The 57,671-nt window shown below is 55.7% G+C and carries 53 protein-coding genes, 2 tRNA genes and 1 other RNA gene (2 of these 56 cut by a window edge); 22 read left to right on the forward strand and 34 right to left on the reverse strand.

Annotated elements, in window-relative coordinates:
* The 10 genes from LOC22_RS07700 to garL all read right to left on the reverse strand — a co-directional run.
* Positions 1–581: the start of an amino acid permease gene (locus LOC22_RS07700; RefSeq protein ID WP_230239476.1), read on the reverse strand. The gene continues 751 nt to the left of window position 1, outside the view; 581 of the gene's 1,332 nt are visible here — the first part of the coding sequence; it begins with the start codon at positions 579–581; its stop codon lies off the left edge, out of view.
* A 274-nt stretch (positions 582–855) separates the two neighbouring features.
* On the reverse strand, positions 856–3,150 hold the full coding sequence (gene pflB, locus LOC22_RS07705) for a formate C-acetyltransferase (RefSeq protein ID WP_048246824.1): 2,295 nt from the start codon (positions 3,148–3,150) through the stop codon (positions 856–858).
* 15 nt (positions 3,151–3,165) lie between these two features.
* Positions 3,166–4,374 (reverse strand): propionate kinase, encoded by a 1,209-nt coding sequence (gene tdcD, locus LOC22_RS07710; RefSeq protein WP_180260608.1) that lies wholly within the window; start codon positions 4,372–4,374, stop codon positions 3,166–3,168.
* 30 nt (positions 4,375–4,404) lie between these two features.
* Entirely contained in the window at positions 4,405–5,736 is a 1,332-nt protein-coding gene (gene tdcC / locus LOC22_RS07715) for a threonine/serine transporter TdcC (protein WP_006812083.1), read from the reverse strand.
* Between the two features lie 10 nt (positions 5,737–5,746).
* Entirely contained in the window at positions 5,747–6,736 is a 990-nt protein-coding gene (gene tdcB, locus LOC22_RS07720; RefSeq protein WP_032655731.1) for a bifunctional threonine ammonia-lyase/L-serine ammonia-lyase TdcB, read from the reverse strand.
* Positions 6,737–6,832: 96 nt separating this feature from the next.
* Positions 6,833–7,753: a transcriptional regulator TdcA gene (tdcA, locus tag LOC22_RS07725; RefSeq protein WP_006812085.1), complete on the reverse strand. Its 921-nt coding sequence runs from the start codon at positions 7,751–7,753 to the stop codon at positions 6,833–6,835.
* Between the two features lie 672 nt (positions 7,754–8,425).
* Positions 8,426–8,802, reverse strand: an RNA gene (rnpB, locus tag LOC22_RS07730) — RNase P RNA component class A.
* A 32-nt stretch (positions 8,803–8,834) separates the two neighbouring features.
* Positions 8,835–9,980 (reverse strand): glycerate 2-kinase, encoded by a 1,146-nt coding sequence (gene garK / locus LOC22_RS07735; RefSeq protein WP_032655201.1) that lies wholly within the window; start codon positions 9,978–9,980, stop codon positions 8,835–8,837.
* Between the two features lie 56 nt (positions 9,981–10,036).
* Positions 10,037–10,927, reverse strand: a complete 891-nt coding sequence (gene garR / locus LOC22_RS07740) for a 2-hydroxy-3-oxopropionate reductase (RefSeq protein ID WP_230239477.1) — start codon at positions 10,925–10,927, stop codon at positions 10,037–10,039.
* Positions 10,928–10,948: 21 nt separating this feature from the next.
* Positions 10,949–11,719 (reverse strand): 2-dehydro-3-deoxyglucarate aldolase, encoded by a 771-nt coding sequence (gene garL, locus LOC22_RS07745; protein WP_003862676.1) that lies wholly within the window; start codon positions 11,717–11,719, stop codon positions 10,949–10,951.
* A 367-nt stretch (positions 11,720–12,086) separates the two neighbouring features.
* Here garL and garD point away from each other — a divergent pair, with 367 nt between their 5' ends.
* The gene (gene garD / locus LOC22_RS07750; protein WP_196083078.1) at positions 12,087–13,658 is read left to right on the forward strand and encodes a galactarate dehydratase; all 1,572 of its coding nucleotides are present in this window, start codon (positions 12,087–12,089) and stop codon (positions 13,656–13,658) included.
* A gap of 95 nt (positions 13,659–13,753) precedes the next feature.
* On the opposite strand, the gene LOC22_RS07755 is transcribed toward garD, so the two are convergent.
* Positions 13,754–14,557, reverse strand: coding sequence for a DeoR family transcriptional regulator (locus tag LOC22_RS07755; protein WP_015571958.1), 804 nt, complete (start codon positions 14,555–14,557; stop codon positions 13,754–13,756).
* A gap of 239 nt (positions 14,558–14,796) precedes the next feature.
* Between LOC22_RS07755 and kbaZ the strand changes: the two genes are divergently transcribed.
* The 11 genes from kbaZ (at position 14,797) to LOC22_RS07810 (ending at position 26,894) form a co-directional block, all read left to right on the forward strand.
* Positions 14,797–16,104 carry a tagatose-bisphosphate aldolase subunit KbaZ gene (gene kbaZ / locus LOC22_RS07760; protein WP_230239546.1) on the forward strand — a complete coding sequence of 436 codons (1,308 nt, stop codon included), beginning with the start codon at positions 14,797–14,799 and terminating at the stop codon, positions 16,102–16,104.
* A gap of 19 nt (positions 16,105–16,123) precedes the next feature.
* Positions 16,124–16,597: a PTS N-acetylgalactosamine transporter subunit IIB gene (gene agaV, locus LOC22_RS07765; RefSeq protein ID WP_003861728.1), complete on the forward strand. Its 474-nt coding sequence runs from the start codon at positions 16,124–16,126 to the stop codon at positions 16,595–16,597.
* A 10-nt stretch (positions 16,598–16,607) separates the two neighbouring features.
* On the forward strand, positions 16,608–17,387 hold the full coding sequence (gene agaW, locus LOC22_RS07770) for a PTS N-acetylgalactosamine transporter subunit IIC (RefSeq protein WP_003861730.1): 780 nt from the start codon (positions 16,608–16,610) through the stop codon (positions 17,385–17,387).
* Positions 17,377–18,255: a PTS N-acetylgalactosamine transporter subunit IID gene (gene agaE, locus LOC22_RS07775; protein WP_017693933.1), complete on the forward strand. Its 879-nt coding sequence runs from the start codon at positions 17,377–17,379 to the stop codon at positions 18,253–18,255. Before agaW ends, agaE begins: the two co-directional genes overlap by 11 nt.
* 17 nt (positions 18,256–18,272) lie before the next feature.
* Positions 18,273–18,707 (forward strand): PTS galactosamine/N-acetylgalactosamine transporter subunit IIA, encoded by a 435-nt coding sequence (agaF, locus tag LOC22_RS07780; protein ID WP_032104425.1) that lies wholly within the window; start codon positions 18,273–18,275, stop codon positions 18,705–18,707.
* Positions 18,704–19,837: an N-acetylglucosamine-6-phosphate deacetylase gene (gene nagA, locus LOC22_RS07785; RefSeq protein ID WP_017382442.1), complete on the forward strand. Its 1,134-nt coding sequence runs from the start codon at positions 18,704–18,706 to the stop codon at positions 19,835–19,837. Before agaF ends, nagA begins: the two co-directional genes overlap by 4 nt.
* A 246-nt stretch (positions 19,838–20,083) precedes the next feature.
* Positions 20,084–21,229, forward strand: a complete 1,146-nt coding sequence (locus LOC22_RS07790) for an SIS domain-containing protein (protein ID WP_015571960.1) — start codon at positions 20,084–20,086, stop codon at positions 21,227–21,229.
* A 12-nt stretch (positions 21,230–21,241) separates the two neighbouring features.
* Complete coding sequence (gene kbaY / locus LOC22_RS07795; protein ID WP_032669107.1) at positions 21,242–22,114, forward strand: tagatose-bisphosphate aldolase subunit KbaY; 873 nt, start codon at positions 21,242–21,244, stop codon at positions 22,112–22,114.
* A gap of 117 nt (positions 22,115–22,231) precedes the next feature.
* A complete protein-coding gene (gene malX, locus LOC22_RS07800) occupies positions 22,232–23,803 on the forward strand; it encodes a maltose/glucose-specific PTS transporter subunit IIBC (protein ID WP_230239478.1) in 1,572 nt (523 codons plus the stop codon).
* Positions 23,804–23,815: 12 nt separating this feature from the next.
* On the forward strand, positions 23,816–24,988 hold the full coding sequence (locus tag LOC22_RS07805) for a MalY/PatB family protein (protein ID WP_126499188.1): 1,173 nt from the start codon (positions 23,816–23,818) through the stop codon (positions 24,986–24,988).
* 16 nt (positions 24,989–25,004) lie between these two features.
* Entirely contained in the window at positions 25,005–26,894 is a 1,890-nt protein-coding gene (locus LOC22_RS07810; RefSeq protein ID WP_047734742.1) for an enterotoxin, read from the forward strand.
* A gap of 19 nt (positions 26,895–26,913) precedes the next feature.
* On the opposite strand, the gene LOC22_RS07815 is transcribed toward LOC22_RS07810, so the two are convergent.
* Positions 26,914–27,894, reverse strand: a complete 981-nt coding sequence (locus LOC22_RS07815; protein ID WP_149603891.1) for a Fic family protein — start codon at positions 27,892–27,894, stop codon at positions 26,914–26,916.
* Positions 27,895–27,899: 5 nt separating this feature from the next.
* Positions 27,900–28,763 (reverse strand): 16S rRNA (cytidine(1402)-2'-O)-methyltransferase, encoded by an 864-nt coding sequence (gene rsmI / locus LOC22_RS07820; RefSeq protein ID WP_000809144.1) that lies wholly within the window; start codon positions 28,761–28,763, stop codon positions 27,900–27,902.
* A 61-nt stretch (positions 28,764–28,824) separates the two neighbouring features.
* Between rsmI and LOC22_RS07825 the strand changes: the two genes are divergently transcribed.
* Genes LOC22_RS07825 through dolP form a run of 4 tightly spaced genes read left to right on the forward strand, consistent with a single transcriptional unit; the run spans position 28,825 to position 32,513 of the window.
* Positions 28,825–30,963 carry a penicillin-binding protein activator gene (locus LOC22_RS07825; RefSeq protein ID WP_230239479.1) on the forward strand — a complete coding sequence of 713 codons (2,139 nt, stop codon included), beginning with the start codon at positions 28,825–28,827 and terminating at the stop codon, positions 30,961–30,963.
* Positions 30,921–31,316, forward strand: coding sequence for a YraN family protein (locus LOC22_RS07830; RefSeq protein WP_017382447.1), 396 nt, complete (start codon positions 30,921–30,923; stop codon positions 31,314–31,316). Before LOC22_RS07825 ends, LOC22_RS07830 begins: the two co-directional genes overlap by 43 nt.
* 21 nt (positions 31,317–31,337) lie before the next feature.
* The gene (gene diaA / locus LOC22_RS07835) at positions 31,338–31,928 is read left to right on the forward strand and encodes a DnaA initiator-associating protein DiaA (protein ID WP_003861754.1); all 591 of its coding nucleotides are present in this window, start codon (positions 31,338–31,340) and stop codon (positions 31,926–31,928) included.
* A 9-nt stretch (positions 31,929–31,937) separates the two neighbouring features.
* Entirely contained in the window at positions 31,938–32,513 is a 576-nt protein-coding gene (gene dolP / locus LOC22_RS07840; RefSeq protein WP_006812102.1) for a division/outer membrane stress-associated lipid-binding lipoprotein, read from the forward strand.
* Positions 32,514–32,563: 50 nt separating this feature from the next.
* Here dolP and LOC22_RS07845 read toward each other — a convergent pair whose 3' ends face one another.
* Entirely contained in the window at positions 32,564–33,601 is a 1,038-nt protein-coding gene (locus tag LOC22_RS07845; protein WP_023295492.1) for a permease, read from the reverse strand.
* Positions 33,602–33,641: 40 nt separating this feature from the next.
* Positions 33,642–34,286, reverse strand: a complete 645-nt coding sequence (locus LOC22_RS07850) for an NAD(P)H-binding protein (protein ID WP_023295493.1) — start codon at positions 34,284–34,286, stop codon at positions 33,642–33,644.
* Positions 34,287–34,414: 128 nt separating this feature from the next.
* On the opposite strand from LOC22_RS07850, the gene LOC22_RS07855 reads away from it, so the two are divergent.
* The gene (locus tag LOC22_RS07855; RefSeq protein ID WP_015571965.1) at positions 34,415–34,933 is read left to right on the forward strand and encodes a type 1 glutamine amidotransferase domain-containing protein; all 519 of its coding nucleotides are present in this window, start codon (positions 34,415–34,417) and stop codon (positions 34,931–34,933) included.
* On the opposite strand, the gene LOC22_RS07860 is transcribed toward LOC22_RS07855, so the two are convergent.
* A complete protein-coding gene (locus tag LOC22_RS07860; protein ID WP_015571966.1) occupies positions 34,913–35,347 on the reverse strand; it encodes a YhbP family protein in 435 nt (144 codons plus the stop codon). The two genes, LOC22_RS07855 and LOC22_RS07860, sit on opposite strands and share 21 nt — an antisense overlap.
* Positions 35,348–35,361: 14 nt before the next feature.
* Between LOC22_RS07860 and LOC22_RS07865 the strand changes: the two genes are divergently transcribed.
* Entirely contained in the window at positions 35,362–35,691 is a 330-nt protein-coding gene (locus LOC22_RS07865) for a GIY-YIG nuclease family protein (protein ID WP_230239547.1), read from the forward strand.
* Here the strand turns inward: LOC22_RS07865 and LOC22_RS07870 are convergent.
* Entirely contained in the window at positions 35,678–36,181 is a 504-nt protein-coding gene (locus LOC22_RS07870; protein WP_015571968.1) for a GNAT family N-acetyltransferase, read from the reverse strand. The genes LOC22_RS07865 and LOC22_RS07870 overlap by 14 nt on opposite strands.
* Positions 36,175–36,699 (reverse strand): ubiquinone anaerobic biosynthesis accessory factor UbiT, encoded by a 525-nt coding sequence (gene ubiT, locus LOC22_RS07875; protein ID WP_003861771.1) that lies wholly within the window; start codon positions 36,697–36,699, stop codon positions 36,175–36,177. The genes LOC22_RS07870 and ubiT overlap by 7 nt, the downstream gene beginning before the upstream one ends.
* A 221-nt stretch (positions 36,700–36,920) precedes the next feature.
* Here ubiT and ubiU point away from each other — a divergent pair, with 221 nt between their 5' ends.
* From ubiU to LOC22_RS07890, 3 genes are all read left to right on the forward strand, one after another.
* Positions 36,921–37,916: a ubiquinone anaerobic biosynthesis protein UbiU gene (ubiU, locus tag LOC22_RS07880; RefSeq protein ID WP_003861773.1), complete on the forward strand. Its 996-nt coding sequence runs from the start codon at positions 36,921–36,923 to the stop codon at positions 37,914–37,916.
* 7 nt (positions 37,917–37,923) lie between these two features.
* Positions 37,924–38,802, forward strand: coding sequence for a U32 family peptidase (locus LOC22_RS07885; protein ID WP_230239480.1), 879 nt, complete (start codon positions 37,924–37,926; stop codon positions 38,800–38,802).
* A gap of 78 nt (positions 38,803–38,880) precedes the next feature.
* Positions 38,881–39,888 carry a luciferase-like monooxygenase gene (locus LOC22_RS07890; protein ID WP_032672051.1) on the forward strand — a complete coding sequence of 336 codons (1,008 nt, stop codon included), beginning with the start codon at positions 38,881–38,883 and terminating at the stop codon, positions 39,886–39,888.
* Positions 39,889–39,988: 100 nt separating this feature from the next.
* Here LOC22_RS07890 and mtr read toward each other — a convergent pair whose 3' ends face one another.
* The 12 genes from mtr to LOC22_RS07950 all read right to left on the reverse strand — a co-directional run bounded on the left by mtr (position 39,989) and on the right by LOC22_RS07950 (position 53,691).
* Positions 39,989–41,233 (reverse strand): tryptophan permease, encoded by a 1,245-nt coding sequence (gene mtr, locus LOC22_RS07895; RefSeq protein WP_015571971.1) that lies wholly within the window; start codon positions 41,231–41,233, stop codon positions 39,989–39,991.
* Between the two features lie 142 nt (positions 41,234–41,375).
* On the reverse strand, positions 41,376–43,271 hold the full coding sequence (locus tag LOC22_RS07900) for a DEAD/DEAH family ATP-dependent RNA helicase (RefSeq protein WP_003861780.1): 1,896 nt from the start codon (positions 43,269–43,271) through the stop codon (positions 41,376–41,378).
* Positions 43,264–43,344 (reverse strand): protein YrbN, encoded by an 81-nt coding sequence (yrbN, locus tag LOC22_RS07905; RefSeq protein WP_097397692.1) that lies wholly within the window; start codon positions 43,342–43,344, stop codon positions 43,264–43,266. The genes LOC22_RS07900 and yrbN overlap by 8 nt, the downstream gene beginning before the upstream one ends.
* A 107-nt stretch (positions 43,345–43,451) precedes the next feature.
* Positions 43,452–44,336: a lipoprotein NlpI gene (nlpI, locus tag LOC22_RS07910; protein ID WP_017693920.1), complete on the reverse strand. Its 885-nt coding sequence runs from the start codon at positions 44,334–44,336 to the stop codon at positions 43,452–43,454.
* Between the two features lie 109 nt (positions 44,337–44,445).
* The gene (gene pnp / locus LOC22_RS07915) at positions 44,446–46,584 is read right to left on the reverse strand and encodes a polyribonucleotide nucleotidyltransferase (RefSeq protein ID WP_063931792.1); all 2,139 of its coding nucleotides are present in this window, start codon (positions 46,582–46,584) and stop codon (positions 44,446–44,448) included.
* Positions 46,585–46,826: 242 nt separating this feature from the next.
* Entirely contained in the window at positions 46,827–47,096 is a 270-nt protein-coding gene (rpsO, locus tag LOC22_RS07920) for a 30S ribosomal protein S15 (protein ID WP_003861789.1), read from the reverse strand.
* 154 nt (positions 47,097–47,250) lie between these two features.
* On the reverse strand, positions 47,251–48,201 hold the full coding sequence (gene truB / locus LOC22_RS07925) for a tRNA pseudouridine(55) synthase TruB (protein ID WP_062933417.1): 951 nt from the start codon (positions 48,199–48,201) through the stop codon (positions 47,251–47,253).
* Positions 48,201–48,605 carry a 30S ribosome-binding factor RbfA gene (gene rbfA / locus LOC22_RS07930; protein ID WP_003861793.1) on the reverse strand — a complete coding sequence of 135 codons (405 nt, stop codon included), beginning with the start codon at positions 48,603–48,605 and terminating at the stop codon, positions 48,201–48,203. Before rbfA ends, truB begins: the two co-directional genes overlap by 1 nt.
* Positions 48,606–48,711: 106 nt before the next feature.
* A complete protein-coding gene (gene infB / locus LOC22_RS07935; protein WP_006812117.1) occupies positions 48,712–51,399 on the reverse strand; it encodes a translation initiation factor IF-2 in 2,688 nt (895 codons plus the stop codon).
* A gap of 24 nt (positions 51,400–51,423) precedes the next feature.
* Positions 51,424–52,926: a transcription termination factor NusA gene (gene nusA / locus LOC22_RS07940; RefSeq protein ID WP_003861798.1), complete on the reverse strand. Its 1,503-nt coding sequence runs from the start codon at positions 52,924–52,926 to the stop codon at positions 51,424–51,426.
* Between the two features lie 28 nt (positions 52,927–52,954).
* A complete protein-coding gene (gene rimP / locus LOC22_RS07945; protein WP_014833432.1) occupies positions 52,955–53,407 on the reverse strand; it encodes a ribosome maturation factor RimP in 453 nt (150 codons plus the stop codon).
* A 207-nt stretch (positions 53,408–53,614) separates the two neighbouring features.
* Positions 53,615–53,691 (reverse strand) — tRNA-Met (locus tag LOC22_RS07950).
* A gap of 286 nt (positions 53,692–53,977) precedes the next feature.
* Here LOC22_RS07950 and argG point away from each other — a divergent pair.
* Positions 53,978–55,324 (forward strand): argininosuccinate synthase, encoded by a 1,347-nt coding sequence (gene argG / locus LOC22_RS07955; RefSeq protein WP_015571974.1) that lies wholly within the window; start codon positions 53,978–53,980, stop codon positions 55,322–55,324.
* A gap of 187 nt (positions 55,325–55,511) precedes the next feature.
* Here the strand turns inward: argG and LOC22_RS07960 are convergent.
* The 4 genes from LOC22_RS07960 to folP form a co-directional block, all read right to left on the reverse strand.
* Positions 55,512–55,598, reverse strand: a tRNA-Leu gene (locus tag LOC22_RS07960).
* 9 nt (positions 55,599–55,607) lie between these two features.
* Positions 55,608–55,940, reverse strand: a complete 333-nt coding sequence (gene secG / locus LOC22_RS07965) for a preprotein translocase subunit SecG (RefSeq protein WP_003861803.1) — start codon at positions 55,938–55,940, stop codon at positions 55,608–55,610.
* 222 nt (positions 55,941–56,162) lie between these two features.
* Positions 56,163–57,500 (reverse strand): phosphoglucosamine mutase, encoded by a 1,338-nt coding sequence (glmM, locus tag LOC22_RS07970; protein ID WP_003861804.1) that lies wholly within the window; start codon positions 57,498–57,500, stop codon positions 56,163–56,165.
* A protein-coding gene (folP, locus tag LOC22_RS07975) for a dihydropteroate synthase (RefSeq protein ID WP_032655232.1) crosses the window boundary here: on the reverse strand, positions 57,493–57,671 show its 3' portion. The gene runs 670 nt beyond the window's last position; the window shows 179 of its 849 coding nt (coding positions 671–849); its start codon lies off the right edge, out of view — the gene reads right to left on this strand; its stop codon occupies positions 57,493–57,495. The genes glmM and folP overlap by 8 nt, the downstream gene beginning before the upstream one ends.

The following is a 57,671-nucleotide window of genomic DNA, read 5'->3' on the forward strand; positions in this document are numbered from 1 at the left end:
GCCGCCACCACAAATAATTTGGTCAGCACCATCAGGCTGGAGACTTTAAACAGCAGTTTTTCACCGCGCGACGAAATGGCGACCAGAATGCAGATCAGGAATAAGCCGTAGAACGGATTTTCCGACAGCAAACCGTCGGTTACGCCGAAGGTGTGTAGGTAGGATGCGCTGTCGTTGGTGATAGCCGTGGAATAGACAAACATCCAGATCACCAGCATCACGAAATAAAGCGCACCCAATAAGATGCCCCAGTTTTTACCTAAATAACCGCTAATGACGCTCGGGTAATCTTTGCATTCCGGTGATTCCGCCAGCGTATTAATAAACAGGCGCTGGAACAGGTACATAGCCGGATAACCAATTATCGACGAGAGTAAAAACACCCACAGCCCCATTAACCCGACCTGCACAGGAAGAAAAACGATGCCCGCGCCGATAGCCATCCCGATACTCATGATGACCCAGCCCGTATCGGTGCTGTCGAATTTGATCGCCTCTCGCCATTCGCTTTCGCTCATTCCCGCCCGCCTTGCCGCAGGGGAATCACTCACAATCACACTGCTGTTTGTTGCCATATTCATTGGGCACTCGCTTATTTTGTAGGGTAACTGGTTGTTTTTATAAGGTTCCGATCGCCAGCGATTGCGAGTCAGAGGGTGCAGGTGTGAGTTATTGATATGGGAAGATCATATCCGGAGCGCGGGAGAAAAAAGTCACAACTTTTATGTGGATTTTCTAAAGCGAGAGAATAATATTACTTCAGGATAGCAGAAAGGAGAGTAAGTTTTCTAAAATTGACGGCGTTCACAAAATTAAAAGCCTCCCCATTTGAGGAGGCTGAAGATGAAGCCTGTATTACATCGCCTGCGTAAACGTCCTCGAAATCACGTCCTGCTGCTGCTCGCGCGTCAGAGCGTTAAACCGCACCGCATAGCCTGAAACGCGGATCGTCAGGTTCGGATAGTTCTCCGGATGGGCAATGGCATCCAGCAGCATCTCCCGGTTCATCACGTTGACGTTCAGGTGTTGCCCGCCCTCAATGGTCGCTTCGTGGTGGAAGTATCCGTCCAGCAGCCCGACAAGGTTGGTTTTGCGCACCGGCTCGTCCTTGCCCAGTGCCTGCGGCACGATGGAGAAGGTGTAGGAGATCCCGTCTTTGGCATAGGTGAACGGCAGCTTGGCGACCGAGGTTAACGACGCCACCGCCCCTTTTCTGTCGCGCCCGTGCATCGGGTTGGCGCCAGGCGCAAACGGCGTGCCGCCGCGACGTCCGTCCGGCGTGTTGCCGGTCTTCTGCCCGTAAACCACGTTGGAGGTGATGGTCAGGATCGACTGCGTCGGTACCGCGTTGCGGTACGTCGGCAGCGCCTGGATTTTCTTCATAAAGCGCTCAACCAGATCGCAGGCGATACTGTCCACGCGATCGTCGTTGTTGCCGTACTGCGGATAGTCGCCTTCGATGACGAAATCGACCGCCAGACCGGTGTGGTCGCGCACCGGTTTTACCGTGGCGTATTTGATGGCCGACAGGGAATCCGCCGCCACCGACAGCCCGGCAATGCCGCAGGCCATGGTGCGGTAGACGTCCCGGTCGTGCAGCGCCATCAGCGAGGCTTCGTAGCTGTATTTATCATGCATATAGTGAATGAGATTCAACGCGCTGATGTACTGCACCGCCAGCCAGTCCATGAAGTGATCGAGGCTCGCCATTACGGTGTCGTAATCCAGTACCTCATCCAGCAGCGGCTCGGTTTTCGGCCCCACCTGGATCTTCAGCTTCTCATCCACCCCGCCGTTGATTGCATACAGCAGCGTTTTCGCCAGGTTGGCGCGTGCGCCGAAGAACTGCATCTGCTTGCCGATCACCATCGGGCTGACGCAGCAGGCAATGGCGTAGTCGTCGCTGTTGAAGTCGGCGCGCATCAGATCGTCGTTCTCGTATTGCAGCGAGGAGGTGACGATCGACACCTGCGCGGCGTATTTCTTGAACGCGATCGGCAGTTGTTCGGACCAGAGGATCGTCAGGTTTGGCTCCGGCGCAGGCCCCATGGTGTGCAGGGTATGCAGGTAGCGGAAGCTGTTTTTGGTCACCAGCGTGCGGCCATCCAGCCCCATGCCGCCAATCACTTCCGTGGCCCAGATCGGATCGCCGGAGAAGAGCGTGTCGAACTCCGGCGTGCGCAGGAAGCGTACCATGCGGATCTTCATGATGAAGTGGTCGATCAGCTCCTGGGCCTGCACCTCATTCAGCCGTCCTGCCTGCATGTCGCGTTCAATGTAGATATCAAGGAACGAGGCCGTGCGCCCCAGCGACATCGCCCCGCCATTCTGGGATTTCACTGCGGCAAGGTAGGCAAAGTAGACCCACTGCACCGCTTCCTGCGCATTCATCGCCGGACGTGAAATATCAAAGCCATAGTTCGCCGCCATCTGCTGGATCTGGAGCAACGCACGTTTATGCTCCGCCAGCTCCTCGCGCAGGCGGATCGTGGCCTCCAGATCTTCTCCGCGCTCCAGTTTCCCCTGGAGATCGGCGAACTGAAGTTCACGCTCGCGCACCAGATAGCTGATGCCGTACAGCGCCACGCGACGGTAGTCGCCGATGATGCGTCCGCGCCCGTAGCCGTCCGGCAGACCGGTCAGCACCCCCGATTTGCGACAGCGCATCATCTCCGGAGAGTAGACGTCAAACACGCCCTGGTTGTGGGTTTTGCGCAGGTCTGTGAAGAGATATTCAAACTGCGGATCCATCTCGCGACCGTAAGCTTCGAACGAACTGCGGATCATGTTGATCCCGCCGTACGGATGCAGGGCGCGCTTGAGCGGCTTGTCGGTTTGCAGGCCAACGATCGTCTCCAGCTCCTGATCAATATAGCCCGGCCCGTGCGCGGTAATAGTAGTGGCGATGTTGGTGTCAAAATCCACCGGAGCGTGAGTAGCATTCTCCTGACGAATGCCGACCATCACCTTCTGCCACAGCGCCGTCGTTGCTGGCGTCGCCTGCGCGAGGAAAGCTTCATCGCCTTCATAAGGGGTGTAGTTATGCTGAATAAAATCGCGCACGTTAATGGCGTTTTTCCATTCTTCACCGCGAAACCCGGCCCATGCGTCGCTGTAAGGCGCGACGCCCGTATCGATTGTTACTTTCATCAGATTCTCGCTTTATCAGGCGTAAGCCGCAGCCGGAGTAACCTTCCCAAGACGGAGGGCATCCAGTGCGATCATTTTTTCTTCATTGGTAGGGATCACCGCGCAGGCCGCGCGGGACGACTCGGTAGAGATCACGCGCTCGCCCGCGCTGCCCGGCAGGGCATTTTTGGACTCGTCGAGGATGATGCCAAACACCTTAAGATGCTCCACCACCAGCGCGCGGATAAGCACGGAGTTCTCACCGATCCCGCCGGTAAACACCACGCCATCCAGACGGTGCAGGGACGCGGCATGACCGGCGATATGTCGCGCAATCCGGTGGACAAAGGTCTTTATTGCCAGCCGCGCCCGCTCGTTGCCGTCATGCCAGGCTTTCTCCAGCGCGCGCAAATCGGAGGAGATGCCAGAGATCCCCAGCAGCCCGGACTCTTTGTTGACCACGCGCTCCAGATCCTCGAACGACTGGCCGGTCTGCCGGGCAATCCACGCCATCGCGCCAAAATCCACGTCGCCGCAGCGCGTGCCCATCACCAGTCCTTCAAGCGGCGTCATCCCCATGGACGTGTCCACGCTTACGCCGTTACGCACCGCGCAGATGGACGCCCCGTTGCCGAGATGGGCAATCACCAGGCCGCTGTCATCGGGAGAGAGCCCGAGAAGCGCGTGCGCCTGCGCCGACACGTAGCGGTGAGAGGTGCCGTGGAAACCGTAGCGGCGCACGCCCAGCTCTTCAAAATAGCGGTACGGCAAGCCGTACAGATACGCCTGCGGCGCCATGGTCTGGTGGAAGCTGGTATCAAATACCGCCACCTGCTGCACGCCGGGGAACAGGCGCCCGGCGGCTTCCACGCCGCTCAGGTTGGCGTAGTTATGCAGCGGCGCCAGCGGGGAGACCTCGCGGATCTGCGCCATCACCTCTTCCGTGATCAGGGTCGACTCGCTGAAGAGGTCGCCGCCGTGGGCAATGCGATGGCCAATCAAGGCCACGCTGACCATCAGGTTGCGTTTCTCCAGCTCCAGGGCGATGGCGGCCAGCGCCCCTTCGTAGTCCTGGTGAGCCAGTCTGACCGGCTCACCCCCATTCACGGAAATAAAGGCTTTTTCTGTGTTGATGCCGTCCGCAATGCCCGTCATCAGGGCATCGCAGCCTGCGGCGTCCAGCACCGAGAACTTAACAGAGGACGATCCGCAGTTAATGACCAGTACTACCGGAAACTCAATCATGGTATGGCTCCGCTCTTCCTGAGCTTTGGTTTAAAACAGTTTGTACACGATGTTCAGAATGGTCAGCAGTCCGACCACGGTTACGAAGATGTTCTCGGTCCGGCCTTTGTATTTCGCCAGCGCAGGCGCCTTGCGGATGGCGTACATCGGCAGCAGGCACAGCAGAGAGGCGATAATTGGCGCACCCATGGCTTCAATAAGGTCCAGGATGTTCGGGTTGGCGTAGGCCACAATCCAGGTGGAGCCCATGATGAAGACCATGCTGATGGTGTTCAGCTTGCCCACGGAGACTTTCTTCTTGTCGCCCTTGTAACCGAACTTGAGGATCAGACCGTTCAGCCCCTCCAGCGTGCCCAGATAGTGGCCGAAGAAGGATTTAAAGATAGCGACCAGCGCGATGATGGAGGCGCCGTATTCCAGCACCGTGGCGAACGTGGATTTACTGCCTGACATCGACGCGAAGTGGTTCGCCAGGTAAGAGAGCACCGGAATGTTCTGCGCTTTGGCGTCCGCCATGTTCTGCGGAGAGAGCGTAAACAGGCAGCTAAAGGCGAAGAACATCACCACCGCCACCATCAGCAGGCTGGCGCGACCGATGATTTTGGAACATTTCTGCTCGGTAAACTCTTTCCCGAACTCCGGTTCGTACTCTTCGCGCTTGGAGACCACAAACGAGGAGACGATAGGCGAGAAGTTGAAGGAGAAGACCATGATGGAGATCCCCAGCCACACCGTGACCAGAATGCCGTCATGACCGGTGAAGGCGATATCGCTCAGGTTAACCTGGTCGATCACCGCCGAGTTCCAGTACGGGATCAGCGAGAGAGAAATTAACACCAGGCTGGCGATGAACGGGAACACCAGGTAGCTCATCACTTTCACCATCAGGTCTTTACCGAACCAGATAACAAAGGCCATCAGCAGCAGCAGGAACAGCGCCACCACGCCGCGGTTCAGGGCGGGCATCTGGAGCTGGTTTTCCCAGAAGGTCATAAAGGTGTTGGTAATGGTGACGCCGTAAATCCACAGCAGCGGGCAAATGGCAAAGAAGTAGAGGAAGGTGATCACCACCCCGCCGGTCTTACCAAAATGCTCCTCCACCGTTTCGGTGATGTTGCCGGAGACGTTACTGCCGGACAAACACAGACGCGCCAGCGCGCGGTGGCAGTAAAAGGCAATCGGGAACGCGAGTACCAGCATCAGCAGGATAGGGATCAGGCCGCCAAAGCCTGCACGGATAGGGAAGAACAGCACGCCTGCGCCAATGGCGGTACCAAACAGGCCGAGCGTCCAGGTGGTATCCGATTTACGCCAGGTGGACGTTTTTGTCTGGCCAACGATAATGCTTTCTGTGTTGCTCATAAGTCATCCTTTATGCGTCAACGAAGCCGGTAATTTGGGAAACACGGGAGAGATCGATATTGCCGCCGGAAATAATGCAGACGGTTTTTCGGCCCTGAATATAGTGGTCCAGCTTGCCGCTTAATAACGCCGCGCACGCCAGCGCACCGGCACCTTCCGTGACCACCTTATTTCGCTGAATAAGCGCGATCATGCTGTTGCGAATCTCGTCTTCGCTGACCAGCACAATGTCATCGACTAATTCACGAACAATTTCGAAGGTTAAATTACCTGGGCGAGACACGTCGCAGCCGTCAGCTAATGTGCCGGTAATACGATGACTGGTTATTTCTCCGGCCTGATACGATGCCGCCATTCCGTGCACATTTTCAGACTGCACGCCGATAATATTGATAGTTGGGTTGATGGATTTAATTGCTGTCGCAATACCGGCAATTAAACCGCCGCCGCCGATGGGGACAATCACGTTATCCACGTCATATAAATCTTCGAGGATTTCCAGGCCGATGGTGCCCTGGCCGGCAATGACTTTCGGATCGTCGTAAGGCGGGATAAAAATGCGCCCTTCCATCTCGACGATTTCGCTCACTTTGGCGATGGTGTCGTTAAAGTTCTCGCCGTGCAGCACCACTTCGGCAGAGTAGTCACGCGTGGCGGCAACCTTGGATTTCGGCGCGCCCATCGGCATGACCACTTTGCCGTCGATGCCGAGCATGGCGCAGGAGAGAGAGACCCCCTGCGCGTGGTTCCCTGCGGAACAGGCCACCACGCCCTTGCGTTTTTCCGCATCGGTCAGCGAGCTTAATTTATTAAAAGCCCCACGTATTTTAAACGAACCGGTACGCTGCATATTTTCAAATTTCAGGAATATCTCACCCTTACACCGTTCGCTCAGATAATTCGAGCGCGGCATACCGGTTTTATAGATCTTTCCCGCCAGTCTTTTTCTGGCGTCCTGAATATCTTCAATGGTCACCGGGAGATCGTAAGTAATGTGCATAATATCCTCGTTATAATAATTCATTGTTTTCAGGCAAAGTCAGGGTATCAGAGCGTTAAAAAGCGTCGCTCCGGGTGTTTTAAATCATCATTATTTCTATCGTCGTTTTTCGATATTCATCGACGAATATTGTTTTGCCAGTTCAACTAATACTGACGCCGATTTTTTAATACTGTAATTTTTTGACCACACGGCGGCATAACGCGCCACGGGTAATTCATCTTCCACCGGCAGAACAATAAACTGGTCCGAGCCGAATGGCGCAATCATGTCACGGGGGATCACCGTCAGGTAATCGGCATTGAGGACAAGGTTATAGATGGTGACGACGGAATCGGTCTGGACGATGTTTTCAATGCTGATGTGGTTGTCTTGCAGGGTGGTCAGGAGTTCGTTGTAGTAGCCCATATCGGTTTGCGGCATCACCCACTGCTCGTGCGTGAGCGATGCCAGTCTGGTCGGGCCGGTGCACGTTCGTGATTTACTCGCCACCAGCACAAACTCGGATTCAAACAGTGGCTCAACGTGAAGATCCTGAAGCTGCATCCCGTCGCTCAGCGTGCCGATGGCGAAATCCAGCCGGCCATCGCGAATGGCGGGCAGGAATGAAGAGAGCTGCGCTTCATACATTGAGACGCGCGCTTTCGGGAACACTTCCTTGAATTTTTTGATCATCCCGGACAGGAAGGTGAAGCCAATCAGCGACGGATAGCCAAAAGAGACGTCCATGACGGTACTGAAACTGAGGCTGTTAATCTCGCTCACCATGTTTTTCATTTCGCGGGTGATCGACTCAGCGTAGGACAGCAGCACCTGACCGGCGGCAGTGAGTTTTACGCCGGTGTTCTTACGCACCATCACTTCCACCCCAAAGTAGGATTCGATGTCGCTGATGATTTTGCTGACGGCAGGTTGCGTCAGCCCCAGTTGTCTTGCAGCAGAACCTATGGAGCCACTTTTGATGACTTCCTGAAATACCACGAGGTGCTGTGTTTTCGGTAGAATAATAGTATTCATAATATTCTGCGCTTATTTCCCTATGACGCAGCGGATTCTACCCAATATTGTTTCAGGGGGTATGTGCTGTTACTCACAATTTGCCAGGACGCTCTGTTTTCAACCGCACCCGAAATCTAATTATGTCTTTATAAATCAAATGCTTATTACAATAAAAATACACATTTACGCTGATATTGATCAATAAAAAACGCGGTAATAAATTTATTTTATGGCAATAACCAGCGTGAATTTTTTTGCCTTAAAAATATTAATAAAGGCTATCTTTCAGGCAATTAAAGGTTAATAAAACACCATTATTCCTTTAAAACATTTTTGTGGTTTATCAACTTTACCAGGAATATTTATACACTTTCCGGTTAAAGAGTGGGATATATCACACATTCACCAGAAGAATGTTTTAAGATTCAATATTAAATTATCAAATGAATAACATTCGGCATCACTGACTAAACATTTACAACATCTGCTCAACACTAAAATTTTCTAATTTCATAGCGTTAAATTTTGTGATTGCGATCATGCGCAGCAGATGAGAGGAATGCACAGTCAGGCAAATAGTGAAATGTGCTTAGCATCGCAAAATTGAGAATTAATGTCGTTTGGCGCTTCGCTTACCCGGCCTGCAACCTTCTGAAAGCAAAAACCCCGCCGAAGCGGGGTTTCGTAAGAAGTTGAAGCTGACCGATAAGCCGGGTTCTGTCGTGGACAGTCATTCATCTAGGCCAGCAATCGCTCACTGGCTCAAGCAGCCTACCCGGGTTCAGTACGGGCCGTACCATGTGAACCCCTATTTGGCCTTGCTCCGGGTGGAGTTTACCGTGCCACGGACTGTTACCAGCCGCGCGGTGCGCTCTTACCGCACCCTTTCACCCTTACCTGATCCCGCTTGCGCGGGCCATCGGCGGTTTGCTCTCTGTTGCACTGGTCGTGGGTTTCCCCCCCAGGCGTTACCTGGCACCCTGCCCTGTGGAGCCCGGACTTTCCTCCCCTCCGCCCGTCTCCCCCGAAAGGGACGACGACGAAGCGGCGACTGTCTGGTCAGCTTCGGCGCGCAGTATAGAGGGTTTGCGCGCCGCTGTCACCCCTGGCTACGCATGCCTACCTGCAATGTGGCCGCGATATTCCGCGAGGTGCGGTAAATGTTGTCATACGCTCCCTGGAACGCCTCTTCCAGTGAACCGATGCGGGTCAGTACGCTGAACACCGCGTCGATGCCGTACTGATGCACCACACCCACATCCTGCGTCAGACTTCCGGCAATCCCGATCACCGGCTTATGGTATTTTTTGGCGACGCTCGCCACACCGACGGGCACTTTGCCATTAATGCTCTGGCTGTCGATGCGCCCTTCCCCGGTCAGCACCCACGTGCAGTCGTGAATATGTTCTTCAAGATTGAGCGCCTGAGTGACAATCTCGATGCCGCTTTTCAGCTCAGCGCCCAGGAAGGCCATCAGCGCCGCGCCCATGCCGCCCGCGGCGCCAGCCCCCGGAACCCGGTTGACGTCAATGCGCAGTGATTTTTTGATCACCCCGGCGTAGTGGCTAAGATTGGCGTCGAGTTCGAGGATCATCTCCTCCGTGGCGCCTTTTTGCGGGCCAAAGATACGCGACGCGCCGCTTTCACCGACCAGCGGATTCGTCACGTCACAGGCGACGCGGATTGCGCATCCCTGAAGACGCGGATCGAGATCGGAAATATCAATCCGGTTAAGCGCCATCAGGCTGCCGCCGCCGTAGCCGATCTCCGTCCCGTTCGCATCCGTAAACTTCGCGCCCAGCGCCTGCATCATACCCGCGCCCCCATCGTTGGTTGCGCTCCCGCCGATACCGATAATGATGTTGCGCGCGCCTTTATCCAGCGCGCTGAGGATCAGCTCCCCCGTCCCGCGCGACGTCGTGACCAGCGGGTTACGCTGCGCGGGAGGAACAAGCACCAGGCCGCTGGCGGCGGCCATCTCGATAAACGCGGTGGTACCGTCGCCCGAGATCCCCCAGCTGGCCTTCACCTTTTCCCCTAACGGGCCGGTGACGACAGCCTGCTGCCAGGTGCCCTGCGTCGCAGCGATCATCGCTTCAACCGTACCTTCTCCGCCGTCAGCAACGGGAACAGACACGTAATGAGCATCGGGGAAAATTTCCCGAAATCCTTTTTCTATCGCCTGCGCCACCTCGGTGGCAGACAGGCTTTCTTTATAAGAGTCTGGCGCGATTACGATTTTCATAGTTGTATGCCTGAGCCGTAGGCCCGGTAAGCGTAACGCCACCGGGCAGGACGTCATTAGCGAGCAATTTCAACCTTCGCCAGTTTTTCGTAATAGCACGCTAACGCGCTGTGATCGGCGGTGCCCAGACCGTCCGCACGCAGCGCCTGCATCATCTCCATGACGGCGGCAGTCAGCGGCAGCTGCGCGCCCACGCCGTGGGAGGTATCCAGCGCATTCGCCAGATCCTTAATGTGCAGATCGATGCGGAAGCCCGGCCTGAAGTTACGATCCATCACCATCGGCGCCTTGGCATCCAGCACGGTGCTGCCCGCCAGACCACCGCGAATGGCCTGATAGACCAGATCCGGATTAACGCCCGCTTTGGTGGCCAGCGTCAGCGCTTCGGACATGGCCGCGATGTTCAACGCCACAATCACCTGGTTTGCCAGCTTGGTGACGTTGCCTGCGCCAATTTCACCGGTGTGCACCACGGAGCCGGCCATGGCTTTCATCAGGTCGTAGTATTTGTCGAACACGGCTTTATCGCCCCCGACCATCACCGACAGGGTGCCGTCGATGGCTTTCGGTTCGCCGCCGCTGACCGGCGCATCCAGCATCTCTACGCCCTTCGTTTTCAGCGCCTCGCTGATTTCGCGGCTTGCCAGCGGTGCGATAGAACTCATGTCGATCACCACAAGGCCCGGCTTCGCGCCGTCGATAATGCCGTTCTCACCCAGCGCCACCTCTTTCACGTGCGGGGAGTTTGGCAGCATGGTGATAATCACGTCGCACTGCTCAGCAATCGCTTTTGCGGTTGTCGCCGTTTCTGCGCCAGCCGCAATCACCTCTGCCACCGCGTCTGAATTACGATCTAAAACCACCAGTGAGTAACCTGCTTTGATGAGGTTTTTGCTCATTGGTTTGCCCATGATACCCAGGCCAATAAAACCCACTTTCAGCGTCATAATCTGTTTCCTCAATGATGGTTATTTTTTAAAAGCGTCCGCTAACTTCTGCGTGGCGGCGCGGAATACGCCGAGATCGCTGCCGACGGCAACAAACGTTGCGCCCCACTCCAGGTAGCGGCGGGCATCGGCTTCCACTGGCGCCAGAATGCCGCACGGTTTACCGTGCGCTTTGGCACGGGCAAAAATGTGCTGAATTGCGCGCTGCACGTCCGGATGGCTGGCGTTGCCCAGATGACCAAAGGCGGCCGCCAGATCGCTCGGGCCGACGAAAATGCCGTCTACCCCCTCCGTCGCAGCAATAGCGTCGACGTTATCGACCCCCTGCTGGCTCTCGATCTGAACCAGAATGGTGATGTTTTTGTTGGACTGGGCGAAATAGTCCGGCACGGTGCCAAACATGTTGGCGCGGTGCGAGACGGACACGCCGCGGATCCCTTCCGGTGGATAGCGGGTCGCCGCCACGGCCAGCACCGCTTCTTCTTCCGTTTCAACAAACGGGATCAGGAAGTTGTAGAAGCCGATATCCAGCAGACGCTTGATGATCACCGGCTCGTTGGTGGGCACACGCACCACCGGCGCGCTGTGGCTGCCTTTCAGCGCCATCAGCTGCGGAATAAACGTGTTGATATCGTTTGGCGCATGTTCGCCGTCCAGCACCAGCCAGTCGAACCCGGCCAGGCCCAGCACTTCGGTGCTGATGGGGTTGGCCAGCGCAGACCAGCAGCCAATCTGAATCTGATGCGCCGCAAGGGCCGCTTTAAATTTATTCGGGAAGATGTCGTTACTCATTACTTATACCTTTTTTAATTCCGCAGTTTTAGCCAGTAGCTTTTCTTATTTATTCCGACTCAGCGTCAGCGTTATATTTATTTTCCTGACTGAATTTTGGCGTTATAAAATCGTCATTCAGTATAATCGTCACCACCCGGCAGCACATTGTCTCAATGCTCAATTATCCAACGGGAGTAGCACGCTATTTTGAGCATATGCCCAACACAGTGGGCGCTGATGCACAGAATCAACGATTAGTGGTTCGGGAGCGATCGCGATCACATTCTCACCTTTCCTCTCCTGGCATTCTTTATTTCCTCAATAAGAAACAATTAACCATCTGGCTATATTTAGTATCAGATATTTTGCTGGAGAAGAGTGAACAATGGCCGATATTGAAATTCGACAGGCGTCGCCGACGGCGTTCTATATAAAAGTGCACGATACCGATAACGTGGCGATTATTGTCAACGACAATGGCTTAAAAGCTGGCACCCGCTTTCCGGATGGCCTGGAGCTGATTGAGCACATTCCGCAGGGGCATAAAGTCGCACTGGTCGATATCCCGGCGCAGGGCGAAATCGTGCGCTACGGCGAAGTCATCGGCTATGCGGTGCGCGCTATCCCGCAGGGTAGCTGGATTGAGGAGTCGCTGGTTGAGCTGCCCACCGCCCCGCCGCTGGAGTCGTTGCCGCTGGCTACCCGCGTCCCTGAGCCGTTGCCTCCGCTGGAGGGTTATACCTTCGAAGGTTACCGCAACGCGGATGGCAGCGTGGGAACCAAAAACCTGCTTGGCATCACCACCAGCGTGCATTGCGTGGCGGGCGTAGTGGATTACGTGGTGAAAATTATTGAGCGCGATCTGCTGCCGAAATACCCCAACGTTGACGGCGTGGTGGGTCTTAACCACCTGTACGGCTGCGGCGTGGCGATCAATGCGCCCGCAGCGGTCGTGCCGATCCGTACGATTCACAATATCGCCCTTAACCCAAACTTTGGCGGTGAGGTCATGGTGATTGGTCTCGGCTGTGAAAAATTGCAGCCAGAACGCCTGTTGCAGGGTACGGAGGATGTGAAAGCCATTCCGGTTGACGATGCCAGTATTGTGCGTCTTCAGGATGAACACCATGTCGGCTTCAGATCGATGATCGACGACATTTTACAGGTGGCAGAGCGCCATCTGGAGAAGCTGAACAAACGCCAGCGTGAAACCTGCCCGGCCTCTGAACTGGTCGTTGGGACACAGTGTGGCGGCAGCGATGCGTTTTCCGGCGTCACCGCTAACCCGGCGGTAGGTTATGCCTCCGATCTGTTCGTGCGCTGCGGCGCCACGGTGATGTTCTCCGAAGTGACCGAAGTGCGTGATGCTATCCACCTGCTCACGCCGCGCGCCGTCAACGAAGAGGTGGGCAAACGCCTGCTGGAGGAGATGGCCTGGTACGATAACTATCTCGACATGGGCAAAACGGACCGCAGCGCCAACCCGTCTCCGGGTAACAAGAAAGGCGGCCTGGCGAACGTGGTGGAAAAGGCCCTCGGGTCAATTGCCAAATCCGGCCAGAGCGCGATTGTGGAAGTGCTCTCCCCTGGCCAGCGACCAACCAAACGCGGTTTGATCTACGCGGCAACGCCTGCCAGTGATTTCGTGTGCGGCACCCAGCAGGTGGCATCCGGCATTACGGTACAGGTCTTTACCACCGGGCGCGGCACGCCGTACGGCCTGATGGCGGTACCGGTGATCAAAATGGCGACCCGCACCGAGCTGGCAAACCGCTGGTATGACTTAATGGATATCAACGCGGGCACCATCGCCACCGGGGAAGAGAGTATTGAAGAGGTGGGCTGGAAGCTGTTCCACTTCATTCTGGATGTGGCAAGCGGGCGGAAGAAAACCTTCTCCGATCAATGGGGATTGCATAACTCGCTGGCGGTGTTTAACCCGGCGCCGGTGACCTGATGGCCCCTCATCCTGCCTTCTCCCCACAGGGGAGAGGGTAAAAAAGCCGCACCGGGCAGTCCCCTCTCCCCTATGGGGTGAGGGGAAAAGCCCCCTCAAACCAGCACCACATCGATCCCGCTTTTGCGTAACCCTTCCAGGCTTTCCGCCGGAATGCCTTCATCAACGATAATCATGTCGATCCGCTGGGTATCAATAATTTTATGCAGGCTTGAACGGTTAAACTTGCTGGAGTCCGTGACCACGATAATACGCTCCGCCACCTCGCACATTTTGCGGTTCAGACGGGCTTCATCCTCGTTGTGCGTACTCACCCCCCGGTCGAGATCGATGGCATCGACGCCCAGGAACAGCAGGTCAAAATGGTAATTCTGTAAGGACTGCTCCGCCTGGTCACCGTAGAAGGACTGCGACTGACGGCGCAAATGCCCGCCGGTCATCAGCAGCTCTACGCCCTCCGCTTCCAGCAGCGCGTTTGCCACATTCATCCCGTTGGTCATGGCAATGACATCGGTGTGCTGGCGCAGCATGCGGGCAATTTCAAAGGTCGTGGTGCCGGAGTCCAGAATAATGCGATGACCCGGCTTCACCAGTTCAGCCGCCGCCTGCGCGATGCTGCGCTTTACTGCCGTATTAAGGGAACTTTTGTCCTCAACGGACGGCTCCACGCCGGGGGCATTGCCTTCGCAAATCAGCGCGCCGCCGTAAGCGCGAACGGCAATCCCCTGCTTTTCCAGAAAGGCCAGATCGTTACGGATCGTCACCGTCGACACGCCGTATAAAAGAGAAAGATCGTTAACCTGCACGCTTCCCTGCGCCCGCAACCGCTGAATGATCTGCTCTCGCCTTTCACTGGTGCCGGTGATGCGCTTCTCTGCGGATGAATCGGTGCTGCTCATACGAGCTCCTTAGTAAATACACTTTCGTTTCATTTCGTTTTGCTTATTAACGCCTTTCTTTTGAGGGAATGCAAGCCCTGTATGGTGGGCAGACGCAAGCTTTACCGCCGCTGAAACCTTTCATTATGTTTCTTTTGTGAAACAGATCGGAAAACTATTATCTTTCGTTTTATTTTTACCCCACCATAATGCAGTATCAAATGAAACAAAACGAAAGATGAATGCCAACACCATCCGAAATGGAGAGGAAAGTGAAACATCTGACAGAAATGGTGGAACAACATAAACGGGGGAATACAAACGGGATTTATGCCGTCTGTTCCGCACATCCACTGGTACTTGAAGCTGCACTACGCTACGCCCATTCACAACAGACGCCTCTGCTGATTGAAGCCACCTCAAACCAGGTGGATCAGTTTGGCGGTTATACCGGTATGACGCCCGCCGATTTTTATGGGTTTGTCTGCAAGCTGGCGGGATCTCTTGGTTTCCCCACCTCGCAGCTGATCCTTGGCGGCGATCATTTAGGTCCAAACCGCTGGCAAAACCTGCCGGCTTCGCAGGCGATGGCAAACGCCGACGATCTGATCAGAAGCTACGTGGCGGCCGGGTTTAAAAAAATTCACCTCGATTGCAGCATGTCCTGCGAAGACGACCCGGTTCCGTTAACCGATGCAATCGTTGCCGGGCGTGCCGCTCGGCTGGCTAAAATTGCCGAAACCACCTGTCTCGAGCAATTTGGCGTAGCCGATCTGGTCTACGTTATCGGCACGGAAGTTCCGGTTCCCGGTGGGGCACACGAGACGCTGACCGAGCTTGAGGTCACCACGCCAGAGGCGGCACGCGCCACGCTTGAGGCACACCGCCACGCATTCGAGAAGGAAGGGTTAAGCGACATCTGGCCGCGCATTATTGGCCTGGTGGTTCAGCCTGGCGTTGAGTTCGACCATGCGCAGGTTTGTGACTATCAACCGCATAAAGCCGTCGCGCTGAGCGAGATGGTTGAAGCCTACGACACGCTTGTATTTGAAGCACACTCTACCGATTACCAGACGCCGCAGGCGCTGCGCCAGTTGGTGAAAGATCACTTCGCCATTCTGAAAGTCGGCCCTGCGCTAACCTTCGCGCTGCGCGAAGCGCTGTTCTCACTGGCAGCAATTGAAGAAGAGCTGCTGCCGGCAAAAGCCTGCTCAGGGCTGCGTCACGTCCTGGAAAACGTGATGCTCGATCGCCCGGAATACTGGCAAAGCCACTATCACGGCGACGGCAATGCCCGTCGCCTGGCGCGCGGTTACAGCTATTCCGACCGCGTGCGCTATTACTGGCCAGACAGCCAGATTGACGACGCCTTTGAGCGGCTGGTACGCAACCTGGCGGATGAACCGATCCCGCTGCCGCTGATCAGCCAGTATCTGCCGTTGCAGTACAGCAAAGTTCGCGATGGCGCTCTCAGGTCCACAACACGGGAACTCATCCTCGACCACATTCAGGACATACTCCAGCAGTACCATGCCGCCTGCGAAGGCGTAACGACTCAACACGCATAATTAAAAAGAGGAAAACGCTATGCCAAACATTGTCTTATGCCGCATTGATGAACGCCTGATCCACGGTCAGGTGGGCGTACAGTGGGTGGGGTTTGCGGGGGCGAACCTGGTGCTGGTGGCAAATGACGAGGTTGCAGACGATCCGGTTCAGCAAAACCTGATGGAGATGGTGCTGGCGGAAGGCATCGCCGTGCGTTTCTGGTCCCTGCAAAAAGTGATCGACAACATTCATCGCGCCGCCGACCGGCAGAAAATTCTGCTGGTCTGTAAAACACCGGCTGATTTTTTAACGCTGGTCGAGGGCGGCGTGCCCATCACCCGTATTAACGTCGGAAATATGCATTACGCCAGTGGCAAACAGCAAATTGCCAAAACGGTATCTGTAGACGCGAACGATATCGCCGCGTTTAACGGCCTGAAGGCGGCCGGAGTGGAATGCTTCGTTCAGGGCGTTCCAACAGAGACTGCTTTGGATCTCTTTAAACTGCTCTGAGGGATTCACAATGGAAATCAGTCTGTTGCAGGCTTTCGCGCTGGGGCTTCTCGCCTTTATAGCGGGCCTGGATATGTTTAACGGCTTAACACACATGCACCGTCCGGTGGTACTCGGGCCACTGGTTGGCCTGATTCTGGGCGATTTGCACACCGGAATTCTGACCGGCGGTACGTTAGAACTGGTCTGGATGGGACTCGCGCCGCTGGCGGGCGCGCAGCCGCCAAACGTGATTATCGGCACCATCGTTGGCACCACATTTGCCATTACTACAGGCGTGAAGCCGGATGTCGCCGTTGGGGTCGCCGTGCCGTTTGCCGTGGCGGTTCAGATGGGGATCACCTTCCTCTTCTCGGTGATGTCCGGCGTGATGTCCCGCTGCGATCGCATGGCGGCTAACGCAGACACCCGTGGTATTGAACGGGTCAACTATCTGGCACTGCTGGCGCTCGGCGTCTTCTACTTCCTGTGTGCATTTCTGCCCATCTACTTCGGGGCTGAACATGCGAAAACCGCCATTGACGTGCTGCCGGAACGTCTGATCGACGGTCTCGGCGTCGCGGGCGGCATCATGCCAGCGATCGGCTTCGCCGTGCTGCTGAAGATCATGATGAAAAACGTTTACATCCCTTACTTCATTATCGGCTTTGTCGCCGCGGCCTGGCTGAAACTCCCGGTGCTGGCGATTGCCGCGGCTGCGCTGGCGATGGCGCTGATCGACCTGCTGCGCAAATCGCCTGAACCCACGGCGCCTGCGGCCCAGAAAGAGGAATTTGAAGATGGCATCTAATCACACCACCCTGCCGGGCGTGTCTGAAAGTGAAGAGACACTGCTGACCGGCGTGAATGAAAACGTCTACGAAGACCAGAGTATTGGCGCTGAGCTAACGAAAAAGGATATTAACCGTGTCGCCTGGCGTTCCATGCTGCTACAGGCCTCGTTTAACTACGAGCGTATGCAGGCCTCCGGCTGGCTGTATGGGCTACTGCCCGCGCTGAAAAAGATCCACACCAATAAGCGGGACCTGGCGCGCGCCATGAAAGGCCATATGGGCTTCTTCAACACCCACCCGTTCCTGGTGACCTTCGTCATCGGCATTATTCTGGCAATGGAGCGTTCCAAGCAGGATGTGAACAGCATCCAGAGCACTAAAATTGCCGTCGGCGCACCGCTCGGTGGCATTGGTGACGCCATGTTCTGGCTGACCCTGCTGCCCATCTGCGGGGGGATTGGCGCCAGCCTGGCGCTACAGGGATCCATTCTTGGCGCGGTGGTCTTTATCGTGCTGTTTAACGTGGTGCATCTCGGCCTGCGTTTTGGTCTGGCGCACTATGCCTACCGAATGGGTGTCGCCGCGATCCCGCTGATCAAGGCCAACACCAAAAAGGTTGGTCATGCTGCGTCCATTGTCGGGATGACAGTGATTGGTGCGCTGGTGGCAACCTATGTGCGCCTGAATACCACACTCGAGATTAAAGCCGGGGATGCAGTCGTCAAACTGCAAACCGATGTGATCGACAAACTGATGCCCGCCTTTCTGCCGCTGGTCTACACCCTGACCATGTTCTGGCTGGTACGCCGTGGCTGGAGCCCGCTGCGCCTGATTGGTATCACTGTGGTGCTGGGCGTTGTCGGTAAATTCTGTCACTTCCTGTAAAAAGCAAAGAGGTTGCGATGTTAGGCATTATTTTGACGGGTCACGGCGGTTTTGCCAGCGGGCTGGAACAGGCGATGAAGCAAATCCTCGGCGAACAGCCGCAGTTTATCGCCATCGATTTTCCGGAAAGCTCCACCACTGCGCGGCTGACCGGGCAGCTTGAGCAGGCAGTGAATGAACTGGATGCAGAGCACGATATTGTGTTTCTCACCGATCTTCTCGGCGGTACGCCGTTTCGTGTGGCCTCTACCCTCGCGATGCAGCGCCCCGGCAGCGAAGTGATCACCGGCACCAATCTCCAGCTTTTGCTGGAGATGGTTCTGGAGCGCGACGGATTAAGCAGTGAAGCCTTTCGTTTGCAGGCGCTGGAGTGCGGCCATCGCGGCCTGACCAGCCTGGTGGATGAACTTGCACGCTGTCGCGAGGAAGCGCCCGCCGAGGAAGGGATATGAGCCAGCTGCTGCGCGCGCGTCGTCTGCTTACCGGGCAGGGCTGGCTGGATGACCATCAGCTGCGTATGGATAGAGGCGTCATCACCGCCATCGAGCCGATTCCGGCAGGGGTTAATACCCGCGAGGCAGACCTGCTTTGCCCGGCATACATTGATATTCACGTCCACGGCGGCGCGGGTGTGGATGTGATGGATGATGCGCCCGACGTGCTGGACCGGTTAGCCATGCACAAAGCGCGTGAAGGCGTGGGGGCGTTTCTGCCTACCACCGTCACCGCTCCGCTGGAGGCGATCCATGGCGCGTTACGGCGCATTGCCCGGCGCTGTCATGCCGGTGGCCCCGGCGCGCAGATCCTGGGCAGCTATCTGGAAGGCCCGTACTTTACACCGCAGAACAAAGGGGCGCACCCGCCAGAACTGTTTCGCGAACTGGATCTCGCGGAACTTGATGAGCTGATTGCGGTTTCGCAGAACACGCTGCGGGTGGTGGCGCTTGCTCCGGAAAAAGTGGATGCCCTGAAGGCGATCCATCACCTCAAGCAAAAAGGGATACGCGTCATGCTGGGCCACAGCGCCGCTACATACGCGCAAACCCTGGCCGCATTTGATGCAGGCGCAGCCGGGCTGGTGCACTGCTACAACGGCATGACGGGGTTACACCACCGGGAGCCCGGCATGGTTGGCGCCGGGCTTACAGACCCACGCGCGTGGCTGGAGCTTATTGCCGACGGGCATCACGTTCATCCTGGAGCCATGCGGCTATGTTGTTGCTGCGCGAAGGATCGTACGGTGCTGATTACCGATGCCATGCAGGCGGCGGGGATGCCTGATGGGCGCTATACGTTGTGTGGTGAAAATGTCGAGATGCAGGGCGGCGTTGTCCGCACGGCCTCAGGCGGGCTGGCGGGCAGCACGCTCGCGCTGGATGCCGCCGTGCGAAATATGGTGGAGCATACGGGGATCGCCCCAGAAAACGCAATCCATATGGCCTCGCTGCATCCTGCCCGTCTGCTCGGTATGGATCACCTGCTGGGAACGTTAGCGCCAGGCAAACGCGCCAATGTTCTTGCGCTGGATGCGGGTTTACACCTCCGGCAGATCTGGATCCAGGGTCAGGCTCTTTCCCTGTAGCCCCTTCACAGTGTGCCCTGTTGGCCTTACGGAAGACGATCGTAAGGCCTTTCTTTTCCTTTCCTTGACTTTTACCTTTCCTTTCGCGATCACACTTTTCGTTTTATTTCTTTTTCGCCATTGAACTTTCGATTTCTTTTCTATAGATTTTCTTTAACTGCTAAAGTGAACAAGTGAAACGAAACGAAAGATAGCGACACATTTGCCAGCGTCTGATGTGGAATTCACACGACTAAGGACTGAGTTATGCCACAAACCACTATCGCCACCACCGGCACCTGGACCGAAAAAGAGATCCGCCAGCAGCCAGCCAGCTGGCTTCGCTCGCTCAACAATATTGATAATCTGCGCGCGTCGATCGACAGTTTTCTGACGCCACTGTTGCGCAAGCCCGATCTGCGGATCGTTCTGACCGGCGCGGGTACGTCTGCTTTTATCGGCGACATCATTGCGCCATGGCTTGCCAGCCACACGGGGAAAAACATCACCGCGATACCTACGACCGATCTGGTCACCAACCCGATGGATTATTTCAGCCCTTCGCACCCGCTGCTGCTGGTCTCTTTCGCCCGTTCTGGCAATAGCCCGGAGAGCGTCGCCGCCGTTGAGCTGGCGAATCAGTTTGTACCGGAGTGCTACCACCTGTCGATCACCTGTAATGAAGCAGGCAGCCTGTACCAGAATGCCGTCGACAGCGATAACGCCTGCGCTCTGCTCATGCCAGCCGAAACGCACGATCGCGGGTTCGCGATGACAAGCAGCATCACCACCATGATGGCGAGCTGCCTGGCGGTATTCGCACCGGAAACGATCAACAGCAAAACGTTCCGCGACGTGTCCGATCGCTGTCAGGCGATCCTCACATCGCTTGGCGATTTCAGTCCCGGCGTCTTTGGTAACGAACCGTGGAAACGCATTGTTTATCTGGGCAGCGGTGGATTACAGGGCGCCGCACGGGAGTCTGCGCTGAAGGTGCTGGAGCTGACCGCCGGCAAGCTGGCGGCATTCTACGATTCGCCAACAGGTTTCCGTCATGGGCCTAAGTCGCTGGTGGACAACGAAACGCTGGTCGTCGTGTTTGTCTCCAGCCATCCGTATACGCGTCAGTACGATCGGGATCTGCTCGCCGAGCTGCGACGCGATCGTCAGGCTATGCGCGTGGTAGCCATTGCAGCCGAAACGGATCCGGTCATTGAAGCTGGCCCGCATATCCTGCTGCCGCCTTCCCGTTCATTTAACGATATGGAGCAGGCGTTCTGCTTCCTGATGTACGCCCAGGTCTTCGCACTGACCCAGTCTCTGCACGTTGGCAATACGCCGGATACGCCATCCGCCAGCGGTACGGTTAACCGTGTGGTCCAGGGCGTCGTTATTCATCCGTGGCAGGCTTAAGAGGACAGGCTCATGAGTATTATTTCTACCAAATATCTTTTGCAGGACGCACAGGCGAAGGGCTATGCCGTTCCGGCCTTTAACATCCATAACGCCGAGACGATCCAGGCGATCCTCGAAGTCTGTAGCGAAATGCGATCGCCGGTGATCCTCGCGGGTACGCCGGGGACGTTTAAACATATTGCGCTGGAAGAGATCTACGCCTTGTGCAGCGCATATTCCCTTACTTATGACATGCCGCTGGCGCTACACCTCGATCACCACGAATCGCTGGACGACATTCGCCGCAAAGTCCATGCCGGCGTACGTAGCGCAATGATCGACGGTAGCCATTACCCCTTCGAACAAAACGTCAAGCTGGTGAAATCGGTCGTCGATTTCTGCCACCTCAACGACTGTAGCGTCGAGGCCGAACTGGGCCGACTGGGCGGAGTGGAAGATGACATGAGCGTCGACGCCGAAAGCGCGTTCCTGACCGACCCGCAGGAAGCAAAACGCTTTGTCGAACTAACAGGCGTGGACAGCCTCGCCGTTGCCATCGGTACCGCGCACGGTCTCTATACCAAACGCCCAAAAATCGACTTCCAGCGGCTGGCCGAGATCCGCGAGGTAGTGACAGTGCCGTTGGTGCTGCACGGTGCGAGTGATGTGCCGGATGAGGATGTGCGCCGCACCATTGAGCTGGGCGTCTGCAAAGTTAACGTCGCAACAGAGCTGAAAATCGCCTTCTCTGACGCAGTCAAAGCCTGGTTTGCCGAGAACCCACAGGGCAACGATCCGCGCTTCTACATGCGCGTCGGCATGGATGCCATGAAAGAGGTGGTCAGAAGCAAAATCACCGTTTGCGGCTCGGCGAACCGGCTGCTGCTTGCGGCTGAAGCCTGAACCCATCGCGCATAACGTTAGTACCTAAAAAAATAACTATAAGCCTCGCAAATATGAAGGCGCGTCCTTAAGCCGGACAGCGCCTTCCATTATCCTAAAAATCCGAGGAGTCCCTACATGACACAGGAAAAGTCGTTTAAATCGAAAGCGTGGGAGTTTTTCCAGAGCCTGGGAAAGACGTTTATGTTCCCGGTCTCACTGTTGGCCTTTATGGGGTTGTTGTTAGGTATCGGTAGTTCTGTCACCAGCCCTTCCACCATCAAAAGTTTTCCCTTTCTGGGCGGCGAGTTAACGCAGCTCACCTTTGGTTTTATCGCCATGGTCGGCGGCTTTGCTTTTACCTATCTGCCGCTGATGTTTGCCATGGCGATCCCGATGGGCCTTGCCAGACGTAATAAAGCGGTGGGCGCTTTTGCCGGATTCGTTGGCTACATGCTGATGAACATGAGCATCAACTACTACCTGACCGCCACCCACCAGCTTGCGGATGCCGCCGCCATGAGACAGGTGGGACAATCCATTGTGCTTGGCATTCAAACGCTGGAGATGGGCGTGCTCGGCGGCATTGTGGTAGGGGTGATCACCTACTTCCTGCACGAACGTTTCCAGGACACGGTGCTGCACGACGCGTTTGCCTTCTTTAGCGGCATTCGTTTTGTGCCCATCATTACCGCCCTCACCCTGTCGCTGGTCGGCTTGTTTATCCCCCTGCTGTGGGAATATGTGGCAATGGGCATTGCCGGGATTGGTCATATCATCCAGAGCACCAGCGTCTTTGGGCCGTTCCTGTATGGCGTAGGCGTACTGCTGCTCAAACCTTTTGGCCTGCACCACATCCTGCTGGCGATGGTGCGCTTCACCCCGGCGGGCGGCATTGAGATGGTTAACGGCCAGGAAGTGGCCGGTGCGCTGAACATTTTCTACGCCGAGCTGAAAGCTGGCCTGTCGTTTAGCCCGCACGTTACGGCATTTTTATCGCAAGGGTTTATGCCGACATTTATCTTCGGCCTGCCTGCCGTGGCTTACGCTATCTACCGCACCGCGCGCCCGGAAAACCGTCCGGTGATTAAAGGGCTGCTGCTTTCAGGCGTGCTGGTTTCAGTTGTCACGGGTATTTCAGAGCCGATTGAGTTCCTGTTCCTGTTTATTGCCCCTGTGCTTTACGCGTTTCATATCGTTATGTCTGGCCTGGCGCTGATGGTGATGGCGCTGCTCGGCGTCACCATCGGCAACACCGACGGCGGCATTCTGGATCTGCTGATCTTCGGCGTCATGCAGGGGATGTCGACCAAATGGTATCTGCTGTTCCCGGTGGGTATCGCCTGGTTTGCTATCTACTTCTTCGTCTTCCGCTGGTACATCCTCAGGCACGATATTAAAACGCCGGGCCGTGAGGTTGACGCGCAGGGCGCGCTCCAGGCGGTGGAAGCCAATACCCGGGCACGTGGAAAATCGAAATACGATCATGGGCTTATTCTTCGCGCGCTTGGCGGTAAAGAGAATATTGAGTCGCTCGACAACTGCATTACCCGCTTACGTCTGGTGGTAAAAGATATGGGGCTTATCGACCAGCAGGCGCTGAAGGCCGCGGGCGCCTTGTCAGTAGTGGTGCTTGATGCCCACAGCGTTCAGGTGATCATCGGTCCGCAGGTGCAGAGCGTCAAATCCGGCATTGAAGCCTTAATTTAACAGGGGGTCGTTGTGTTTGATTTCGACAGAATCATTGAGCGTAAAAGCGATAAATGCCGTAAATGGGATCATACGTATGTGTGCTCGCGTTTCGGTGATGTCCCGGAGGGATTTATCCCGCTGTGGATAGCAGACATGGATTTCACCTCGCCACCCGCTGTGATTGAAGGCTTCCAGCGCATCGTGGAGCATGGCACCTTCGGTTACACCTGGTGCTTCGACGAATTCTACGATGCGGTCATCGCCTTCCAGCGCACCCGTCATCAGGTTGAGGTGCATAAGTCATGGATCACCCTGACCTACGGCACCGTTTCCACGCTGCACTATACGGTTCAGGCGTTCTGCAAACCCGGCGACTGCGTGATGATGAACACCCCGGTGTATGACCCGTTTGCGATGGCGACACAGCGACAGGGAGTGCAAGTACTTGCTAACCCGCTAAGTGTGGAAAATAACCGTTATCAACTTGATTTTAATCGGGTGGAAGAGCAGCTACGAACACACCGCCCCACCCTGTGGTTCTTCTGCTCGCCGCATAACCCCTCGGGGCGAATCTGGCGCGCGGATGAGATACGCCAGGTGTCCGATCTCTGTAAGCGCTACGGCACGATTCTGGTGGTTGATGAGGTTCACGCCGAGCACATTCTGGACGGTACATTCGTCAGCTGTCTGACTTCGGGCTGTGCCGCCCAGGACAACCTGATTGTGCTGACCTCCCCCAATAAAGCGTTCAACCTTGGCGGGTTAAAAACATCCTACTCGATAATTCCAGACGATTCGCTACGCCAGCGTTTCCGCCAGCAGTTGGAGAAGAACTCCATTACCTCGCCCAATATCTTCGGCGTGTGGGGAATTATTCTGGCTTATCAGCAAGGTCTGCCATGGCTCGACGCGCTGAATGGTTATCTGCGTGGCAATGCCCGCTACCTTGCGGATGCCATCCAGACCCACTTCCCTGCATGGAAGATGATGAACCCGGAGTCGTCGTATCTCGCCTGGATAGACGTCAGTGCGGACGATCGCAGTGCGACGGCGCTAACTCAACATTTCGCAAAACAGGCTGGCGTGGTCATTGAAGATGGCAGCCACTACGTACAAAACGGCGAAAACTACCTGCGTATTAACTTCGGCACCCAGCGCTACTGGCTGGAACAGTCCATCAACCGAATGCTGAAGCATTACTGATAAGGATCTTACCCCGATGAAAAAAATGCTCACTCTCTCGCTGCTGGCTCTCTGCGTTTCTCATGGCGCGGCGGCAGCAAACTACGCGCTCAGTAACGACAATATTGCCCTTTCGTTTGATGATGCAAATGCAACGGTAGTGGTAACGGACAGCAAAGCTAACCATCCGCTCACGCCCCAGGAGTTGTTCTTTCTGACGCTACCGGATGAAACAAAAATCCACACCGCTGATTTCAAAATCAAGCACGTCGAAAAGCAGGACAATGCGATAGTCATCGACTTTACGCATCCGGATTTTATCGTAACGGTGAAACTGAACCTGGTGAAGGGAAAATACGCCAGCATTGGCTACACCATCGCCGCCGTCGGGCAGCCGCGGGACGTAGCGAAAATTACCTTCTTCCCGACGAAGAAGCAGTCTCAGGCACCCTACGTTGACGGGGCGATTAACAGCTCGCCAATCGTGGCCGACTCGTTCTTCATCCTGCCAGACAAACCGATTGTGAATACTTACGCTTATGAAGCCACCACGAACCTCAACGTGGAGCTGAAAACGCCAATTCTGCCTGAGACACCGGTTAGTTTTACCACCTGGTTCGGCACTTTCCCGGAAACTAATCAGCTGCGCCGCAGCGTAAACCAGTTTATCGATGCCGTGCGTCCGCGGCCTTATAAGCCTTACCTGCACTACAACAGCTGGATGGACATCGGCTTCTTTACCCCTTACTCCGAGCAGGATGTCATTGGGCGGATGGACGAATGGAATAAAGAATTTATTGCCGGACGCGGGGTGGCGCTGGACGCGTTCCTGCTGGACGATGGCTGGGACGATCGCACCGGACGCTGGCTGTTTGGCCCGGCATTCAGCAACGGTTTTGGCAAAGTCAGGGAAAAAGCCGACAGCCTGCATAGCTCGGTTGGGCTGTGGCTTTCACCGTGGGGCGGTTACAACAAGCCGCGCGATATTCGCGTCTCGCATGCAAAAGAGTATGGTTTCGAAACCGTAGACGGCAAGCTGGCGCTGTCGGGGCCGAACTACTTTAAAAACTTTAACGATCAGATCATTAAGCTGATCAAAAACGAGCACATTACCTCGTTCAAGCTCGACGGAATGGGTAACGCCAATTCGCATATCAAGGGCAGCCCATTTGCATCGGATTTTGACGCGTCCATTGCCCTGCTGCACAACATGCGCAGCGCAAATCCGAACCTGTTTATCAACCTGACCACCGGTACCGACGCCAGCCCGTCCTGGCTGTTCTATGCTGATTCAATCTGGCGTCAGGGCGATGATATCAACCTGTACGGCCCCGGCACGCCAGTGCAGCAGTGGATGACCTACCGCGATGCCGAAACCTGGCGATCCATCGTGCGTAAAGGTCCGCTGTTCCCCCTGAACTCACTGATGTACCACGGGATCGTCAGCGCAGAGAACGCTTACTATGGACTCGAGAAAGTGCAAACAGACAGCGATTTTGCCGATCAGGTCTGGAGCTACTTCGCAACCGGAACTCAGCTTCAGGAGCTGTACATTACGCCGTCCATGCTGAATAAGGCGAAGTGGGATACCCTGGCGCAGGCGGCGAAATGGTCGCGTGAGAATGCCAGCGTGCTGGTGGATACTCACTGGATTGGCGGTGACCCAACTTCGCTTGAGGTTTACGGCTGGGCCTCATGGAGTAAAGACAAAGCGATTTTTGGCTTACGCAACCCGTCGGATAAGCCGCAACGTTACTACCTGGATTTAACCAAAGATTTTGAAATCCCGGCAGGAGAGCGTTCGCAGTTTACCCTGAAAGCCGTGTACGGCAGTAATTCGACCGTACCAGAGGAGTATAAAAACGCTGTGGTGATTACGCTGCAACCGCTGGAAACGCTGGTGTTTGAGGCGATGCCGGGGAAATAAAAAGTGTTCAGCTGGCAGGTTAAGCCATGACCTGCCAGCTTCCCCCTTTCCTTGCCCCAAGGCGTTTTAATTTACCTTTTGTTTGCAAAGAACGAAGATAACGTTCCGCGGTGCGGGAAGTCACGCCCAATACAGAGGCCAACATCACCGCGGTCATTTGCGGTTGAACGGTAAGCAGCTCAAGGATAGTGTGTTCCTTTTCCGACAATTCTTCCGACATTTTTTCCGACATGGCGGATGTCATATTGATGCCTTCCCGCAAAGCTTCGGCCAAATTTTGCAACATAAACGCCACGAATGCCGTGCAGTCACTGGCCCGATCGCATTGTCCTAAAATCTGATAATAGCGCGCTTGCTGGAAGTGAATGAGTGTTTCAACGGGCAGCCATGCAAGTTCTGCACGCCACTGGCTTAAGATCAACGTTTGCCACAGCCGCCCCATTCGGCCATTTCCATCCGAAAAGGGATGAATAAATTCAAACTCGTAGTGAAATACCGAACTGGCAATCAGCGGGTGAAGATCGGTTTGCTTAAGCCAGGAAAGAAGATCGTCGATAAGGCGGTTCATCTGTGAGGCTGGCGGAGCCATGTGGACTAACTGGTTTCCACGGTACACCCCTACGTCCCCATTTCTGAGTTTTCCGGGATGATCGACCAGACCCATCATTAATAATCGGTGTGCACTGAGTAAGTCGTTGAGCTTCCAGGGCTTCCATTCGGGCAGTTTCTCATATGCCAGGATAGCATTGCGTACTTCCTGAATATCTTTTTCAGGTGCAAGCACGCGTTTGCCATCCATAATTGCCGTCACTTGCCCTGTCGTCAGCGAGTTGTGCTCAATGGCTAGCGATGCCTGGATGGTTCGAATACGGTTCTCTTTACGCAGGAGTGGCGAAGTTCTGCCTGAATGTGCCGCCCAATGCCCCAATAGTTCACCAATCTCAACCACCTGATTGAGGATAAAGGGTGTGATGGTGAAAGGAGGCTGATAGCGGCTCATTTGGCTTACTCCCCCTGCTGCTCCAGCGCATATTTATACAGCGCATTTTTCTTCACGCCGTGGATCTCCGCCGCCAGCGCCGCCGCTTTTTTCAGGGGGAGTTCAGCCTGTAGCAGGGCCAGCGTACGCAGCGCATCGGCAGGCAGAGCGTCTTCCTGCGCTTTGTGCCCTTCGACAATCAGCACCATTTCGCCCTTGCGGCGGTTTTCGTCTTCTTTCACCCACGCCAGCAGTTCGCCGACCGGCGCACCGTGAATGGTTTCCCACGTTTTGGTCAGCTCGCGCGCCAGCACCACGTAGCGCCCTTCGCCCCAGACGGTCACCATATCCTCCAGGCTTTCCAGCAGACGGTGAGTGGATTCGTAGAAGATCAACGTACGCGGTTCGGCTTCCAGATCCTTTAATACATCGCGGCGACCTTTGGATTTAGCTGGCAGGAAACCTTCGTAGCAGAAACGATCGGACGGCAGGCCCGCCGCGCTTAATGCGGCAATCGCCGCGCACGGCCCCGGCAGCGGCACAACGCGGATGCCTGCTTCCCGGCAGGTGCGTACCAGATGGTAGCCCGGATCGTTGATCAGCGGCGTTCCCGCATCGGAGACCAGCGCGATGTTCTGCCCTTCTTTAAGCTTCGCCACCAGCGTTTCGGCTTTTTGTTGCTCATTGTGATCGTGCAGGGCAAACAAACGGGCGTTGATGGCAAAGTGTTGTAGCAGTAAACCGGTATGACGGGTGTCTTCAGCCGCAATTAAATCAACAGCTTGCAATACGGTGAGCGCACGTTGGGTAATATCAGACAAATTCCCGATAGGAGTAGGTACAATATAAAGCTGGCCTTGAGAATTATCTGCCGTTTCGTGTTGTTTCATTGTTTCGTCCGTATTGCCGATTTAATATTGAGCATTGCGTAAAAAAATCACTGGATACAGTATGGTACCGTTAACGTTTCTTCGAAAAAAAGCCGCGCACAGCGTGCCCCTCCTGCTGGCAGCCCTGATCTTTACCGGCTGCGGCATCCAGGCACCTGACCAGAGCACTGCTCATATGCAGGGATCCGCTCAGGCTGATTCTGGCTTTTATCTGCAACAAATGTCGCAGAGTACAAATGATACCAGGATCAACTGGCAATTACTCGCCATTCGTGCACTGCTGAAAGAAGGGAAAACCCAGCAGGCCGCCGAGCTGTTCAGCCAGCTGCCGCAGGATCTTAACGACACTCAGCGCCATGAGCAGACGCTGCTGTCGGCAGAACTGAAGGTCGCGCAAAAAGATTACGACGGCGCGAAGAAGATCCTCGGCACCATCGATCTCAGCACGCTGGATAAAAACCAGCAGGCCCGTTTCTGGCAGGCCGGTATCACCGCTGAGCAGGGTCGCCCTTCCCTGACGCTACTCCGCGCGCTGATTGCCCAGGAGCCTCTGCTCGCGGGTGCAGACAAGCAAAAAAATATTGACGCAACCTGGCAGGCGCTCGCCTCCATGACCCAGGATCAGGCCAAGGCGCTGGTAATCAACGCCGATGAAAATGTCCTGCAAGGCTGGCTGGATCTGCAACAGATGTGGTTCAACAACCGAAGCGATCCGAACATGCTGAAAGCCGGCATTACCGACTGGCAAAAGCGTTACCCGCAAAACCCGGGAGCGAAAATGCTGCCAACGCAGCTGGTGAACGTGCAAAACTTTAAGCCCGCCTCCACCAGCAAAATCGCCCTGCTGCTGCCGTTAAACGGTCAGGCTGCGGTGTTTGGTCGCGCCATTCAGCAAGGTTTTGAAGCCGCGAAAAACGGCACCACCGCCGTCAGCGGCAGCGCGGTTCCGGCGCAGGCTGCACAGGCGGCGAATGTGAATGACGTTGTCAGCCCGTCCGCCGCCGAAACCAGCGACCTGACCACCGCGCAAACCCCTGCGCAGGGCACCATGCAGAATCCGGTTACCGCCCCAACGACGCAGCCTGCTACCCCAGCGCCTGCGGCAACACAGGCCCCGGCTGAAACACCGGCGCCCGCGACGGCAGAACAACCTCAGCCGCAAACCGCGCAGCCGGATCAGCAGCCAGCAGCCCAGCCGCAGGCTGTGGTCACCACCAGCGCTAACCCTGGTGCAGAGTTGAAAATCTACGACACCAGCGCCCAGCCGCTTGACCAGGTGCTGGCGCAGGTTCAGCAGGACGGGGCCAGCATCGTTGTCGGCCCGCTGTTGAAAAACAACGTGGAAGCGCTGATGAAGAGCAACACCACGCTGAACGTGCTGGCGCTTAACCAGCCTGAGCAGGTTCAGAACCGCGCCAATATCTGTTACTTCGCCCTCTCTCCGGAGGATGAAGCCCGCGATGCGGCCCGCCATATTCACGAGCAGGGCAAGCAGGCGCCGCTGCTGCTGATCCCACGCAGCACGCTGGGCGATCGCGTTGCCAACGCGTTTGCGCAAGAGTGGCAGACCCTTGGCGGTGGCGTGGTGTTGCAGCAGAAATTTGGCTCAGCTTCCGAACTGAGAGCGGGCGTGAACGGCGGGGCAGGTATTGCCCTCAACGGTAGCCCGGTATCCGCCAGCCTGCCGCAGCAGCAGAGCGTCACCATCGGCGGTCTGACGATCCCGGCGCCACCTACCGACGCGCAAATCAGCGGCGGCGGTAAAGTGGATTCGGCATACATCGTCGCTACCCCGGAAGAGATCGCCTTTATCAAACCGATGATCGCCATGCGTAACGGCAGCCAGAGCGGCGCAACGCTCTACGCCAGCTCACGCAGCGCACAGGGTACCGCAGGCCCGGATTTCCGTCTGGAAATGGAAGGACTGCAATACAGCGAGATCCCCATGCTGGCAGGCAGCAACCCGCAGTTGATGCAGCAGGCGCTGGGCGCGGTGCGCAATGACTATTCCCTGGCGCGTCTGTACGCGATGGGCGTCGATGCCTGGGCGCTGGCAAACCACTTCACCCAGATGCGTCAGGTACCGGGCTTCGAGCTTAACGGGAATACCGGCGATCTGACCGCCGATCAGGATTGTGTGATTAACAGGAAGTTATCATGGCTCAAATACCAGCAGGGGCAGATTGTCCCGGCCAGTTAAGCCGTAAACAGACCGGCGACGCGTGGGAGTTAAAGGCGCGTCGCTGGCTTGAAGGCAAAGGACTGCGCTTTGTCGCCGCCAACGTTCGCGGGCGCGGCGGCGAGATTGACCTGATCATGAAAGACGGTCAGACCATCGTGTTTGTTGAAGTTCGCTTCCGACAGTCGTCCCGTTTTGGCGGTGCTGCCGCCAGCGTGACGCTCGCCAAACAACAAAAATTATTACAGACTGCCCACTTGTGGCTTGCCCGCCATAATGGGAGTTTTGATACTGTGGATTGCCGTTTCGATGTGGTAGCCTTCACCGGAAATGCGATCGACTGGCTTAAAAACGCGTTTGGCGAAGACGCATAAATAAGATTTTAAAGGGATACCGTGCTCGAACGAATTAAAGTGTGCTTCACAGAAAGCATTCAAACGCAGATTGCCGCGGCGGAAGCCCTTCCGGACGCGATCTCGCGTGCAGCGATGACGCTGGTTCAGTCGCTGCTCAACGGCAACAAAATCCTCTGTTGTGGCAATGGCACGTCCGCCGCCAACGCACAGCATTTTGCTGCCAGCATGATCAATCGCTTCGAAACCGAGCGCCCGAGTTTACCTGCCATTGCACTAAACACCGATAACGTGGTCTTAACTGCGATTGCCAACGATCGTCTGCATGACGAAATCTACGCCAAGCAGGTGCGCGCCTTAGGCCATGCCGGAGACGTGCTGCTGGCGATCTCCACGCGCGGTAACAGCCGGGATATCGTTAAAGCGGTTGAAGCGGCCGTGACCCGGGATATGACGATTGTCGCCCTGACCGGTTACGACGGCGGAGAGCTGGCTGGCCTGCTGGGGCCGCAGGATGTGGAGATCCGCATTCCTTCGCACCGTAGCGCCCGCATCCAGGAGATGCATATGCTCACGGTGAACTGCTTATGCGATCTGATCGATAACACGCTTTTCCCTCACCAGGATGATTAAGGAGTTCTCATGAAGGTTTTATCGGCCCTTGCAGTCGTGATGTCTGCATTACTGCTTCAGGGATGCATCGCTGCCGCTGTAGTCGGCACCGCAGCGGTCGGCACCAAAGCAGCGACCGATCCGCGCACCGTTGGGACGCAGGTGGATGACGGTACGCTTGAGCTGCGCGTAAACAGTGCGCTGTCGAAAGACGAGCAGATCAAGAAGGAAGCACGCATCAACGTGACGGCTTATCAGGGCAAAGTGCTGCTGGCAGGCCAGGCGCCAAATCCTGAACTCGCCTCGCGCGCCAAACAGATCGCGATGGGTGTGGAAGGCACGGCGGAAGTGTTTAACGAGATCCGCCAGGGCCAGCCGATTGGTCTCGGCACCGCGTCATCTGATACCTGGATCACCACCAAAGTGCGTTCCCAGCTGCTGGGTACCGACCAGGTGAAATCCTCAAACGTGAAAGTGACCACGGAGAACGGCGAAGTATTCCTGCTGGGTCTGGTGACGGAACGTGAAGGGAAAGCGGCGGCGGATATCGCCAGCCGGGTGAGCGGCGTGAAACACGTCACCACCGCCTTTACTTACATTAAGTAATTCCCACCTGGCTACAGGCCCGGTAAGCGCTAGCGCCACCGGGCTTTTTTTCACACAAGCGCCATACTCCCCACAATCACTCCGCTCAACGCCACCAGCCCCGCAGTCAGCCACAGCGCTTTCGCCGGGAATGACTTACGCAGCATGATAAGCGACGGCAGGCTCACCGCCGGCAGCGTGATGAGCAGCGCCAGCGCCGGTGCGGTCCCCATACCAGCCATCATCATGGTCTGAATAATCGGGATCTCCGCCGCGGTTGGGATCACGAACAGGCACCCGGCCACCGCCATCGCAATCACCCACATCAGCGTGTTGTCGATAGCGCCATCCGCATGCGGGAACAGCCAGACGCGCGCCGCCCCCAGCACCAGTACGGCCAGGATATAGACCGGAATGGTGCTCCAGAAAAGCTGCCACAGCGCTTTGCCCCAGCGAGCAAAGAAACTGCCCTGCGGCTCGCTGACGTCCAGCTCAACGGAGGCAGGCCCGGCCTCGTTGTCTTTCACCAGGTGCTGCACCAGCGTAGCGACAAGCACCACCGTCAGCAGGCCAGCCGCCAGACGGATAAACGCGAAATGCCAGCCGAGAACGAAGCCCATAAACACCAGCGTTGCCGGGTTCAGCAGGGGGTTACCCATCCAGAAGGCAAGCGCGCCGCCCATCGACACGCGCTGTCGGCGCATACCCGCCGCCACCGGTGCGGCGCAGCAGGAGCACATCATGCCCGGCAGGGAGAAAATCGTCCCCAGCAGCGTGCCCTGCAAGCGCGGCTGTCCCAGGGTTTTCACCAGCCAGTTACGCGGGATAAGTACCTGAATCAGCGAGCCCAGCAATACGCCCAATACCGCCGCTTTCCAGACGGCAAGAAAATAGACCATTGCGTAATCCCACGCCGCGCGTAGCGGGCTGGAATCGGCCTGCGCGAGAATCGATTTACCGATGCTGTGGGTGTCGGCGGCGGTGAAGGCTTTACCGTAGTACGGCTGCCATTTCACATACCAGAGGCCAATGATGACCACGAGAAAGAAGAGTGCGGGCTTCCACCACTGAACAGGTGTTGCCGCCTGAGATGAAGACTGACCAGTCATACCATTCCCCGGAAGGTGTTATTTAATAAGCCGGGGAAGTTTACGCCTCGCCCTGCGCGATTTCACGCAGTTTTGCCGAAGGGATAATATTAACCCCCTCCTGCGACGGAGCCAGCGCCTCTTTTAGCATCGCCAGCGCGACATCCCGCGCCTCGATGGACTTCCAGTTACCCGGCAGAATGCGAAACAGCGGAGCGAAAATAGACTCGTTAAAACGACGTTCGTCACGGTGCCCCATCAGCATGGAAGGCCGCGCGATGGTCAGGCGCTCCCATTTCTGCGCGATTAACGCCTCTTCCATTTTGCCCTTCACCTGGTTGTAAAAAAACGGCGAGCCTGCGTTCGCGCCGTGCGCGCTGACCACCAGGAAATGTTTTGCGCCCAGCTTTTTCGCCGTCAGGGCGGTATCCACCACCAGTGTGTAATCCGCATGGACAAAAGCTTCTTTACTACCCGCTTCCCGTCGGGTGGTGCCAAGGCAGCAAAAGGCGATATCAATGGGATCCTGCACCTGCGCCAGCGCGTCGGTGAGCTGTGGATCGTGCGGGTTATAGACGCCGGTGATATCCAACAGCGGGCGACGCGTCGGGGCGGCGATATAATTGATATGCCGATCCTGGATCAGCAGCCGCAGCAGATGTCCACCCACCAGCCCGGTTGCGCCGGTAATCAGTACCTGACTCATCTTATCCCCTTTACAGAATTGTCCGTTTGCGTTCTGGGCCTGCTCTACCACACTTAAAAGTCTGTTACCGGTAAGTATTTACCACAAACGGGAAAAAAACAGTCTGAAGCGAAAACAACGGAGGAAGCATGGGTAAAAAAATCGCAGTCTTGATTACCGACGAGTTTGAAGATTCAGAATTTACGTCGCCAGCAGAGGCATTCCGCAAGGCGGGCCACGAGGTGGTCACCATCGAGAAAGAAGCGGGTAAAACCGTGAAGGGCCATAAGGGCGAAGCCAGCGTGACCATTGACGAATCCATTGATAACGTCAGCCCGTCGGATTTCGACGCCCTGCTGTTACCGGGCGGTCATTCACCGGATTCCCTGCGCGGAGACGAGCGTTTCGTCACCTTTACCCGTGACTTCGTCGGCACCGGTAAACCGGTATTTGCCATTTGCCACGGTCCGCAGCTGCTGATCAGCGCCGAGGTGGTACGCGGGCGTAAGCTCACCGCGGTGAAGCCGATCGTTATCGATCTGAAAAACGCGGGAGCCGAGTTCTACGATCAGGAAGTGGTGAACGATAACGATCAGCTGATCACCAGCCGTACACCGGACGATCTGCCAGCGTTTAACCGTGAAGCGCTACGCCTGCTCGGCGCGTAACCAGTGCAGCTTCTTGCCAAAACCCAGGGTGTTGTCGGTAAATTTCAGCTCATCAAGGCGGATTTCCCACACCGGGGCTTTTAGCGCCGCGGCCACCGGGAAGCGGCGCGTATAGCGTTTACGTTGCGCGTCGCTCTCCTCACCTTCCAGGCGACGAATTTCGCCTTTAAACTGGACCCCGCGGATCAGCGCAACGGTTTTAGGCTGACCGTTTACCGTGCCCGCCACTTTTGCCCGCTGGCCCGTCATCTGCGCATGCCGCGTTTTATCTTCGCTCATCACGTAAAAGGCCACGCGCTCGGGATCGTAGTAATAAAAGGCATTTGCGCACCACATCTCCTCGTCTTTACAGACGCACCAGGTCACGACATGCTGCTTTGCCAGCCAGCGGTTAATGGCGGCCAGTGTTTCCATTTTCGCTCTCTCTCATGCTATGGTGCGTTCACCTTAACATACTGAATCTGTTTACCGTGTGCTGGTTTCTCTATCTTGTCCGAACCGCTGATAACGCACTCTACACCGGGATCACTACCGATGTGGCACGGCGTTTTTTACAACATCAAACGGGGAAAGGGGCGAAGGCGCTGCGGGGGAAAGGTGAACTTCAGTTAGCGTTTTCAGCCGCCGTGGGCGACAGATCCCTGGCGCTCAGGCTGGAATACCGCATCAAGCAGCTGACGAAGCGCCAAAAAGAGCGTCTCGTCAACGGGGACGTCTCTTTCGAGGCGCTACGCGAAAGCCTGCTTAAAAACGATTGAAATGATCGTGGTACTCCACCAGACCGGTAACGCCGTCGAGCGCATCATCCGCCAGAGGATGCACCAGGAAAGATGTTTCCGTGCCCGGCCAGTGGCAGCGCAGATCGTATCTGGACGCTGGCTTAAAACCTAAACGTTCGTAGAACGCCGGATCGCCCAGAACGACGACAGCGGCATAGCCAAATTCATTCAGTGAATCCAGCCCTTCATAGACCAGCTGGCGCGCCAGGCCCTGGCCACGGTAGTTTTCATCCACAGCCAGCGGCGCCATGCCGACCCACTGTAACTCTTCACCCTGCACAATCACCGGGCTGAAGGCCACGTAGCCGACCACCTGCCCTTCATCGTCGGTGGCAACCAGGCCCAGCGTAATCAGGCCATCTTCGCGAAGATCGTGAACCAGTTGGGCTTCGGCGTCGCCTGCAAAAGAGCGGCGTAACAACGCATCGATACCCGGCGCATCAATCCCAATTTCGACTCGAATCAGCATGGCTCACCTACTGAAGTGTGTTTACTGTCCGGCGGGGTTTTTAGCCCGGCCTCAACGAAATCTGCCATTTGCATCAACATCATACGCAGCGCTTTCGGCATCTGCTCCAGCTCAATGGCATCCATTAAATTTTTGACGTACAGACCGAGCTCCGTGTCGCCTTCAATCACCAGACGACGCTGGAAGAAGAGGGTGTCCGGATCCTGTTTGCGCGCGGCGATCATCAGCAGATCGCTGGCATCCGCGCTAAAGCTGACATCCGCCTCGGCGGTTTCACGGACGATCAGCCGATCGTTCTCAACGGAAGTAAACCAGCGCAACCCGATATCGCGCACTTCAATCTTTAACCAGCGGCCTTCCAGAAACTCCAGCTCACCGTCCTGTAGCGCCTGGCGGAACTGCCAGCTCAGTACCTGTTCCAGCACCTGGCGTTTAAGCGCGAACGGCGCCAGTTTTACCGGCACGCTCAGCATTGATGGACCAAATTGTACGAGACGTGAACGCAGTTTATCCAGCACGAGCTTTACTCCCTGATAGCTATAGTCCTGCTATTTTGCCATATCCCGACAAGAAGATAGCGGCGTAAATCAACAAACCGTTGTCCGGTATACCTCATTATTGGTGCCATCAATACGCCATTAGCTGCCTTAAATCAAAAATTGTCGCGTATGGGTTAATTAAAATCCCAGCTCGTTAACATTTTTTACGATCCCTGCGATCGACAACATCGGGATAAATTATGGAGCTGCTCTGCCCTGCCGGAAACCTTCCGGCGCTTAAGGCGGCCATCGAAAATGGGGCCGATGCGGTCTATATCGGGCTGAAAGATGATACCAACGCCCGCCATTTTGCGGGTCTTAACTTTACGGAGAAAAAGCTTCAGGAAGCCGTTAACTTCGTTCACCAGCACCGGCGCAAACTGCACATCGCCATCAATACCTTTGCCCATCCTGATGGCTATGCCCGCTGGCAGCGCGCCGTGGATATGGCGGCCCAGCTGGGCGCAGATGCGCTGATCCTGGCTGACCTCGCCATGCTTGAGTATGCGGCAGAACGTTATCCGCATATTGAGCGCCACGTCTCTGTTCAGGCATCGGCCACCAATGAAGAGGCCGTGCGTTTTTATCATCGACACTTTGACGTAGCCCGCGTGGTGCTGCCGCGCGTGCTCTCTATTCATCAGGTTAAGCAACTGGCGCGCGTCACGCCAGTGCCGCTGGAGGTTTTTGCCTTCGGCAGCCTGTGCATCATGGCTGAAGGCCGCTGCTATCTTTCTTCCTATCTCACCGGGGAATCGCCAAATACCGTCGGCGCCTGCTCGCCTGCCCGCTTCGTTCGCTGGCAGCAAACGCCGCAGGGACTGGAGTCGCGCCTGAATGACGTGTTAATTGACCGCTATCAGGACGGTGAAAACGCGGGGTATCCGACACTGTGTAAGGGCCGCTATCTGGTGGACGGCGAGCGCTACCACGCGCTGGAGGAGCCCACAAGCCTCAACACGCTGGAATTGCTGCCGGAACTGCTGGCCGCCAATATTGCCTCGGTGAAAATCGAAGGCCGCCAGCGCAGCCCGGCCTACGTGAGCCAGGTGGCGAAGGTGTGGCGTCAGGCCATCGACCGCTGCATGGCGGACCCGCAAAACTATGCTCCACAAGCGGCCTGGATGGAGACGCTCGGCGCGATGTCTGAAGGCACCCAAACTACGCTCGGCGCGTACCACCGTAAATGGCAGTGAGATAATCATGAAATATTCATTAGGGCCGGTGCTTTACTTCTGGCCAAAAGAGACGCTGGAAGATTTTTACCAGCAGGCGGCTAACAGCAGCGCCGATGTGATTTACCTCGGCGAAGCGGTGTGCAGCAAGCGCCGCGCCACCAAAGTGGGCGACTGGCTGGATATGGCGAAAAACCTGGCCGGCAGCGGCAAGCAGGTGGTGCTCTCGACGCTGGCGCTGGTACAGGCGTCCTCTGAACTGGGCGAGCTGAAGCGCTACGTCGAAAACGGTGTGTTCCTGCTGGAGGCGAGCGACCTGGGCGTGGTAAACCTGTGCGCCGAGCGTAAGCTACCCTTTGTCGCCGGACATGCCCTGAACTGCTATAACGCCGTAACCCTGCGCCTGCTGCTCAAACAGGGGATGACCCGCTGGTGCATGCCGGTTGAGCTCTCCCGCGACTGGCTGGCCAACCTGCTCACACAGTGCGAAGAGCTGGGCATTCGCAACAAGTTTGAAGTGGAGGTTCTGAGCTACGGCCATCTGCCGCTGGCCTACTCTGCCCGCTGCTTCACCGCACGTTCCGAAGATCGCCCGAAAGACGAGTGCGAAACCTGCTGCATTAAGTACCCGAACGGCCGCAGTATGCTGTCGCAGGAGAACCAGCAGGTGTTTGTCCTCAACGGCATTCAGACCATGAGCGGTTACGTCTATAACCTCGGCAACGAACTGGCGTCAATGCACGGGCTGGTGGATATGGTGCGTCTTTCGCCGCTTGATACCGGCGTTTTCGCGATGCTGGACGCCTTCCGCGCCAACGAAAACGGCGCCTCGCCGCTACCGTTGACCGCAAACAGCGACTGCAACGGTTACTGGCGACGTCTCGCCGGGCTGGAATTGCAGGCGTAAAAAAGGCTCACTTTGTTAACAACGGTTATCATTTTTTAATGCAGTATTAAAGATTGACCGTCGACAAAGTGAGCTGTTATGACTGACAAAACCATTCCGTTTTCGGTGCTGGATCTGGCGCCGATCCCACAAGGCTCCTCGGCCAGAGAAGCCTTCACGCACTCTCTCGATCTTGCTCAGCTTGCCGAAAAGCGCGGCTATCACCGCTACTGGCTGGCGGAGCACCACAATATGGTGGGCATCGCCAGCGCCGCCACCTCGGTGCTGATTGGCTATCTGGCGGCGAATACCACCACTCTGCACCTGGGCTCCGGCGGCGTGATGCTGCCGAACCACGCCCCGCTGGTGATTGCCGAGCAGTTCGGGACGCTGAATACCCTTTATCCGGGCCGTATTGATCTAGGGCTTGGCCGCGCGCCGGGCAGCGACCAGCCGACCATGCGCGCCCTGCGTCGCCATATGAGCGGCGATATCGATAACTTCCCGCGCGATGTGGCCGAGCTGGTGGACTGGTTTGACGCGCGGGATCCGAACCCGCACGTGCGTCCTGTGCCGGGGTACGGGGAAAAGATCCCGGTATGGCTGTTAGGCTCAAGCCTGTACAGCGCGCAGCTCGCCGCTCAGCTGGGGCTGCCGTTCGCGTTCGCTTCCCACTTCGCACCGGATATGCTGCATCAGGCACTGCATCTTTATCGTACGCACTTCCAACCGTCTGAACGTCTGGAGAAGCCGTATGCGATGGTGTGTATCAATATCATTGCCGCCGACAGCAACCGCGACGCGGAATTCCTGTTTACCTCTATGCAGCAGGCGTTTGTGAAGCTGCGTCGCGGCGAGACGGGCCAGCTGCCGCCGCCGGTAGAGAATATGCATCAGCTGTGGTCGGCCTCCGAGCAGTATGGCGTGCAGCAGGCTCTGAGTATGTCGCTGGTGGGTGATAAGGCGAAAGTGCGTCACGGGCTGGAGGCGGTGCTGCGTGAAACCCAGGCGGATGAGATTATGGTTAACGGCCAGATTTTCGATCACCAGGCGCGTCTGCATTCGTTTGATTTGGCGATGCAGGTGAAAGAGGAGTTGGTGGGGTAGTTTTTTGCTTTGCCCGGTGGCGCTTCGCTTACCGGGCCTACATTCTTTTCTCCCTCTCCCATGGGGAGAGGGCCGGGGTGAGGGGTTCAGACCGCACGTTTTACTGATACACAGGCAACAGATTAAAACTCGACAGCACGTGGACCACCGCGTTGCCGATACCAAATACCAGAATCAGCGCAATCATCGGTTTTCCGCCCCAGACGCGGAATTTCGGGCTGCCGAAGCGCTTACGTGATTTGCGCGCCAGCAGCGCCGGTACAATCGCCGCCCAGATGGTGGCCGCCAGTCCCGCATAGCCGATGGCGTACAGGAAACCGTTCGGCCACAGCAGGCCGCCCACAATCGGTGGCAGGAAGGTCAACAGCGCGGTTTTGAAGCGCCCCATCGCAGAGTCATCAAAACCAAACAGATCCGCCAGGTAGTCAAACAGGCCCAGCGTCACGCCGAGGAATGAGCTCGCCACCGCAAAGTTAGAGAAGACCACCAGAAGCAGATCCAGGCTGCGGCTGTTCAGCACGCCGCTCAGCGCCTGTACCAGCACATCAATGTTACCGCCCTTCTGCGCAATGCCGATAAATTCCGGACGCGGGATGTTACCCATCGTCCCCAGCAGCCAGATCACATACAGCCCCAGCGCCAGCAGCGTGCCGTAAACCAGGCATTTCACGATGGTGCGCGGATCCTTGCCGTAGTACTTCATCAGGCTCGGTACGTTGCCGTGGTAGCCGAACGACGCCAGACAGAATGGCAGCGTCATCAGCAGGTACGGCGTGTAGGAGGTGTTCACTTCGGCAACGTTAAACAACGTGGCTGGCGTGACGTGCCCCAGCAGGCTGCCGAAGGTCAGAAAGAAGGTGATGACCTTTGCGCCCAGCACGATCGCCGTCATGCGGCTGACCGCTTTGGTGCTCATCCAGACGATAAACGCCACGACCAGCGCGAAGCAGAGACCCGCCAGACGCGCCGGAACGTTCAGCGACATCTCTGAGAAGGTGTGATGCAGAATCGACCCGCTCGCTGAAATGTACGCGTAGGTCAGGATATAGAGTACAAACGCGATGGACAGCCCGTTCACCAGGTTCCAGCCTTTGCCCAACAGATCCCGGGTGATGGTGTCGAAGCTGGAGCCAATGCGGTAGTTCAGGTTTGCTTCAAGGATCATCAGCCCGGAATGGAGCATGCAGAACCAGGTGAAAACCAGCGCCGCCAGCGACCAGAAGAACCACGCACCGGACATGACCACAGGCAGGGAAAACATCCCGGCACCAATGATGGTTCCGCCGATGATCACCACGCCGCCAAGCAGCGAAGGTGACGTTTGGGTGGTGGTTAGTGTTGCCATGCGGCCTTATCTCCAGTGAAAAATGTGGTTCTGCATTTTAGTGTGTTGCACTGTACCAGTACAAGAGTACAAAAGGAATAAAAAAAGCCCCGATAGCAACTATCGGGGCTGTATATTTTACTTTACGTCAGAAGCGAAAGGCTTACGCGTCACCGAAACGACGACGGCTGGCGCCTTCTTCACGGCGTGGACCACGGTTTTCGCGGCGCTCACCGGAGAAACGACGGCCTTCACCACCGCGACCTTCGCTGCGACCGCCTTCACGACGCTCGCCACCGAAACCGCGACCACCGCCACGACGTTCGCCGCCACGGTCAGGACGTGGCTGTGCATCGCCCAGCAGCTGCATGTTCATCGGCTTGTTCAGGATGCGGGTGCGAGTAAAGTGTTGCAGCACTTCGCCCGGCATGCCTTTTGGCAGCTCGATGGTGGAGTGGGAACCGAACAGCTTGATGTTACCGATGTAACGGCTGCTGATGTCGCCTTCGTTAGCGATCGCGCCAACGATGTGACGAACTTCAACACCATCATCACGGCCCACTTCAATGCGATACAGTTCCATTTCGCCAGCGTCACGACGCTCGCGACGTGGACGGTCTTCACCACCACGCTCTGGACGGTCACCGCGTGGACCACGGTCGTTACGGTCGCCACGACGTTCGAAACGATCGTCACGGTCACGGAACTCACGCTTAGGACGCATCGGCGCATCAGGTGGCACGATCAGGCTACGTTCGCCCTGCGCCATTTTCAGCAGTGCTGCGGCCAGGGTTTCCATGTCCAGCTCTTCGCCTTCAGCAACAGGCTGGATCTGGGACAGCAGCGCACGGTACTGATCCAGATCGCTGCTTTCCAGCTGCTGCTGTACTTTCGCGGCGAATTTTTCCAGACGGCGTTTGCCCAGCAGTTCTGCGTTTGGCAGCTCGGCTTCTGGAATGGTCAGCTTCATGGTGCGTTCAATGTTACGCAGCAGACGACGCTCGCGGTTCTCAACGAACAGCAGCGCACGGCCTGCACGACCCGCACGACCGGTACGGCCGATACGGTGAACGTAAGACTCGGAGTCCATTGGGATATCGTAGTTTACAACCAGGCTGATACGCTCAACGTCCAGGCCACGTGCTGCCACGTCGGTTGCAATCAGGATATCCAGACGACCGTCTTTCAGACGCTCAAGAGTCTGCTCACGCAGGGCCTGGTTCATGTCGCCGTTCAGCGCTGCGCTGTTGTAGCCGCTACGCTCCAGGGCTTCAGCCACTTCCAGGGTCGCGTTTTTGGTACGAACGAAGATAATCGCCGCATCAAAATCTTCCGCTTCCAGGAAACGCACCAGCGCTTCGTTTTTGCGCATGCCGTATACAGACCAGTAGCTCTGGCTGATGTCCGGGCGAGTGGTCACGCTGGACTGAATGCGCACTTCCTGCGGCTCTTTCATGAAGCGGCGGGTAATGCGACGGATCGCTTCTGGCATAGTTGCAGAGAACAGAGCGGTCTGATGACCTTCCGGGATCTGCGCCATGATGGTTTCTACGTCTTCGATGAAGCCCATACGCAGCATTTCATCGGCTTCGTCCAGTACCAGACCGCTCAGTTTAGAGAGGTCCAGGGTACCGCGCTTCAGGTGATCCAGCAGACGGCCCGGCGTACCGACAACAATCTGTGGACCCTGGCGCAGGGCGCGTAACTGCACGTCATAACGCTGGCCGCCGTACAGGGCTACCACGTTTACGCCGCGCATATGTTTAGAGAATTCCGTCATAGCTTCAGCAACCTGAACAGCCAGTTCACGGGTTGGAGCCAGGACGAGGATCTGCGGCGCGCGCAGGTCCGGATCAATGTTGTTCAGCAGCGGCAGCGAGAATGCTGCGGTTTTACCGCTACCAGTCTGGGCCATGCCCAGCACGTCACGACCAGAAAGCAGGTGTGGGATACACTCAGCCTGGATCGGAGATGGTTTTTCGTAACCCAGATCGTTAAGGGCTTCAAGGATAGGAGCCTTCAGGCCCAGATCTGCAAAAGTGGTTTCGAATTCAGCCATGTAGTACAAGTGCCTCGATATTAATGGCGGCCAGTCTACTTAGCTCATCGTGAAAATGATTAGCAATTTTCATTGAAAAGTGTGAACCGGCTCAAATTAGGTGTATTGACGAACAACAACGCCCTCACCAGTGAAGGTGATGGCAATCAAAAGATTACGGGCTGATGTTTATGTCGTCAGCTATTGCTGGTCCGATTCTGCCAGGTCGTCTTGCTCCTGGCCCAAGAGCGATAATTCCAACAATGCATAACGGTGCTCAACGAAGTTATGTACGTTGTTAGCAACCGCTAATTTGAACAGTGCCGTAGCGCTGTCCATATCCCCCAGACTTAGGTAGTACTTACCTAAATAGAAGTTGGTTTCACTGAGATGCTCAGCGAGCGAGGTGTTATCCGTTGCGTCCGCCTTGAGGCGTTCCATCAGCGTTGCTTCGCTAATGTTGCCCAGGTAGAACTCGACAATGTTCCATCCCCACTGTTCCTTGTCCGATTTATCGAAGCGCTGTTTCAGTGCTTCTTTGGCCTGCTTCTCATCGAGCTTCTGCTCAACGATGTAAAGCCACAGGCTGCGGAAAGGATCATTAGGATCGTCTTGATAAAACGCCAGCAGATCATCTTGCGCTAACTTATCACGACCGCCGTAATACAATGCGATACCGCGATTCAAGTGCGCGTAGTTGTAAGTTGGATCAAGCTCAAGTACAGAATCAAACGCTTCATAGGCAGCATCAAAATTGCCTGCCTGCGTTAAATAAATGCCTAAGTAATTGAATACTTCAGGCATATCAGGTCGAATCGCCAGCGCTTGTGAAAAATCATTTCGCGCCAGTGCCCTCAGACCGAGACTATCATACAACACTCCGCGCTCATATAAAAGCTGTGCGCGTTCGTCATCGGTTAAAGCCCGACTGGCAAGTATTTGTTCCATGCGTGCCAGAATGACTTCCTGCTGCAAAGTCGGTTGCAATGGCACTGCGAGGACTTCGCTCTTACGCCAGGCAGAGTTGCTGCATCCTGCCAGCGTTAAAGCTGTCGCAACGAAACACCAGCGCAAAAAAGGCTTCATTTCCCACTCCCGAAGACAACTATTGATGAACGTCCTGTCCCCCGGCGGCTTAACAAGGCGTCCTGCCTGATAATAAGCCCTCCGCCTGCGCGGAGGGCAAATGGCAACCTTACTCGCCTTGCTGTTCAGCAGCCGGGGCTTCCGGTGCCGCAGCAGGCTGAGACTGCTCGGTTGCTTCTTTAATGCTCAGACGGATACGGCCCTGGCGGTCAACTTCCAGAACTTTCACCGGTACTTCCTGACCCATTTGCAGGTAATCGGTCACTTTCTCAACGCGCTTGTCAGCGATCTGAGAGATGTGTACCAGACCTTCTTTACCGCCACCGATGGCAACGAATGCGCCAAAGTCAACGATACGGGTCACTTTACCATTGTAGATACGGCCCACTTCGATTTCTGCCGTGATCTCTTCGATACGACGGATAGCGTATTTCGCTTTCTCGCCGTCGGTTGCTGCGATTTTCACAGTACCGTCATCTTCGATTTCGATGGTGGTGCCCGTTTCTTCGGTCAGTGCACGGATAACAGAACCGCCCTTACCGATAACATCTTTGATCTTGTCTGGATTGATCTTGATGGTGTGGATACGTGGAGCGAACTGAGAAATATCACCACGCGGCGCATTAATCGCCTGTTCCATCACGCCCAGGATGTGCAGACGCGCACCTTTAGCCTGGTTCAGAGCAACCTGCATGATCTCTTTGGTGATACCTTCAATTTTGATATCCATCTGCAAGGCAGAGATACCGTCACGGGAACCCGCTACTTTGAAGTCCATATCGCCCAGGTGGTCTTCGTCGCCCAGAATGTCAGACAGAACAACATAGTTGTCGCCCTCTTTCACCAGACCCATTGCGATACCTGCAACGGCGGCTTTAATTGGCACGCCTGCATCCATCAGCGCCAGAGAGGCACCACACACGGAAGCCATAGAAGAGGAACCGTTGGATTCGGTGATTTCAGACACCACACGTACGGTGTACGGGAATTTGTCTGCTTCTGGCATCACTGCCAGCACGCCGCGCTTCGCCAGACGACCGTGACCAATTTCACGACGCTTCGGTGAGCCAACCATACCGGTTTCGCCCACAGAGTACGGAGGGAAGTTGTAGTGGAACAGGAAGCTGTCAGTACGCTCGCCCATCAGTTCGTCGATGATCTGTGCGTCACGTGCGGTACCCAGGGTCGCGGTTACCAGCGCCTGCGTTTCACCACGGGTGAACAGCGCAGAACCGTGAGTACGTGGCAGTACGCCAGTACGCACGTCCAGACCACGGATCATGTCTTTTTCACGGCCATCGATACGCGGCTCGCCTGCCAGGACGCGGCTACGAACAACGTTTTTCTCGATGGCGTGCAGGATTTCGCCAATCTCGTTAGCGTCCAGCGTTTCGTCTTCGGCAACCAGGGTCGCGGTCACTTCAGATTTGATCACATCAACCTGAGCATAGCGCTCCTGTTTGTCGGTGATGCGGTATGCGTCGCTCAGACGAGATTCTGCCAGTGCAGCAACGCGTGCGTTCAGCGCGTCGTTGGCCGCTTCTGGCTGCCAGTCCCAACGTGGTTTACCGGCTTCTTTCACCAGGTCGTTGATGTTCTGGATAACGATCTGCTGCTGCTCGTGGCCAAATACCACAGCGCCCAGCATCTGATCTTCGCTCAGCAGTTCAGCTTCGGATTCAACCATCAGAACCGCTGCTTCAGTACCGGCAACAACCAGGTCCAGCTTACTCTCTTTCAGCTCTTCCTGAGTTGGGTTCAGTACGTACTGGTCGTTGATGTAGCCAACGCGCGCGGAACCGATTGGGCCATTGAATGGAATACCAGACAGTGACAGGGCCGCAGATGCGCCGATCATAGCAACGATGTCCGGGTTAACCTGTGGGTTAACGGAAACAACGGTCGCAATAACCTGAACTTCGTTTACGAAGCCTTCCGGGAACAGCGGACGAACCGGGCGGTCAATCAGACGCGCGATCAGGGTTTCGCCTTCGCTTGGACGGCCTTCACGACGGAAGAAGCCACCCGGGATTTTACCGGCAGCGTAGGTACGCTCCTGGTAGTTAACGGTCAGTGGGAAGAAGTCCTGACCTGGTTTAGCTTTTTTCTGGCCAACTACGGTAACGAATACAGCGGTGTCATCCATGCTTACCATAACGGCAGCAGTAGCCTGACGCGCCATCATGCCGGTTTCCAGCGTGACGGTATGCTGACCATACTGGAATTTACGAACGATCGGATTCAGCAAAATTCTGTCCTTTCTTAAATGTTTGAAAGCACACCTCAGGTGTGCTGACGATTTAACCCGACCTTCTTCGCATCCTCGCGACTAATGACAACCGACACCCCCATGGGTGAAGCCTCTCATTAGCCGCGCGAACCTCTGCAATGAAGATCATTTATAGCAACAATACAATAGTTTCCATTGAATTGCTGCCGTCTGGTTGAAAAAAGGGGCCATCAGGCCCCCTTTTCTGAAACTCGCAAGAATTAGCGACGCAGGCCCAGACGCTCGATCAGCGCGGTGTAGCGTGCAACATCTTTACGCTTCAGGTAGTCGAGCAGTTTACGACGCTGAGAAACCATACGCAGCAGACCACGACGGCTGTGGTGATCTTTTTTGTGCTCTGCAAAGTGACCTTGCAGGTGGTTAATCTGTGCAGTCAGCAGTGCAACCTGAACTTCGGTAGAACCGCTGTCGTTAGTACCACGACCAAACTCAGAAACGATTTTAGCTTTAGCTTCAACGCTTAGAGACATTTTCAAACTCCAAAGTATAAAGAATGTAAGGATGCCGATCTCTAATTCAGCTATCCCATGTACGCCCCGCAGATTGTTAAACAATTTACCAGGCGTTAAGCGGCGATATTCTACTCGTCTCCCCTGCTTATCGCAAGGTGAGGCGTTATCACCGTCACGCTTCGACCGGATAGTCGACGACCAGACGACGCGGCGCAACACGCCCTTCGCCGTCCATTTCGCCCATACCGATGAATTTCCCTTCGTCACCTTCCGTCACGCGTACCAGGCCCTCAAGCGGCGCCCCCGTTGTGCGAACCGGGTTTCCGTTCTTAAAGTAAACGGACGATGTTAAAGGAAGATTAACAACCGGGAAGTCCACTGCCGGACTGTCCATTGGCATCAGCAGCGGGTCCAGCAGATCGGCCGGCGCAACGCCCTGCGCTTGCGCCTGCTCAACCAGGGCGTGCAGATGCTCAAGCGTCACCATGCGTTCGACCGGATATTTGCTGACCGCCAGACGACGCAGATAAATCACATGCGCGCCGCAGCCCAGCTTTTCACCGAGGTCATCAATGATGGTGCGGATGTAGGTCCCTTTCGAACAGTGTACTTCCAGCTCCAGTTCATCACCTTCGTGGCGAATGAACAGCAGCTCATACACGGTAATCGGACGAGCTTCGCGCGGTACCTCAATGCCCTGACGCGCATATTCGTAGAGCTTTTTGCCCTGATATTTCAGCGCCGAATACATCGACGGCACCTGTAGCGTATCACCACGGAAGCTGTCCAGCGCCGCATCAAGTTGCTCTGCGCTGAAGGTCACCGGGCGCTCTTCCACCACCTGGCCATCTGCATCGGAGGTATCCGTGCGCTGGCCCAGTTTGGCGATCACGCGGTAGCGCTTATCCGAATCCAGCAGGTACTGGGAAAACTTTGTCGCTTCCCCCAGGCAGATCGGCAGCATGCCGGTTGCCAGCGGATCCAGCGCGCCAGTGTGTCCTGCACGGTTGGCGTTATAAATACGCTTCACTTTTTGCAGCACGTCGTTGCTGGATGCGCCCTGTGGTTTATCCAGCAACAGCACGCCATGCACGTCACGACCGCGACGACGAGGACGACTCATCAGTCCTCCTTGCTGTCGTCCGCCGGGTTAACACGACGCTCATCGTCATGTTTCACCACGCTGGTCACCAGGTTGGACATACGCATACCTTCAACCAGCGAGTTGTCGTAGAAGAAGGTCAGCTCTGGCACGATACGCAGGCGCATCGCTTTGCCAAGCAGAGAGCGGATGAAACCAGAGGCTTCCTGCAACGCTTTAATGCCGTTCTTCACGGCGTCTTCATCCTGGTCATTCAGGAAAGTTACAAACACTTTGGCGTACGCCAGGTCGCGGGACATTTCCACGCCAGACACGGTGGTCATCATACCCACGCGTGGATCTTTGATTTCACGTTGCAGAATGAGAGCGATCTCTTTCTGCATCTCCTGCGCGACGCGCTGTGGGCGACCAAATTCTTTCGCCATAATAAATTCTCCAGACAAAAAAGGGGCTTAAGCCCCTTTTTAAAATTACTGCCGGGTGGCGCTTCGCTTACCCGGCCTACGCTAATTACTCTTCAGTTGACGAAGATTACGCGATGGTACGCTGAATTTCGATGATCTCGAACACTTCGATCATATCGCCAACGCGAACGTCGTTGTAGTTCTTCACGCCGATACCACATTCCATACCGTTACGGACTTCGTTAACGTCATCTTTGAAGCGGCGCAGGGATTCCAGCTCACCTTCGTAGATAACCACGTTGTCACGCAGTACGCGGATTGGGTTGTGACGCTTGATGGTCCCTTCGGTAACCATACAGCCCGCGATCGCACCGAATTTCGGTGATTTGAACACGTCACGTACTTCAGCCAGACCGATGATCTGCTGTTTCAGCTCAGGAGACAGCATGCCGCTCATCGCTGCTTTCACTTCGTCAATCAGGTTATAGATGACGGAGTAGTAACGCAGATCCAGGCTTTCAGCATCAATCACTTTACGCGCAGATGCGTCAGCACGAACGTTGAAGCCAACCAGGATCGCGTTGGACGCTGCTGCCAGGGTTGCGTCGGTTTCGGTGATACCACCTACGCCAGAACCGATGATCTTCACTTTCACTTCGTCGGTAGACAGTTTCAGCAAGGAGTCGGAGATCGCTTCCACAGAACCCTGAACGTCCGCTTTCAGAACGATGTTCACTTCGTGAACTTCGCCTTCGGTCATGTTGGCGAACATGTTCTCGAGTTTAGATTTCTGCTGACGAGCCAGCTTCACTTCACGGAATTTACCCTGACGATACAGAGCGACTTCACGCGCTTTCTTCTCGTCACGTACCACGGTGACTTCGTCACCGGCAGCCGGAACACCGGACAGGCCGAGAATTTCCACTGGAATGGACGGACCCGCTTCCAGCACTTCCTGACCCAGTTCGTTACGCATCGCACGAACGCGACCGTATTCGAAACCACACAGAACGATGTCGCCCTTGTGCAGAGTACCTTCGCGAACCAGAACGGTTGCAACCGGACCACGACCTTTATCCAGGAAGGATTCGATTACCGCGCCGCTCGCCATACCTTTACGAACCGCTTTCAGCTCCAGAACTTCAGCCTGAAGCAGGATAGCGTTCAGCAGGTCGTCGATACCGGTACCTGCTTTTGCAGATACAGGGATGAACTGCGCTTCACCGCCCCACTCTTCCGGCATAACGCCGTACTGGGACAGTTCGTTCTTCACGCGATCCATATCGGCTTCTGGCTTATCGATTTTGTTAACTGCGACAACCAGAGGCACCTGCGCCGCTTTCGCGTGCTGGATAGCTTCAATGGTCTGTGGCATCACGCCATCGTCGGCAGCAACAACCAGAACAACGATATCCGTTGCCTGAGCACCACGAGCACGCATTGAGGTAAACGCTGCGTGGCCTGGGGTATCCAGGAAGGTGATCATGCCGTTTTCGGTTTCTACGTGGTAAGCACCAATGTGCTGGGTAATACCACCCGCTTCGCCGGAGGCAACCTTAGTAGAACGAATGTAGTCAAGCAGAGAGGTTTTACCGTGGTCAACGTGACCCATGATGGTCACGACCGGTGCGCGCGGTTCAGCCGCTGCGCCCGTATCACGGTCGCTCATTACTGCTTCTTCCAGCTCGTTTTCACGACGCAGGATAACTTTGTGACCCATCTCTTCGGCAACCAGCTGTGCGGTTTCCTGGTCGATGACCTGGTTGATGGTGGCCATTGCGCCCAGTTTCATCATCGCTTTGATGACCTGAGAGCCTTTCACCGCCATCTTGTTAGCCAGTTCGCCAACGGTGATGGTTTCGCCGATCACAACGTCACGGTTAACGGCCTGAGCAGGCTTCTGGAAGCCCTGCTGGAGAGCGGAACCTTTACGCTTGCCGCCTTTACCGCCGCGAACCGCTGCACGCGCTTCTTCACGGTCAGCTTTTGATTCAGCGTGTTTGTTACCTTTTTTCGCAGGACGCGCAGCTTTTGCACTGCGAGTACGGCCACGACCACCTTCAACTTCGCGGTCGTTGTCGTCTTCTGCCTGACGCGCATGCTGAGACGTGGTGACGTGATAATCGCTGGTATCTTCAGTTGGTTCAGCGGTATTCACACCGTTCTTCTCGTTTTCTTCTGCCATGCGACGCGCTTCTTCGGCGACGCGGCGAGCTTCTTCTTCAAGCTTGCGGCGGGCTTCTTCTTCCGCTTTACGCTTCAGCTCGGCAGCTTCATTTTCACGGCGGGCTTTTTCAGCCTGGGCAGTTTTGGTCATTTCGTCGGTCTGTTGATTGCTCACTTTGTCTTTTTCCGCAGCGTCACGCTTCGCTTTTTCACCGGCGTCGCGTTTCGCTTTTTCTGCGGCCTCACGTTCAGCTTTTAATTCTGCTTCACGTTTGGCAGTGGCTTCTGCCTCACGCTGAGCTTGTTCTTCCGCTTCACGCTGTGCCTGCTCTTCCGCGGCAAGGCGTTCTGCCTCTTGCGGATCACGTTTTACAAAGGTGCGCGTCTTGCGGACTTCAATTTGTACCGACTTGCTTTTGCCACCGGTACCAGGGATGTTCAACGTGCTACGCGTTTTACGCTGTAGCGTTAACTTGTCAGGCGTAGAGCCGTGTTCACGGTTCAGGTGCGCTAACAAGGTTTGTTTTTCTTGCGCGGTCACCGAGTCATCAGCGGACTTCGGGATCCCTGCATCAGCAAATTGCTGTACCAGGCGGTCCACGGAGGTCTGAATCTCAGCAGCCAGCGATTTTACAGTTACATCAGTCATGCTGTTCCTTCCTGCTACAGTTTATTACGCTTCGTCGCCGAACCAGCAAATATTACGTGCGGCCATGATGAGTTCGCCGGCTTTCTCGTCGGTTAAACCTTCGATATCGGCCAGGTCATCAACGCCTTGCTCAGCGAGATCTTCCAGCGTACAAACACCACGGGCAGCCAGCTTGAACGCAATCGCACGATCAAGACCTTCCAGATTCAGCAGGTCATCAGCCGGCTTCTTATCGCCAAGGCTTTCTTCCTGAGCCAGCGCCAGGGTGGTCAGTGCGTTTTTAGCGCGTTCACGCAGGGCTTCAACGGTTGGTTCATCCAGACCGTCAATTTCCAGCAGCTCTTTCATTGGCACGTAGGCCAGTTCTTCCAGCGTAGAGAAACCTTCTTCAACCAGCACAGTGGCGAAGTCTTCGTCAATGTCCAGGTATTTGGTGAAGGTATCGATCGCCGCGTGGGCTTCAGCCTGATGCTTGGCCTGAAGGTCATCAACGGTCATCACGTTGAGTTCCCAGCCGCTCAGCTGTGACGCCAGACGTACGTTCTGACCGTTACGGCCAATCGCCTGCGCCAGGTTGCCCGCTTCTACAGCGATATCCATGGTGTGTTTGTCTTCGTCAACAACGATAGACGCCACATCAGCCGGTGCCATTGCGTTGATCACGAACTGCGCCGGGTTATCGTCCCACAGAACGATATCAATGCGCTCGCCGCCCAGTTCGGTAGAAACCGCCTGAACACGTGCGCCACGCATACCGACGCAAGCACCGACCGGGTCGATACGCTTGTCGTTGGTTTTCACCGCAATTTTCGCACGGGAACCCGGATCGCGGGCCGCCGCTTTGATTTCGATAACTTCTTCGCCGATTTCCGGCACTTCGATACGGAACAGTTCAACCAGCATTTCTGGTTTAGAACGCGTCACGAACAGCTGTGCACCACGCGCTTCAGGACGTACGGCATACAGCACACCACGAATACGGTCGCCTGGGCGGAAGTTTTCACGCGGCAGCATGTCTTCGCGCAGGATCACGGCTTCAGCGTTACCCGGCAGCCCTTCGGATTTGATCTCCAGAGAGATGTTGTCGCGGTTCACTTTCTTCACCACACCAGTGATGATTTCGCCTTCCTGATCGCGGAACTGATCGACAACCAGCGCGCGCTCGGCTTCGCGCACTTTCTGCACAATAACCTGCTTCGCGGTCTGGGTGGTGATACGGTCGAAGGTAACAGATTCAATCTGATCTTCAACGTAGTCACCCACGTTCAGACTTTCGTCTTCAAAACGTGCCGCTTCCAGCGTGATCTCTTTGGTCGGTTGGGTCACTTCTTCAACGATTACCCAACGACGGAATGTATCGAAGTCACCGCTTTTACGATCGATTTCTACGCGAACATCGATCTCTTGTTCGTATTTTTTCTTGGTTGCTGTAGCCAGTGCACTTTCCAGCGCTTCGAAAATCTTCTCACGCGGCAGTGATTTCTCGTTGGAGACGGCTTCAACAACAGCCAAAATTTCTTTGTTCATCGCGGGCTTTTCACCTCAATCCAGACTGTTAAAAGTGGGGAACCAGGTTCGCCTTCTGGATATTACTCAGCGCGAACACTTCATCTTTGCCTTCGACTGTCACCGTGATCATTTCACCATCAACGGCTTTGATAATTCCCTGCCATTTACGGCGGTTCTGTACGGCCATACGCAGAACGAGAGCCACTTCTTCACCGGTAAAGCGCACGTAGTGCTCGGCCGTGAACATCGGACGATCGAGGCCAGGTGAGGAAACTTCCAGGTTGTACGCAACGGTAATCGGATCTTCAACATCAAGAACCGCACTCACCTGGTGGCTGACATCAGCACAATCATCAACATTGATGCCATCTTCACTATCAATATAGATGCGCAGTGTGGATGTACGGCCGCGAACGAATTCGATGCCGACCAGTTCGTAGCCCAGTGCTTCGACCGGCGCAGTAATCATCTCTGTTAATTTTTGCTCTAATGTGGACAAGCCCACCCCCAAGACATAAAAAAAGGGCGTAAAGCCCAGTTATTCTGTAGTCAGATAACAAAAAACCCCGATAAATCGGGGCTTTAGATAACTGAACCCTATAGCCACAACTGTGGCCTGGAGCACTCTCCGAAAGCATTTTTTCAAATCCAGCTACGAAGGCTCTAAGTCTTCACAGTATATTTGAAAAAGAACTTTATGGGAAAGTGGTTGCGGGGGCCGGATTTGAACCGACGACCTTCGGGTTATGAGCCCGACGAGCTACCAGGCTGCTCCACCCCGCGCCTGAAACGTGGCAAATTCTACGCGTTTTGGACAGAATTTGCAAATAATGCTGGGATTTGGTACCGAAGACGGGACGTAAAATCGGCGTTCAGTATATTGATAGTTGACCCCACCTGTCAACCCAACTTCAGCCAGGGCAATAAAAGGGAAATTTTTACAAAAAACGCACACGTCTCTTTCGGTCGTCGATAAAAGATGATTAAATGAATACTCACTTATTTTGCATAAACATGCATCGAGAGCGAAAGCGGTCTCTAATCAGTCAATCAAGCAGGGTTTTATTATATGACGACGATTCTCAAGCATCTCCCGGTAGGACAACGTATTGGCATCGCTTTTTCTGGCGGCCTGGATACCAGCGCTGCACTGCTGTGGATGCGCCAGAAGGGAGCGGTTCCTTATGCATATACTGCGAACCTGGGTCAGCCGGACGAGGAAGATTATGACGCGATCCCTCGTCGTGCCATGGAATATGGCGCAGAGAACGCACGTCTGATCGACTGCCGTAAGCAGCTGGTTGCCGAAGGGATTGCCGCAATCCAGTGCGGTGCTTTCCATAATACGACCGGCGGCCTGACCTATTTCAATACCACCCCGCTGGGTCGTGCCGTCACCGGCACTATGCTGGTCGCCGCCATGAAAGAAGATGGCGTGAACATCTGGGGGGACGGTAGCACCTATAAAGGCAACGATATTGAACGTTTCTATCGTTATGGCCTGCTGACCAACGCCGAGTTGCAGATCTACAAACCGTGGCTGGATACCGACTTCATCGACGAGCTGGGTGGCCGTCATGAAATGTCTGAGTTTATGATTGCCTGCGGCTTTGACTACAAGATGTCCGTTGAGAAAGCCTACTCCACCGACTCCAACATGCTGGGTGCGACGCACGAAGCGAAAGACCTGGAATTCCTGAACTCCAGCGTAAAAATTGTTAACCCGATCATGGGCGTGAAGTTCTGGGATGAGAACGTGAAGATCCCGGCGGAAGAAGTGACCGTGCGTTTCGAACGTGGTCATCCGGTTGCCCTGAACGGTAAAACCTTCTCCGACGATGTTGAACTGATGCTGGAAGCAAACCGCATCGGCGGTCGTCACGGTCTGGGTATGAGCGATCAGATCGAAAACCGTATCATCGAAGCGAAAAGCCGTGGCATTTACGAAGCGCCGGGGATGGCGCTGCTGCACATCGCTTACGAGCGTCTGCTGACCGGTATTCACAACGAAGACACCATCGAGCAGTATCACTCTCATGGCCGTCAGCTGGGCAAACTGCTGTATCAGGGTCGCTGGTTTGATCCACAGGCGCTGATGCTGCGTGACGCCCTGCAACGTTGGGTGGCAAGCGCAATCACCGGCGAAGTGACGCTGGAACTGCGTCGCGGCAATGATTACTCCATCCTCAATACCGTGTCTGACAACCTGACCTATAAAGCAGAGCGTCTGACCATGGAGAAAGGTGAGTCAGTGTTCTCTCCGGACGATCGTATTGGCCAGCTGACCATGCGTAACCTGGACATCACCGATACCCGTGAGAAGCTGTTCAACTATGTTGAGAATGGCCTGCTCTCCGCCAGTTCCGGTAATGGCCTCCCTCAGGTTGAGAACCTGGAACACAGCGATAAGAAATAATCGACAGCAAGTCATGCAAAAAGCGCCCATTGGGCGCCTTTTTTGTGGTCTTCGTAGGCCCGGTAAGCGCAGCGCCACCGGGCAAAACGGCGGGTGGCGCTGCGCTTACCCGCCCTACAAAAGATCGGATACACAGAATGTACAGACGAAAAAAAAGACGTCTTGCGACGTCTTTCTTCTGGAATATTGGTACCGAGGATGGGACTCGAACCCACAAGCCCGTTAGGGCACTACCACCTCAAGGTAGCGTGTCTACCAATTCCACCACCTCGGTACGGAATACTTACTGCGGGATATCGCTGGTTGGCTTAGCCGGTGCAGCTGGCTGAGTTTGCTCAGTTTTTGCTGGCGCGCTCAGATTTTCCCACTCGCTTCCTTTACTGGTCTTGTTGCTGTTGATATTGCCCAGCACCAGACTGATGATGAAGAACAGCGTAGCCAGAATCGCCGTGGTGCGGGTCATGAAGTTCGCAGAACCACTTGAACCGAACAGCGTACCGGAAGCGCCTGCTCCGAAGGAGGCTCCCATATCAGCGCCTTTACCTTGCTGTAGCATAATCAGCGCTACGAGAGCGATGGCTACAATAAGGAAAATAACTAAAAGAGCTTCGTACATAATCAACCTGTTCCTTGCGGATTTGCCGCATACCAATGCTTCGACCAATTAGCAGGATTTTGTTTCCCACTGAAGCGGGTGTGAATACTAACCAAAGCGAATCACCTTCGCAAGGGCATTTTCGAGGCATTGTATCAACTGCGGAAAAAAACAGCAAAAAGCCATTCATTGCTTAAAACAAAGGCGGCAAACGCCGCCTTTTTAAACACTTATTCTGAAAGATTATGCAGCTTTGACTGCATCCGCAATGCGGTGCGCAAATTCAGTTACCTGCGCTTCGTCTTCGCCTTCCACCATCACGCGGATCAGCGGCTCGGTACCCGACTTACGCAGCAGGACGCGCCCACGGCTGCCAAGAGTCGCTTCCACCTCTGCCATCACCGCTTTCACGTTATCATTTTCCAGCGGGTCGCCTTTACCCGCGGTGAAACGCACATTGACAAGAATCTGCGGGAACATTTTCATGCCGCTGCACAGATCGTGCAGGCTCATATGGTTACGCGCCATCGCGGCAACAACCTGAAGCGCCGCCACAATGCCGTCACCGGTGGTGGTTTTATCAAGCAGGATCACGTGGCCGGAGTTTTCCGCACCGATACGCCAGCCTTTCTCCTGGAGTTTTTCCAGCACGTAGCGGTCACCCACTTTCGCACGGACAAACGGAATACCGAGCTGTTTCAGCGCCAGTTCGAGCCCCATGTTGCTCATCAGCGTGCCCACCGCGCCACCGCGCAGTTGCCCCTGACGCAGGCCTTCACGCGCAATGATGTAGAGGATCTGATCGCCATCGACCTTGTTACCTTCGTGGTCAACCATGATCACACGGTCACCATCGCCATCCAGGGCAATACCCAGATCGGCCTTTTCAGCCAGGACACGCGCCTGCAAGGCACGCACGTCTGTCGCGCCGACTTCTTCGTTGATGTTCAGACCGTCCGGCTCGCAGCCGATAGTGATCACTTTCGCACCCAGCTCGCGGAACACATTCGGCGCAATGTGGTAAGTCGCACCGTTGGCACAGTCCACCACAATTTTGAGGTGTGCCAGGCTCAGCTCATTCGGGAAAGTGCCTTTGCAGAATTCAATGTAGCGGCCTGCGGCATCGACAATACGGTTTGCTTTACCCAGCTCAGCGGAGTCAACACAGGTGATCTCTTTTTCCATTTCCGCTTCAATCGCCTCTTCTACGTCATCCGGCAGTTTGGTGCCGTCGATGGAGAAGAATTTGATACCGTTGTCATAGAACGGGTTATGGGAAGCGGAAATGACGATGCCCGCTTCCGCACGGAAGGTGCGGGTCAGATAGGCAACAGCAGGGGTCGGCATTGGCCCCGTAAAGGAAGCTGAAAGCCCCGCCGCCGCCAGCCCGGCTTCCAGCGCGGATTCCAGCATATAACCCGAAATACGGGTATCTTTCCCAATAATGATCTTACGGGAGCCATGACGCGCCAGCACTTTCCCCGCTGCCCAGCCCAGCTTCAGGACAAAGTCAGGGGTAATTGGCGCATCGCCTACGCGCCCACGGATGCCATCGGTACCAAAATATTTACGATTACTCATAGCGTTTGTTTTCCTTCGCTGCCAGTGTGGCTTCCACCACACGCATGGCTTCTACTGTTTCTTTTACGTCATGGACTCGAATGATGTGTGCACCTTGCATCGCGGCAATCACCGCGCAGGCCAGACTGCCGCTCAGACGTTCGCTCGGCCCGACATTCAACAACTGACCAA

It is taken from the genome of Enterobacter sp. AN-K1, assembly GCF_020971765.1.
GTDB lineage: Bacteria > Pseudomonadota > Gammaproteobacteria > Enterobacterales > Enterobacteriaceae > Enterobacter > Enterobacter hormaechei_C.

Coding starts and splice junctions, on each gene's coding strand:
- truB (WP_062933417.1), bottom strand. CDS start 48,201: ATGAGTCGTCCTCGTCGTCGCGGTCGTGACGTGCATGGCGTGCTGTTG.
- LOC22_RS07885 (WP_230239480.1), top strand. CDS start 37,924: ATGAAATATTCATTAGGGCCGGTGCTTTACTTCTGGCCAAAAGAGACG.
- LOC22_RS07830 (WP_017382447.1), top strand. CDS start 30,921: ATGGCTCAAATACCAGCAGGGGCAGATTGTCCCGGCCAGTTAAGCCGT.
- garR (WP_230239477.1), bottom strand. CDS start 10,927: ATGACGCTGAAAGTGGGTTTTATTGGCCTGGGTATCATGGGCAAACCA.
- ubiU (WP_003861773.1), top strand. CDS start 36,921: ATGGAGCTGCTCTGCCCTGCCGGAAACCTTCCGGCGCTTAAGGCGGCC.
- tdcB (WP_032655731.1), bottom strand. CDS start 6,736: ATGCACATTACTTACGATCTCCCGGTGACCATTGAAGATATTCAGGAC.
- nusA (WP_003861798.1), bottom strand. CDS start 52,926: ATGAACAAAGAAATTTTGGCTGTTGTTGAAGCCGTCTCCAACGAGAAA.
- LOC22_RS07815 (WP_149603891.1), bottom strand. CDS start 27,894: ATGAGCCGCTATCAGCCTCCTTTCACCATCACACCCTTTATCCTCAAT.
- tdcD (WP_180260608.1), bottom strand. CDS start 4,374: ATGATTGAGTTTCCGGTAGTACTGGTCATTAACTGCGGATCGTCCTCT.
- garL (WP_003862676.1), bottom strand. CDS start 11,719: ATGAGTAACGACATCTTCCCGAATAAATTTAAAGCGGCCCTTGCGGCG.
- yrbN (WP_097397692.1), bottom strand. CDS start 43,344: ATGAAAATTGCTAATCATTTTCACGATGAGCTAAGTAGACTGGCCGCC.
- LOC22_RS07850 (WP_023295493.1), bottom strand. CDS start 34,286: ATGAGTCAGGTACTGATTACCGGCGCAACCGGGCTGGTGGGTGGACAT.
- infB (WP_006812117.1), bottom strand. CDS start 51,399: ATGACTGATGTAACTGTAAAATCGCTGGCTGCTGAGATTCAGACCTCC.
- nagA (WP_017382442.1), top strand. CDS start 18,704: ATGAGCCAGCTGCTGCGCGCGCGTCGTCTGCTTACCGGGCAGGGCTGG.
- LOC22_RS07845 (WP_023295492.1), bottom strand. CDS start 33,601: ATGACTGGTCAGTCTTCATCTCAGGCGGCAACACCTGTTCAGTGGTGG.
- LOC22_RS07890 (WP_032672051.1), top strand. CDS start 38,881: ATGACTGACAAAACCATTCCGTTTTCGGTGCTGGATCTGGCGCCGATC.
- agaW (WP_003861730.1), top strand. CDS start 16,608: ATGGAAATCAGTCTGTTGCAGGCTTTCGCGCTGGGGCTTCTCGCCTTT.
- tdcA (WP_006812085.1), bottom strand. CDS start 7,753: ATGAATACTATTATTCTACCGAAAACACAGCACCTCGTGGTATTTCAG.
- LOC22_RS07865 (WP_230239547.1), top strand. CDS start 35,362: ATGCTATGGTGCGTTCACCTTAACATACTGAATCTGTTTACCGTGTGC.
- agaF (WP_032104425.1), top strand. CDS start 18,273: ATGTTAGGCATTATTTTGACGGGTCACGGCGGTTTTGCCAGCGGGCTG.
- garD (WP_196083078.1), top strand. CDS start 12,087: ATGGCCGATATTGAAATTCGACAGGCGTCGCCGACGGCGTTCTATATA.
- LOC22_RS07810 (WP_047734742.1), top strand. CDS start 25,005: ATGAAAAAAATGCTCACTCTCTCGCTGCTGGCTCTCTGCGTTTCTCAT.
- LOC22_RS07825 (WP_230239479.1), top strand. CDS start 28,825: ATGGTACCGTTAACGTTTCTTCGAAAAAAAGCCGCGCACAGCGTGCCC.
- argG (WP_015571974.1), top strand. CDS start 53,978: ATGACGACGATTCTCAAGCATCTCCCGGTAGGACAACGTATTGGCATC.
- malX (WP_230239478.1), top strand. CDS start 22,232: ATGACACAGGAAAAGTCGTTTAAATCGAAAGCGTGGGAGTTTTTCCAG.
- LOC22_RS07755 (WP_015571958.1), bottom strand. CDS start 14,557: ATGAGCAGCACCGATTCATCCGCAGAGAAGCGCATCACCGGCACCAGT.
- secG (WP_003861803.1), bottom strand. CDS start 55,940: ATGTACGAAGCTCTTTTAGTTATTTTCCTTATTGTAGCCATCGCTCTC.
- LOC22_RS07855 (WP_015571965.1), top strand. CDS start 34,415: ATGGGTAAAAAAATCGCAGTCTTGATTACCGACGAGTTTGAAGATTCA.
- rsmI (WP_000809144.1), bottom strand. CDS start 28,763: ATGAAACAACACGAAACGGCAGATAATTCTCAAGGCCAGCTTTATATT.
- garK (WP_032655201.1), bottom strand. CDS start 9,980: ATGAAAATCGTAATCGCGCCAGACTCTTATAAAGAAAGCCTGTCTGCC.
- kbaZ (WP_230239546.1), top strand. CDS start 14,797: ATGGAGAGGAAAGTGAAACATCTGACAGAAATGGTGGAACAACATAAA.
- LOC22_RS07870 (WP_015571968.1), bottom strand. CDS start 36,181: ATGCTGATTCGAGTCGAAATTGGGATTGATGCGCCGGGTATCGATGCG.
- dolP (WP_006812102.1), top strand. CDS start 31,938: ATGAAGGTTTTATCGGCCCTTGCAGTCGTGATGTCTGCATTACTGCTT.
- agaE (WP_017693933.1), top strand. CDS start 17,377: ATGGCATCTAATCACACCACCCTGCCGGGCGTGTCTGAAAGTGAAGAG.
- agaV (WP_003861728.1), top strand. CDS start 16,124: ATGCCAAACATTGTCTTATGCCGCATTGATGAACGCCTGATCCACGGT.
- rpsO (WP_003861789.1), bottom strand. CDS start 47,096: ATGTCTCTAAGCGTTGAAGCTAAAGCTAAAATCGTTTCTGAGTTTGGT.
- rbfA (WP_003861793.1), bottom strand. CDS start 48,605: ATGGCGAAAGAATTTGGTCGCCCACAGCGCGTCGCGCAGGAGATGCAG.
- kbaY (WP_032669107.1), top strand. CDS start 21,242: ATGAGTATTATTTCTACCAAATATCTTTTGCAGGACGCACAGGCGAAG.
- nlpI (WP_017693920.1), bottom strand. CDS start 44,336: ATGAAGCCTTTTTTGCGCTGGTGTTTCGTTGCGACAGCTTTAACGCTG.
- LOC22_RS07900 (WP_003861780.1), bottom strand. CDS start 43,271: ATGGCTGAATTCGAAACCACTTTTGCAGATCTGGGCCTGAAGGCTCCT.
- mtr (WP_015571971.1), bottom strand. CDS start 41,233: ATGGCAACACTAACCACCACCCAAACGTCACCTTCGCTGCTTGGCGGC.
- tdcC (WP_006812083.1), bottom strand. CDS start 5,736: ATGAGCAACACAGAAAGCATTATCGTTGGCCAGACAAAAACGTCCACC.
- LOC22_RS07790 (WP_015571960.1), top strand. CDS start 20,084: ATGCCACAAACCACTATCGCCACCACCGGCACCTGGACCGAAAAAGAG.
- pflB (WP_048246824.1), bottom strand. CDS start 3,150: ATGAAAGTAACAATCGATACGGGCGTCGCGCCTTACAGCGACGCATGG.
- LOC22_RS07860 (WP_015571966.1), bottom strand. CDS start 35,347: ATGGAAACACTGGCCGCCATTAACCGCTGGCTGGCAAAGCAGCATGTC.
- glmM (WP_003861804.1), bottom strand. CDS start 57,500: ATGAGTAATCGTAAATATTTTGGTACCGATGGCATCCGTGGGCGCGTA.